General features: G+C 44.3%; 58 protein-coding genes and 5 tRNA genes (1 of these 63 running past the window's edge). 40 read left to right on the top strand and 23 right to left on the bottom strand.

All coding sequences use genetic code 11. The features are described 5' to 3' along the window. The 5 genes from F4V45_RS01930 to tsaD form a co-directional block, all read right to left on the bottom strand. Window positions 1-2,119: autotransporter outer membrane beta-barrel domain-containing protein (locus tag F4V45_RS01930; protein ID WP_211362717.1), on the bottom strand; the 2,119-nt coding region annotated here is incomplete at its 3' end. A 270-nt stretch (window positions 2,120-2,389) separates the two neighbouring features. Beyond that, the gene (locus F4V45_RS01925; protein ID WP_150336811.1) at window positions 2,390-3,121 is read right to left on the bottom strand and encodes a fumarate reductase iron-sulfur subunit; all 732 of its coding nucleotides are present in this window, start codon (window positions 3,119-3,121) and stop codon (window positions 2,390-2,392) included. Next, the gene (locus F4V45_RS01920) at window positions 3,121-5,091 is read right to left on the bottom strand and encodes a fumarate reductase flavoprotein subunit (RefSeq protein WP_150336810.1); all 1,971 of its coding nucleotides are present in this window, start codon (window positions 5,089-5,091) and stop codon (window positions 3,121-3,123) included. Before F4V45_RS01920 ends, F4V45_RS01925 begins: the two co-directional genes overlap by 1 nt. Then, entirely contained in the window at window positions 5,092-5,862 is a 771-nt protein-coding gene (locus F4V45_RS01915) for a fumarate reductase cytochrome b subunit (RefSeq protein ID WP_150336809.1), read from the bottom strand. It lies immediately after the preceding gene. A 114-nt stretch (window positions 5,863-5,976) separates the two neighbouring features. Then, on the bottom strand, window positions 5,977-7,050 hold the full coding sequence (gene tsaD, locus F4V45_RS01910; RefSeq protein ID WP_150336808.1) for a tRNA (adenosine(37)-N6)-threonylcarbamoyltransferase complex transferase subunit TsaD: 1,074 nt from the start codon (window positions 7,048-7,050) through the stop codon (window positions 5,977-5,979). 120 nt (window positions 7,051-7,170) lie between these two features. Here tsaD and F4V45_RS01905 point away from each other — a divergent pair, with 120 nt between their 5' ends. Beyond that, window positions 7,171-7,734: a YceI family protein gene (locus F4V45_RS01905; protein WP_150336807.1), complete on the top strand. Its 564-nt coding sequence runs from the start codon at window positions 7,171-7,173 to the stop codon at window positions 7,732-7,734. 110 nt (window positions 7,735-7,844) lie between these two features. Here the strand turns inward: F4V45_RS01905 and F4V45_RS01900 are convergent, their stop codons facing one another. After that, entirely contained in the window at window positions 7,845-8,552 is a 708-nt protein-coding gene (locus F4V45_RS01900) for a haloacid dehalogenase-like hydrolase (protein WP_150336806.1), read from the bottom strand. A 153-nt stretch (window positions 8,553-8,705) separates the two neighbouring features. On the opposite strand from F4V45_RS01900, the gene F4V45_RS01895 reads away from it, so the two are divergent. The 3 genes from F4V45_RS01895 (at window position 8,706) to F4V45_RS01885 (ending at window position 10,789) form a co-directional block, all read left to right on the top strand. After that, a complete protein-coding gene (locus tag F4V45_RS01895; protein WP_150336805.1) occupies window positions 8,706-9,332 on the top strand; it encodes a hypothetical protein in 627 nt (208 codons plus the stop codon). A 17-nt stretch (window positions 9,333-9,349) separates the two neighbouring features. Continuing rightward, complete coding sequence (locus F4V45_RS01890; RefSeq protein WP_150336804.1) at window positions 9,350-9,607, top strand: HP0495 family protein; 258 nt, start codon at window positions 9,350-9,352, stop codon at window positions 9,605-9,607. Between the two features lie 114 nt (window positions 9,608-9,721). After that, window positions 9,722-10,789: an Mrp/NBP35 family ATP-binding protein gene (locus tag F4V45_RS01885; protein ID WP_150336803.1), complete on the top strand. Its 1,068-nt coding sequence runs from the start codon at window positions 9,722-9,724 to the stop codon at window positions 10,787-10,789. Here F4V45_RS01885 and F4V45_RS09290 read toward each other — a convergent pair. The 4 genes from F4V45_RS09290 to F4V45_RS01870 form a co-directional block, all read right to left on the bottom strand. After that, entirely contained in the window at window positions 10,786-10,935 is a 150-nt protein-coding gene (locus F4V45_RS09290) for a hypothetical protein (protein WP_170235119.1), read from the bottom strand. The two genes, F4V45_RS01885 and F4V45_RS09290, sit on opposite strands and share 4 nt — an antisense overlap. A 77-nt stretch (window positions 10,936-11,012) precedes the next feature. Further along, entirely contained in the window at window positions 11,013-12,920 is a 1,908-nt protein-coding gene (locus tag F4V45_RS01880; protein ID WP_150336802.1) for a motility associated factor glycosyltransferase family protein, read from the bottom strand. A 62-nt stretch (window positions 12,921-12,982) separates the two neighbouring features. After that, on the bottom strand, window positions 12,983-13,468 hold the full coding sequence (locus F4V45_RS01875) for an FkbM family methyltransferase (RefSeq protein WP_150336801.1): 486 nt from the start codon (window positions 13,466-13,468) through the stop codon (window positions 12,983-12,985). Between the two features lie 29 nt (window positions 13,469-13,497). Continuing rightward, window positions 13,498-14,004: a hypothetical protein gene (locus F4V45_RS01870; RefSeq protein ID WP_150336800.1), complete on the bottom strand. Its 507-nt coding sequence runs from the start codon at window positions 14,002-14,004 to the stop codon at window positions 13,498-13,500. A 107-nt stretch (window positions 14,005-14,111) separates the two neighbouring features. Here F4V45_RS01870 and F4V45_RS01865 point away from each other — a divergent pair, with 107 nt between their 5' ends. From F4V45_RS01865 to F4V45_RS01825, 9 genes are all read left to right on the top strand, one after another. After that, window positions 14,112-14,339 carry a FeoA family protein gene (locus F4V45_RS01865; RefSeq protein WP_023929284.1) on the top strand — a complete coding sequence of 76 codons (228 nt, stop codon included), beginning with the start codon at window positions 14,112-14,114 and terminating at the stop codon, window positions 14,337-14,339. Between the two features lie 83 nt (window positions 14,340-14,422). Beyond that, window positions 14,423-15,115, top strand: a complete 693-nt coding sequence (gene nth, locus F4V45_RS01860) for an endonuclease III (protein ID WP_150336799.1) — start codon at window positions 14,423-14,425, stop codon at window positions 15,113-15,115. A 58-nt stretch (window positions 15,116-15,173) separates the two neighbouring features. Beyond that, window positions 15,174-15,581: a chemotaxis protein CheX gene (locus F4V45_RS01855; protein WP_150336798.1), complete on the top strand. Its 408-nt coding sequence runs from the start codon at window positions 15,174-15,176 to the stop codon at window positions 15,579-15,581. A gap of 9 nt (window positions 15,582-15,590) precedes the next feature. Then, complete coding sequence (gene fliN / locus F4V45_RS01850) at window positions 15,591-15,956, top strand: flagellar motor switch protein FliN (RefSeq protein ID WP_023929281.1); 366 nt, start codon at window positions 15,591-15,593, stop codon at window positions 15,954-15,956. Window positions 15,957-15,965: 9 nt separating this feature from the next. Next, window positions 15,966-16,847: a flagellar biosynthetic protein FliO gene (locus F4V45_RS01845; protein WP_150336797.1), complete on the top strand. Its 882-nt coding sequence runs from the start codon at window positions 15,966-15,968 to the stop codon at window positions 16,845-16,847. Then, on the top strand, window positions 16,820-17,671 hold the full coding sequence (locus F4V45_RS01840) for an energy transducer TonB (RefSeq protein WP_246144977.1): 852 nt from the start codon (window positions 16,820-16,822) through the stop codon (window positions 17,669-17,671). Before F4V45_RS01845 ends, F4V45_RS01840 begins: the two co-directional genes overlap by 28 nt. A gap of 9 nt (window positions 17,672-17,680) precedes the next feature. After that, window positions 17,681-18,751 (top strand): dihydroorotase, encoded by a 1,071-nt coding sequence (pyrC, locus tag F4V45_RS01835; protein WP_150336796.1) that lies wholly within the window; start codon window positions 17,681-17,683, stop codon window positions 18,749-18,751. Continuing rightward, window positions 18,748-19,857 (top strand): lipopolysaccharide heptosyltransferase I, encoded by a 1,110-nt coding sequence (waaC, locus tag F4V45_RS01830; protein WP_170235118.1) that lies wholly within the window; start codon window positions 18,748-18,750, stop codon window positions 19,855-19,857. Before pyrC ends, waaC begins: the two co-directional genes overlap by 4 nt. A 76-nt stretch (window positions 19,858-19,933) precedes the next feature. Further along, complete coding sequence (locus tag F4V45_RS01825) at window positions 19,934-21,352, top strand: Do family serine endopeptidase (RefSeq protein WP_150336794.1); 1,419 nt, start codon at window positions 19,934-19,936, stop codon at window positions 21,350-21,352. Between the two features lie 53 nt (window positions 21,353-21,405). On the opposite strand, the gene F4V45_RS01820 is transcribed toward F4V45_RS01825, so the two are convergent. The 7 genes from F4V45_RS01820 to F4V45_RS01795 all read right to left on the bottom strand — a co-directional run bounded on the left by F4V45_RS01820 (window position 21,406) and on the right by F4V45_RS01795 (window position 26,594). Next, window positions 21,406-23,103 (bottom strand): hypothetical protein, encoded by a 1,698-nt coding sequence (locus F4V45_RS01820; protein ID WP_150336793.1) that lies wholly within the window; start codon window positions 23,101-23,103, stop codon window positions 21,406-21,408. Window positions 23,104-23,108: 5 nt separating this feature from the next. Next, complete coding sequence (gene gdhA, locus F4V45_RS01815) at window positions 23,109-24,461, bottom strand: NADP-specific glutamate dehydrogenase (protein ID WP_150336792.1); 1,353 nt, start codon at window positions 24,459-24,461, stop codon at window positions 23,109-23,111. A gap of 85 nt (window positions 24,462-24,546) precedes the next feature. Beyond that, window positions 24,547-24,996, bottom strand: a complete 450-nt coding sequence (locus F4V45_RS01810; RefSeq protein ID WP_150336791.1) for a YbgC/FadM family acyl-CoA thioesterase — start codon at window positions 24,994-24,996, stop codon at window positions 24,547-24,549. A gap of 11 nt (window positions 24,997-25,007) precedes the next feature. After that, window positions 25,008-25,178: a hypothetical protein gene (locus tag F4V45_RS09285; RefSeq protein WP_170235117.1), complete on the bottom strand. Its 171-nt coding sequence runs from the start codon at window positions 25,176-25,178 to the stop codon at window positions 25,008-25,010. A gap of 15 nt (window positions 25,179-25,193) precedes the next feature. Further along, a complete protein-coding gene (locus tag F4V45_RS01805) occupies window positions 25,194-25,751 on the bottom strand; it encodes a hypothetical protein (protein WP_150336790.1) in 558 nt (185 codons plus the stop codon). 61 nt (window positions 25,752-25,812) lie between these two features. Further along, window positions 25,813-26,046, bottom strand: coding sequence for a hypothetical protein (locus F4V45_RS01800; protein ID WP_150336789.1), 234 nt, complete (start codon window positions 26,044-26,046; stop codon window positions 25,813-25,815). Between the two features lie 77 nt (window positions 26,047-26,123). Then, the gene (locus F4V45_RS01795; protein ID WP_023929269.1) at window positions 26,124-26,594 is read right to left on the bottom strand and encodes an acyl-CoA thioesterase; all 471 of its coding nucleotides are present in this window, start codon (window positions 26,592-26,594) and stop codon (window positions 26,124-26,126) included. Between the two features lie 89 nt (window positions 26,595-26,683). On the opposite strand from F4V45_RS01795, the gene galE reads away from it, so the two are divergent. Further along, complete coding sequence (galE, locus tag F4V45_RS01790; RefSeq protein WP_150336788.1) at window positions 26,684-27,721, top strand: UDP-glucose 4-epimerase GalE; 1,038 nt, start codon at window positions 26,684-26,686, stop codon at window positions 27,719-27,721. Between the two features lie 25 nt (window positions 27,722-27,746). On the opposite strand, the gene F4V45_RS01785 is transcribed toward galE, so the two are convergent. From F4V45_RS01785 to F4V45_RS01765, 5 genes are read right to left on the bottom strand one after another with little or no spacing between them, the layout of a single operon-like run. Further along, the gene (locus tag F4V45_RS01785; protein WP_150336787.1) at window positions 27,747-29,312 is read right to left on the bottom strand and encodes a M48 family metalloprotease; all 1,566 of its coding nucleotides are present in this window, start codon (window positions 29,310-29,312) and stop codon (window positions 27,747-27,749) included. Between the two features lie 8 nt (window positions 29,313-29,320). Continuing rightward, window positions 29,321-30,196, bottom strand: coding sequence for a class I SAM-dependent methyltransferase (locus F4V45_RS01780; protein WP_150336786.1), 876 nt, complete (start codon window positions 30,194-30,196; stop codon window positions 29,321-29,323). Further along, entirely contained in the window at window positions 30,189-31,646 is a 1,458-nt protein-coding gene (gene argH / locus F4V45_RS01775; RefSeq protein ID WP_150336785.1) for an argininosuccinate lyase, read from the bottom strand. Before argH ends, F4V45_RS01780 begins: the two co-directional genes overlap by 8 nt. Window positions 31,647-31,664: 18 nt before the next feature. Beyond that, complete coding sequence (hemJ, locus tag F4V45_RS01770) at window positions 31,665-32,120, bottom strand: protoporphyrinogen oxidase HemJ (RefSeq protein WP_150336784.1); 456 nt, start codon at window positions 32,118-32,120, stop codon at window positions 31,665-31,667. A gap of 58 nt (window positions 32,121-32,178) precedes the next feature. After that, window positions 32,179-33,291 (bottom strand): GDP-L-fucose synthase family protein, encoded by a 1,113-nt coding sequence (locus tag F4V45_RS01765; RefSeq protein WP_150336783.1) that lies wholly within the window; start codon window positions 33,289-33,291, stop codon window positions 32,179-32,181. 121 nt (window positions 33,292-33,412) lie between these two features. On the opposite strand from F4V45_RS01765, the gene F4V45_RS01760 reads away from it, so the two are divergent. The 11 genes from F4V45_RS01760 (at window position 33,413) to putP (ending at window position 46,620) form a co-directional block, all read left to right on the top strand. After that, window positions 33,413-34,696, top strand: coding sequence for a 3-isopropylmalate dehydratase large subunit (locus F4V45_RS01760; RefSeq protein ID WP_150336782.1), 1,284 nt, complete (start codon window positions 33,413-33,415; stop codon window positions 34,694-34,696). Between the two features lie 16 nt (window positions 34,697-34,712). Beyond that, window positions 34,713-36,134 carry a M23 family metallopeptidase gene (locus F4V45_RS01755; protein ID WP_150336781.1) on the top strand — a complete coding sequence of 474 codons (1,422 nt, stop codon included), beginning with the start codon at window positions 34,713-34,715 and terminating at the stop codon, window positions 36,132-36,134. Continuing rightward, window positions 36,135-36,722 (top strand): septum site-determining protein MinC, encoded by a 588-nt coding sequence (locus F4V45_RS01750; protein ID WP_150336780.1) that lies wholly within the window; start codon window positions 36,135-36,137, stop codon window positions 36,720-36,722. Between the two features lie 22 nt (window positions 36,723-36,744). Then, window positions 36,745-37,638 carry a UDP-3-O-acyl-N-acetylglucosamine deacetylase gene (gene lpxC / locus F4V45_RS01745; RefSeq protein WP_150336779.1) on the top strand — a complete coding sequence of 298 codons (894 nt, stop codon included), beginning with the start codon at window positions 36,745-36,747 and terminating at the stop codon, window positions 37,636-37,638. Then, window positions 37,638-38,162 (top strand): hypothetical protein, encoded by a 525-nt coding sequence (locus F4V45_RS01740; RefSeq protein WP_150336778.1) that lies wholly within the window; start codon window positions 37,638-37,640, stop codon window positions 38,160-38,162. Before lpxC ends, F4V45_RS01740 begins: the two co-directional genes overlap by 1 nt. Window positions 38,163-38,313: 151 nt before the next feature. Then, window positions 38,314-38,718, top strand: coding sequence for an HP1233 family protein (locus tag F4V45_RS01735; RefSeq protein ID WP_150336777.1), 405 nt, complete (start codon window positions 38,314-38,316; stop codon window positions 38,716-38,718). A gap of 39 nt (window positions 38,719-38,757) precedes the next feature. Beyond that, window positions 38,758-39,210, top strand: a complete 453-nt coding sequence (locus tag F4V45_RS01730) for a peroxiredoxin (RefSeq protein WP_150336776.1) — start codon at window positions 38,758-38,760, stop codon at window positions 39,208-39,210. Window positions 39,211-39,480: 270 nt separating this feature from the next. Continuing rightward, window positions 39,481-39,849 (top strand): DUF485 domain-containing protein, encoded by a 369-nt coding sequence (locus F4V45_RS01725; RefSeq protein WP_023929254.1) that lies wholly within the window; start codon window positions 39,481-39,483, stop codon window positions 39,847-39,849. A gap of 2 nt (window positions 39,850-39,851) precedes the next feature. Continuing rightward, window positions 39,852-41,510, top strand: coding sequence for a cation acetate symporter (locus tag F4V45_RS01720; protein ID WP_210670699.1), 1,659 nt, complete (start codon window positions 39,852-39,854; stop codon window positions 41,508-41,510). A 54-nt stretch (window positions 41,511-41,564) separates the two neighbouring features. Next, window positions 41,565-45,134: a proline dehydrogenase family protein gene (locus F4V45_RS01715; RefSeq protein WP_150336774.1), complete on the top strand. Its 3,570-nt coding sequence runs from the start codon at window positions 41,565-41,567 to the stop codon at window positions 45,132-45,134. A gap of 10 nt (window positions 45,135-45,144) precedes the next feature. Then, window positions 45,145-46,620, top strand: coding sequence for a sodium/proline symporter PutP (gene putP, locus F4V45_RS01710; RefSeq protein WP_150336773.1), 1,476 nt, complete (start codon window positions 45,145-45,147; stop codon window positions 46,618-46,620). Window positions 46,621-46,659: 39 nt separating this feature from the next. On the opposite strand, the gene F4V45_RS01705 is transcribed toward putP, so the two are convergent. Further along, window positions 46,660-47,448 (bottom strand): transporter substrate-binding domain-containing protein, encoded by a 789-nt coding sequence (locus tag F4V45_RS01705; protein WP_150336772.1) that lies wholly within the window; start codon window positions 47,446-47,448, stop codon window positions 46,660-46,662. 119 nt (window positions 47,449-47,567) lie between these two features. On the opposite strand from F4V45_RS01705, the gene F4V45_RS01700 reads away from it, so the two are divergent. The 15 genes from F4V45_RS01700 to F4V45_RS01630 all read left to right on the top strand — a co-directional run. After that, window positions 47,568-48,893, top strand: a complete 1,326-nt coding sequence (locus F4V45_RS01700; RefSeq protein ID WP_150336771.1) for a mechanosensitive ion channel family protein — start codon at window positions 47,568-47,570, stop codon at window positions 48,891-48,893. Window positions 48,894-48,991: 98 nt separating this feature from the next. Next, window positions 48,992-49,067 (top strand) — tRNA-Thr (locus F4V45_RS01695). Between the two features lie 56 nt (window positions 49,068-49,123). After that, window positions 49,124-49,208 (top strand) — tRNA-Tyr (locus F4V45_RS01690). A gap of 44 nt (window positions 49,209-49,252) precedes the next feature. After that, window positions 49,253-49,329 (top strand) — tRNA-Gly (locus F4V45_RS01685). A gap of 50 nt (window positions 49,330-49,379) precedes the next feature. Then, window positions 49,380-49,454, top strand: a tRNA-Thr gene (locus F4V45_RS01680). Between the two features lie 91 nt (window positions 49,455-49,545). Then, entirely contained in the window at window positions 49,546-50,745 is a 1,200-nt protein-coding gene (gene tuf, locus F4V45_RS01675) for an elongation factor Tu (RefSeq protein WP_023929248.1), read from the top strand. Window positions 50,746-50,759: 14 nt separating this feature from the next. After that, on the top strand, window positions 50,760-50,930 hold the full coding sequence (rpmG, locus tag F4V45_RS01670) for a 50S ribosomal protein L33 (RefSeq protein ID WP_023929247.1): 171 nt from the start codon (window positions 50,760-50,762) through the stop codon (window positions 50,928-50,930). 19 nt (window positions 50,931-50,949) lie between these two features. Beyond that, window positions 50,950-51,025: transfer RNA gene (locus tag F4V45_RS01665), tRNA-Trp, on the top strand. A gap of 28 nt (window positions 51,026-51,053) precedes the next feature. Further along, complete coding sequence (gene secE / locus F4V45_RS01660; protein WP_023929246.1) at window positions 51,054-51,239, top strand: preprotein translocase subunit SecE; 186 nt, start codon at window positions 51,054-51,056, stop codon at window positions 51,237-51,239. Window positions 51,240-51,247: 8 nt separating this feature from the next. Further along, window positions 51,248-51,778: a transcription termination/antitermination protein NusG gene (gene nusG, locus F4V45_RS01655; RefSeq protein ID WP_023929245.1), complete on the top strand. Its 531-nt coding sequence runs from the start codon at window positions 51,248-51,250 to the stop codon at window positions 51,776-51,778. Window positions 51,779-51,792: 14 nt separating this feature from the next. Then, window positions 51,793-52,218 (top strand): 50S ribosomal protein L11, encoded by a 426-nt coding sequence (rplK, locus tag F4V45_RS01650; RefSeq protein ID WP_150336770.1) that lies wholly within the window; start codon window positions 51,793-51,795, stop codon window positions 52,216-52,218. Window positions 52,219-52,236: 18 nt separating this feature from the next. Next, window positions 52,237-52,941: a 50S ribosomal protein L1 gene (rplA, locus tag F4V45_RS01645; RefSeq protein WP_023929243.1), complete on the top strand. Its 705-nt coding sequence runs from the start codon at window positions 52,237-52,239 to the stop codon at window positions 52,939-52,941. A gap of 88 nt (window positions 52,942-53,029) precedes the next feature. Continuing rightward, on the top strand, window positions 53,030-53,515 hold the full coding sequence (gene rplJ, locus F4V45_RS01640) for a 50S ribosomal protein L10 (protein WP_023929242.1): 486 nt from the start codon (window positions 53,030-53,032) through the stop codon (window positions 53,513-53,515). A gap of 36 nt (window positions 53,516-53,551) precedes the next feature. Continuing rightward, window positions 53,552-53,929 carry a 50S ribosomal protein L7/L12 gene (gene rplL / locus F4V45_RS01635; RefSeq protein WP_023929241.1) on the top strand — a complete coding sequence of 126 codons (378 nt, stop codon included), beginning with the start codon at window positions 53,552-53,554 and terminating at the stop codon, window positions 53,927-53,929. Between the two features lie 151 nt (window positions 53,930-54,080). Further along, window positions 54,081-55,330, top strand: partial view of a DNA-directed RNA polymerase subunit beta/beta' gene (locus tag F4V45_RS01630; protein WP_150336769.1) — the 5' portion only. 7,408 nt of this gene lie beyond the right edge of the window; 1,250 of the gene's 8,658 nt are visible here — the first part of the coding sequence; it begins with the start codon at window positions 54,081-54,083; its stop codon lies off the right edge, out of view.

The raw sequence follows: 55,330 nt of genomic DNA, 5'->3' as shown, positions 1-55,330 counted from the left end.
TGTCATAGTTAGCCATAGCTTTTTTGTAGTCTTTATCACTTGGCTTGAGATTTGGCATTACAGGAGCTTTAGGCTCTATGGGAGCTTTGATCTTTTGCGCTTTAGAGAGTAGCTCTAGGTTTTTGCGGTTGTCTTCATAGGCTTTTTTGTCTTTGTCGTATTGAGCTTTGGCTGCTTGGTAGGCTTTGTCCTCTTGCTCGTATTTAGCGATTAGGGCTTTGTTCTCTTTGGTGCTAGCAAGTTTATCCCATTTGGCTAAGTCTAGCTTGTATTTGGCTAGGTCTTTTTGATACTGGGCTCTTGCATCTGCTAGGGTGGCTGCTTCTATGCGCTGCTTGGTTCTGCGCTCTTTGTTTTTCAAGCTTCTTCTGTTTTGTTCTGCGAGATAGGTGTCAATAAGCATTTTTCGTCGCATAGATTGGCGCACGACTACGCTTGTCATACTTGCAGCCAAGGAGGCTTCTACCTCAAAGATAGGGGTGCCATCGGGATTAAACTTCACCCCTATGCCTTGGAGCTCTGGGCTTGATTCAAAGGTGGGCTTAGAATTGTTATCGACATAGCTTTGGCTAATGATATTGCTAGATACATAGTCTGTAAGATTCTTGCTAATGCTTTTTGCAGGGTCAAAGGTGCCATCGATATAGGTTACTTGGATTTTATTGACGGCAAATTCTTTGTTGCTACCTGTAGCGCCTTTATCTCCATTGATTGTTACTCTCTCTATAGCTTGGTTGCCTTTGAGTCCTACACTTAGGGTATCAACGGTGAGTTTAGCGTCTTTAGTGATGTTGATATTAGAGAGTGTATGAGGCTCTACATTACCTGCTGTCCCTTGTCCTACACCATTTAGGGTGTTGATGGTGGCACTGCCTTTTGTTACGCTTAGCTCTTTGATGATACCACTTGCTAAGCCACCGCCTGTGTTATACACAGCATTATTGGTTACACTATCAGCGTCTTTAGTAAGCTCTAGTTTATCAATGGTGCCGTTGTTGGTGATGTGGTTGGTAGTAGCAGCTTGGGCAGCGTAGAAGCTTGTGCCACTTCTAGCTTGTTTTGTGGTGGTGCTGGTGGTGAGTGTGGTGATAGAGCCGTTGTTGGTAAAGGAGCCACTCGCTAGAGTAAATTTAGTAACCTTACCGATGATAGTGTGGTTACCACCCTCTTGGGTGATGTTAGCAAAGGCAGAATCTGTGCCATTGACAAATGTAGAGCCACTGCCACCAGCTTTAAGCACTACATTGCTAAGTGTGCCGCCATTGTGGGTGAATGTGCCGCCGGAGAGATTGGCAGTAGTGATTTGCCCAGCATATTGAGTAAATGCTCCGCCTTGGAGATTGAGCGTGGTGATTCTACCGCCATCACCTACTGGTGCGTAGCCACCGCCACTAGGTCCATAGCCTTGATAATACGCTCCATCAGTCATAGTAGCCGTAGTTACATCGCCATCTTTTTGGTAGGTTGTGCCACCGGATTGGTTGAGATTCTCAATCGTTATACTGCCACCACCATTTTGCAGGACAAGTTCGCTAGGGGTATTGGGGGTATTGCTTTGATTAAGCGTTGTAACTGAGATTGAGCTGCCTACATCTGCACTAAGGCTTAGACGATCAGCAGAGTTGTTGATAGCAGTGATAGTATTGTTGCTGTTGCTAACAGCCTTGATCTCGACTTTGAGCTTCCCTTCAATATTTGCCGTCCCTATGGTGGAGTTAGTAAGACGGACATTACCCCACAGCCCACTTGCATCTATACCTACACCTTCTGTGCCAGCCCTAAAGCTCTCTAAAATAACTCGGTCTAGTATTAGGGTTTTGCTCCAACCGCCATCTGTAGCAAACCTTGCCGAGTCCCCTTGACAAGAATTTTCACTACCTTTGGGGTCAATTACAAAGTTACCACCACTTGGATAGACATCGCAGTTAGCTTTTGTTACATCACCACTAAATAGATACCACCGAGCGTGGAGATTTGTCAAAGTTAAGCACGAGATACAAGCGATAGATAAAGCAACCTTTTGAGAGAATCTAGTAGAAGCATTTAGAGAGAGATTATTTACCCCCCCCCCCCCCCCCCCGATTATATGGGTATTATGAGCGTTAGAAGCTGTTTGCATAGTATCTCCTTGGATAAAAATAGTCAAAATATGAGAGCCACATTGTAGCCAAAATCAAAAAAAAAAAAAACGGCTTTTTATAATTAGGCTAAATATTTACACATTGTTTGCGAAAGTTTGTAAAGGGCGTGTAAAAAATATGTAGTGCTTGTAAATATAGAGTAAAGTGGATTCTAGGAAAGAGTGATCCCACGCGCCTAGCGCAGTGGGATAGAAGTTTCAATAAATTTGTCTAGTTAGAGCACCTTTGCGCAAGGCAAAGGCAGAGGATTACTTCGCGCCTACGGCTACCATTTTACGGCGTAGGTAAGCGATTTTGCTTTGAAGTGGGAGATTTTTAGGGCAGGTGTCGTGGCAGGCGATGAGACTCATACAGCCAAACACGCCATCATCATTACCCACTAGCTCATAGAAGTCTTCATCTGTGCGCTTGTCGTGAGAGTCGATCATAAAGCGCACAATGCGATTCATACCAGCTGCGCCGACAAAATCTTCACGCATAAGCTTGGTCGCACAGCTTGCGATACAGCAACCGCACTCAATGCAACGATCTAGCTCAAAGACATCTTGCGCTTCTTGCGGATCGATGGGCTTTTCAAGCTTGGAAATATCTGTCTCTTCATTGCTATGCACCCAGCTCTCCACGCGCTTAGTCATACCAGCAAACCACTCGCCTGTATTGACGCTCAAATCTTTGATAAGCTTAAATGCTGGTAGCGGCATAAGTGTGATAGTCTCTGGGAAATCCTTAGTCAGCGTGCGGCAGGCAAGCCTTGGGCGACCATTGATCATCATCGAGCAGCTGCCACAAATCCCCGCGCGGCAGACAAAGTCAAAGCTTAGATCTGGGTCTTGATTTTCACGGATAAGATTTAGCGCGATAAAAATCGTCATAGAATCTGTCTCTTGGATTTTGTATTCCGCGAAATGTGGCTTAGACACCGCGCTATGGGGGTCAAACTTCAAGGCGCGTATGGTGAGTGTTCTTCCTTGTGCTTCCATTATTTGTCTCCTAGTCGTTGGTTTTTCTCTTTATACTTGGGCTGCAAGTCAAAGTCCATAAGAGCTTGCTGCAGCTCGTAGCGATCGCCACCGCGCGCTTGCACTTCTTGGGTGATTTTGTCAATCTCGGCTTGGCGTTTAGCAGAGAGCGGATTTTCAATGATCATACCCTTAGCCCCATAGCCGCGGAATCCGGGCGCAATTTCCATAGACATAATGTCTAGGTCTTCATAAGAGAGTGTGGGCAGTGTTTGTGTATCGCTCTCCCAAGAAGCAAGCGTGCGTTTAAGCCACTTCTCATCATCGCGTTTGGGGTAGTCTTCACGCGTATGCGCACCCCTAGATTCTGTGCGATTAAGCGCGCCAAGAGCCACACAAAGTGCTAGCTTAATCATCTTAGGCACGCGGTAGGCATCTTCTAGCTCGGGGTTGTTGTGGAGCTTTTTGTTTTTGATACCGATATTTTTGCTGCGTTTGTAGATTTCTTCCAAGCGAGCAACGGCATCTTCTAGCCCCTTGCCATCACGGAAAATCCCCACATCTTCTTCCATAATGTCTTTCATCGCGTTTTTAAGCTCATAGACATTTTCGTGTCCGCTATTATTGACAAGCGATTCTAGGTAGGCTTGCTCTTTGGCGACAAAGCTTTCAATCACGGAAGTTTGTATATCCATCTTTGCTTGCTCACAATGCTGCGCGAAATAATCTCCAATAATCATACCGCTGACAACCGCCTCGCTCACAGAGTTCCCACCTAAGCGGTTAAATCCGTGCATATCCCAGCACGCTGCTTCACCCGCGGCAAAAAGCCCTGCAAGTGCGGTGTGTCCTTGATAGTTTGTGCGGATACCGCCCATAGAGTAGTGCTGCATAGGCTTCACCGGCGCCCATTTCTCCGCTGGGTCAATCCCTGCAAATACTTGGCAGATCTCTTGCACATCGCGCAAGTTTCGCTCGATATGCTCTCGCCCAAGGATTGAAATATCAAGCCACAAATGCTCTCCATACGCAGACTTCACGCCCTTGCCCTCTCGAATCCTTTGAATCATTCTGCGAGAGACGACATCGCGGCTTGCAAGCTCCTTTTTCTCCGGCTCATAATCAGGCATAAAGCGATAGCCATCGACATCGCGCAAGATCCCGCCATCGCCACGGCAGCCCTCTGTGAGCAAGATCCCACTAGGGAAGAGTGGGGTGGGGTGGAACTGCACTGCCTCCATATTGCCAAGCTTTGCTACTCCTGTCTCCATTGCGATTGCTAGCCCAATACCCTCGCAAATCACGGCATTTGTGGTGTTTTTGTAGATCCTGCCATAGCCACCTGTGGCGATAAGCGTGCCTTTAGCCACATAGGCGATAAGCTCGCCAGTGATAAGATCGCGCACAACAGCGCCATAGCAAATGCCGTCTTTATGGATTAGGCGCAGGGCTTCTTTGCGGTCTTGTATATCTACGCCGTGCTTGTAGGCTTCATTTGCTACTGCATAGAGCATAGAGTGCCCTGTCGCATCGGCAGTGTAGCAAGTGCGCCACTTTTTTGTCCCACCAAAGTCGCGAGAGTGGATATAGCCGTGGCGGAAGTCTTCTTCTGTGATGGTAGTTTTTTGCGCGTTGATGACAGCGGTGCGATCGCCCTTTTGGATTCTAGTCCAAGCTACACCCCAAGAAGCAAGCTCTCTAATCGCCTTAGGCGCAGTGGTAACAAACATTCTGGCTACCTTTTGATCACAGCCCCAATCGCTCCCCTTAACTGTGTCGGCGAAGTGTAGGTCTTCATTATCGCCATCGCTCATTTTTGAATTACCAAGGCTTGCTTGCATACCACCTTGTGCTGCTGCAGAGTGGCTGCGCTTGACAGGCACGAGTGAAAGCACAATTGTGCTTAAGCCCTTTTGCTTTGCTGCGATAGAGGCGCGAAGCCCCGCCAAACCACCACCGATAATTAGCGCGTCTGCATATACTACTTTCATTTACTCTCCTTTTCCTTTTGTAGCGACATCAACTGCACGATAATGCTCTATCCCCTTGCTTGCATCAAGCCCTTGACCGATTTTCATATACGCAGCATAGGAGCAAAGCCCAAGCACGATACAAAACACCGATAACGCCCACTTAACGCGGCGAAGATTTTGTATGCCAAGCTTCTCAAACCAGCCCCATTTGATACAGAGTCGATAGAGTCCAATGGAGCCGTGCAGCTCTACTGCAAAAAGTAAGAATATGTATAAAAGCCAATAGTTTTGATGCACAAAGCGGAATGACGAAGCAAGTGGTCCTATGTGCTCTGGCTGGGTAAGGTTGGTAAAAAGATGGGGCATCGCTAGGAAAAACATCGCAAAGCCCGTGGCAGCTTGGATCACCCATAAGCTTGTATCGCCGTGCTGCATAAGCTTTTTATGCGTTTTTAGCGCGATAAATTGGCGGTAATTGACTGGAAACTTGCGCAGTGCCAAAAATGCGTGCGCCACGAAGGCTACAATCACCACTGCCGCTACGATTGATACCAAAAATGGCTGCCCCTCATCGCCGAAAATAAAGCTGCCTTCAAAAAATGTCGTTACTGCAAACATCGCTTCTTGGCTAATCAAAATGCTTGATACAAACAGCAAATGCGCAAGCATAAATAACGCTAGAAAAAGCCCCGTAGCACTCTGCCAGAAATCTAGCCGAGCGGGCATTTTGCTCTTTTTTCTCTCCTTTGTTACACCTGTGTAACTTTCAATGATCTTGTCTTCTTGCATTGAATCTCCTTAGTGTGTTCTCCCTAGATTCTAGGGTAGTGGGCAATTATAATCTATTTATAAGTAAAAATAGCTAAAAATCGTGGAATTATGAGAATGCGCTTGCTAGAGCGATTAGGGGCAAGGCTCTGTGCTGGCGGCTTGTAGATAGTCTATGCTACTACGCGGGCTTACTTCTTGAGCGATCACATCAGCAAAGTGTCCCATCTCCCACTCTGGGATTGCTGCGCGCCCTATCATCGCGGCATTATCGGCGCAAAACTCTAGCGGTGCTAGGTGTAGGCTAAGTCCAAAATGTGCGCAAAGGTGCGCTATTTCTGCGCGCAAGGCTGCGTTGCTACTCGCTCCACCTACGATAGCAAAATGGCGGATTTTTGGGTGCTTTTTGTGCTTTAGGTATTTTTCTACTTGGTTGGCGATATGGGCTATGGATGCTTGCTGAAATGATGCACACACTAATGCTCTATCACTCTCGCTCAAGCTAGAATCTAGCTTACTGCAATCATTTTGTGTATGCAGGGACTCTATGAGCAATCTAGTGGCGTTTTTGAGCCCAGAGAAGCTGAAGCCCTGCCTATCCTTTAGCGGGAGTGGGAGCGGGTGGAGTGCAGTAGTGGGCGCGAGCTTGGAGGCGTAGGACTCTATGATGGGTCCGCCCGGATAGCCAAGGGAGAGCATTTTAGCCACCTTATCAAAGCTCTCGCCAAAGCTATCGTCTAAACTCTGGGCGATGATGTGAAAGCTTTGCGCATTGTGTGCTTCGATGATTTGCGTATGTCCGCCAGATACAAGCAGGACGCTCATAGGGAAAGTTGCTTGCTGCTGATTGATAAAGAGCGAGTAAAAATGCCCGATTAGGTGATTGATAGAAATGAGTGGGATATGCAAGTGCAGGGCAAGTAGCTTTGCCATCATTAGCCCTTCAATAAGGCTCACAGAAAGCCCCGGCTCTGTGGTGATCGCTACTGCTTTAAGGCGTGTAAAATCGCCTAAAAATTCTTTCACCATAGCGAGAATCTGCGGCAAGCCCTTGGTGTGTAGCCTTGAGGCAATCTCTGGCACAACGCCTCCATAAACACTATGCGCGCTATCTTGTGAAATTTTGTGGTGAAACACTAGCCTAGCACTTGCTATTTCTGTGAGGGCGAGTGAGCTATCATCGCAGCTGCTTTCTATGCTTAGTAGCATTAGTGCTCCTTGAGATATATCCAAACCGCCGCATTATACAAAAATTGATTTGCATTAACATTTGCGCGATAGAATCCAAAGCGCACCTTTGGTGTAATCCACAATGTAAGGACACTTCTTATGAAAAAGACTCTACTTGCTGGCTCTGTTTTAGCCCTAGCTTTTTCAGCCAGCTTTGCTGCTCCATATACGATTGATACTTCGCATTCTGCGGTGAATTTTCAAGTTACCCATATGATGATTAGTGATGTTGATGGGGCGTTTAATCGCTTTAGCGGAGAAATCGACTTTGATGAAAAGACTAAGACCCTAAAAGCCCTTAAAGGTGAAGTGCTCATCTCATCAATCGATACCAAAAATGACTCTAGGGATAAGCACCTAAACGCGCCTGACTTCTTCGACTCTGCGAAATTTCCAAAGGCTACGCTTGAGATGAAATCTCTTAAAGGCAAGAAGCTTACTGCAGATGTTACGATCCGTGGTATTACCAAGCAAATTGTATTTGATACAAGCATTAAAGGACCAGTAACAAACCCAATGAGTAAGGAAAACAAGCTTGCAATCGCCATTAAGCTTGAGGGCAAGCTAAACCGCAAGGACTTTGGGATCGGTATGGATACAAAAGACGCGCTTGTAAGCGATGAGGTTTTACTGCGCATTCAGCTTGAAGCCCATAGCAAATAACACTTCCCACTAGAATCTAGCTAGATTCTAGTGCTACTTACTCTACTTTGTAAAAATTTTTATGGTAAATATTTTTATGCGAGTCGCTAGCCATTAGAGAAAATAGGTAGCTAAAATGGCTTATAGAATGCGTGCGTAGCAAGAGCTAGCATCGCTGTATCTCCTTTGCTGTCGCCATAGGCGTAGATCTCTTCATAGCGGCTTAAATCATAGCGCGCTTTAATGCGCACTGCCTTTTGCTCCCCGTAGCAGTTTGGTGTGGCAAACTCCCCACTTAAAAAAGTAGATTCTAGGGTTTGTGTGGATTTTAGGGCAGAGCAAGACTTGAGGTCTGCGGTTGCCTTAAAATCCGCAAAATCGTCGCTATGACTACCCAAAACCGAATCCCCACCCCTAGAATCCTTGTTTTGCGTCTGTGTCGCAAGTCTTGTGCCTATACACTCCATACCAAGCTTAGCGCATAAGGGGGCAAGGTATTCTTCAAAACTTGCACTTACCATTACTACCACATCGCCTCTATCTTTATGCCATTGTAGGCGTGCTAGGGCGGCGGGCTTTAGGCGGCTCTCAAGATCTGGGCAGAATCGCTCGCACTCTTGCAAAAACTCCTTATAGTCCATATTAGCAAAGAAATAGCGCATTACCGCTTGCTTGGCTTTGGTGTTGCTAATAAGTCCTAGCGCGTATCCAATGAGTATAAAACATCGTGAAAACAGCCCCCAATATAGCCTTTTTTTGCCACGCACAAATGCGACAAAGCCTAGCAGGCTATCACCCTTTGCCATTGTGCCATCAAAGTCGAAAAATGCGATATTCATTGATTATGCCCTTGCGTTATGTGTGCTTGTGGAAGTGGCGATTGTAGCTAAAAGCCAGCGTATTTGCAAAGTGCTTTGGCAGATGGGCACACAAGTGTGGAATGGCTTTTGCTTCTATAATGCTTGAATATATCATATAGTAAAGGATAGATAATGAGCAGCATTACTAGCACAAGTGGCGTAAATGACCCTAGAGCAATGCAGGAGCTTTTCTTAGAGCGCACTAATTTGCGCGCAAACCAAGATTTAGAAAGCCAAGCATTAGCAAGCAAGCTGGAGCCACGCCAAAGCCCCAAAGAGCTAGAATCTAGCACCAATACTATGGAGAAAGATTCTATGCTAGGCTTGCTTAGTGCGCTAGCCCCTGCAAAATCGCTTGATAAAACGCAGGGTATAAAGGGGCTTGATGAGATAGATTCTAGCGATAAGAGCGACTATAAAGACCCTTATGATTCTCTTCATAGAATCCAAGATACTTTCACACCATCTAAAGAGCTAAGTGCTGCTATGAATGCCAAAGCCTATGTGAAAAACGGACTTGCTGATGTCGATAGCTTTAAATCTATGGCAAAGCAGCTGCAAGCAGATGGTGTGCTCAATCGCGATGATATGATGGCAGTAGATTTTCTAAGCGCGAAAGCCCCACACATTAGTCTCCAAGACTTTGATGCGATGATTAAAAACGACAACCTAAGCCGAGAAATGCGCTCGCTCATCTCCCAGCTTGTCCAAAAGCTCCATATGGTTAATTACATTAGCGGTGGCTTAATGAGCGCGTAGCATATTAGGAGCAAGCTATGCGACATATAGAAGGAAAGCCAGAGATACACTACCCCTGCTTATGGGAGTTTAGGATCATAGGGGAAGATAAGCAAGATTTGGAGCGCATTGTAAGCGAGCTTGTAGCAAAGCCCTATACTTTAGATGAGAAAAACCACTCAAGCAAGGGGCGATTTGTCTCTATGCACTTAAGCGTTGAGGTAGAGAGTGAAGAAGAGAGAAATGCACTATACCAAAGCCTAAGCACACACAAAGCCATTAAAATGGTCTTATAGATTCTATTAAGCAACATTTAATAAAAAATATTTTACATAACAACGCGCAAGTAGGCTAGGGCTAGAATCTAAGCACCTAGATTCTACTTGCATATATCATCGATAAGGATACAAATGCAAACAACAATCACAAAGCTTTTATCACAAGTGCTCTATCCAAATTTTGAAAAAGACATTGTAAGCTATGGATTTGTCAAAGAAATTAAACTTGATGGTGGCGTAGAAGTAGTAGTGGCGATTCCTTCAAGCGATCCTAATGTCGCTAAGGCTCTTTATGATAGGATCGATAATGTCTTGCAAAAGGCTAATATCCAAGCTGTCATTACTATCAAAACCCCAGAGCTTCAAGCAGAATCTAAAGCCGCTCCACAGGCGAGAAATCTCCTACCCCAAGTGAAGCATTTTGTAATGGTAAGCTCAGGCAAGGGCGGTGTGGGCAAATCAAGTGTGGCAACAAATCTCGCCATAGCCCTAGCGATGGATGGCAAGAAAGTAGGGCTGCTTGATGCAGATATTTATGGACCAAATATTCCGCGTATGTTTGGGCTACACGGGATCAAGCCTAAGCTTGATCCAAGCGGGAAGAGACTTATCCCTTTGCAGGCTTATGGAGTAGATCTTATGAGTATGGGAATGTTATTTGATGAGGGGGAGAGTCTTATATGGAGAGGTCCTATGCTTATGCGCGCCATTACGCAGATGTTTAGCGATGTGGTGTGGCAGGATCTTGATGTGCTTGTGCTTGATATGCCACCGGGCACAGGAGATGCGCAGCTATCAATCGCCCAAAGTGTGCCAGTAGGTGCGGGGGTGGCTGTTACAACCCCGCAGCTTGTAAGCCTTGATGATGGCGCGCGCGCTCTGGATATGTTTAAAAAGCTCTCAATCCCGATTGCTGGCATTGTGGAAAATATGAGCAGTCATATTTGCGCAAACTGCGGTAGCGAGCAAGATATTTTTGGCAAAGATACTACACTTCCTTTGGCGCAAAAATACAATACTACAATCCTTGCAAAAATCCCCCTAGATCCTGCAGTGCGCGAGGGTGGGGATAGTGGTAAGCCTATTGTGTATTTCGCGCCAGATTCTACTATCGCCAAAACATATAGAAAAGCTGCGCACGATTTATGGGAGTTTTTAGAAAATAATCGCGCAGATAATGCTTCTATCCAGCCACGCTAGTAGAATCCACTTTTTGTCAAGCGATTCAGTCTTGGGTAGGCAATGCGGATTGATTGCGCGATTTTTAGGGCAGTCATTACCGCTAAGGTAACTCCTACCCTAAAAACCGCGCAAAACAAGCGAAGCGAAGTTTCTTTAGAAAGCAACCACAGCCCTACCGCAATCCTTAGAATCGTTTTGCTCCAAAACCTACTTCTTTCCTAGAATCTACTTTGTGTGGATTCTAGCTTTTTGCTAGGGCTAGGTCTTGCTTGCTCCACTCATCAAGGGCTTTTTGCGCTGTGTGGATCACGCAGTCAATCCCCCCAGCAAGAGAGAAGAGCCAGTATTTATGGTAGTAGAGCCATTGTAGCTGCTTGGCTTTCATCTCTTCTTCATTGGCAGTATAGAGCACGAGCACTTTAGCGATGTCTAGCTCTTGATGGAAGATGTAGGATTGTATAGCGTCCATAAAATAGCTAGTAAATTTCCGCTCATTAAAGAGCTGTTTAATACTATCGATTTTATCGCTTAGGCTATCAAGCTTGGTGAAGTTGATTTTCTCAAGCTTGTTTTGGGTATTTAGCTTTTCTATATGCTCTAGCTCTTTAGCAAGCTGTAAGAATACGCGCTCGATTTTGCGCTTTTGCACGCTACCATATTTGATGATGTCTTGCACTTTTTTATAAGCTTTTTTGATGTTTTTTTCACTTTGTTTAGTGGGGACTTGTGGGAGGGTGATTGGAGATTTTGTCTGCGCTTTTTGCACGATAGATTCTACTACTTGTTTAAAAGGCAGCTCCTTTGTGCCCACTATGCGCGCGCCACCTTCTGTGGCATTGATGACTTCCATATTAGGCGATGTCCTAGCAATGTCCTTTTCAAAAAAGTGTAAAAATAGCTTCCAAATCTTGCTTGTCTCTATCTCGCCCTCTCCACCATAGCGCGGGACAAATATGCCCTCTTTTTTATACTGGGCTTCTTGTGTGCCATAAATAGCATCTTTAGAATGCGAGCTGCCATCATCGCCAAAAGCTAAATCCTGCCCGATAAATATGCATTGTTTAAACTGCGCCAGCATCGCTAGCTCATACGCCATATTTGCCGCGCTCATTCCTATGCCTAAATACCCATAATCATCAAAGCCAAAGAGACTTGTGTAGCCAAAAGGGCGGAAGCTAAACTGCACGCTTGCTCCTTTAAGTGCTAGCTTTGTTTGCTTATGGACGATCGAGGTAAGTGCGAAAACCACGCCTTTTTGTGCTTGCTTGGGCGTATCGGTGTAGAATTTGGCACTCTCTTGCACGCGCTCTAAGCTTAGGACAATATCTGGCTTAATGCCGTGCTTTGTTAGGATTGGGAAGCTCGCATCTACGCAAAGTAGCACTGCATAGGGGGCGACTTGCTTTAGCAAGGGTAGCTGCTTATGCAAGCTAGGACCTGTAGAGACGATAATCGCGCTATCTCTATCCTTTAGGGCTAGGACGAGGTCTTTTAGGCTTGGGGTGCGCAGGGCATCTGGGAGATTAGCGATGTGGTTATAAATCCCTATGACAGAATCTTTAGCATCATTGCCCACGCTAACGACTGCTTGCTCAATCGCTTTAATAAAATAGCCATTTATACGCAAAATATCATCGTGATAGCTCTCATAATATGGGCAAGCAACAAGCAAGTCATAAGTCTTAACAAATACACGCGAGTATTTGTTGCTATCAAAGAGAGAATCCACACCCATATAGCCGATTTGCTTTGTGTAGATAATCACTAGCTCCTTATTAGCAAGCTCCTTGGAGAAATCAAGTAAATTTAGCACGATGAAAATAATCTCAAGCTCTGGCTCAAACACCACTATGCGCTGTCTTTGTGAGTTAAATAGTAAGCGTATAAGCACGCCATTGCCCAAGCCATAGAGATATAAAAATGGATAGTAAGAGTAGCTATTGAGCTGGGAGTTTCTCTCCATAATCTCATCAATAGGCTTTGTAAGATAGAGAGCTTTGGCATTTTTGGTATCGATGATATTGTAATTAACAGGATCGCTATCCATAAAGACTTCGTAGTTTTGATTAGGGGTGAAGGACTTTAATGCTAGATAAAGCAGGGGATCTACCTTAGATAAGGCGGCTAGATTGGTATCAAAATGCGACATAGGACTCCTTTATCAACTTTGCTTAAAATCATTGTAGCATTTGTCAAACCCCCTAAGCAATTTTAAATCCACTCCCTAGCCTGTGCATTTTGCTTGGTGTAGAGCTGCAAATATTCTTGCAGGTTAAAGGCACTTTGGCTTGGGATCGCTAGCACATCATAGTAGTGGATTTGGCTAGAGTCTTTTGTATAGTCCATAAGTAAGGCTAGATTCTGCCTATCATCACTTGGCAAAACACAAAGCAGTGTGCCAAAGTTATCAAAAATCACAAGCTCTAAATAGCCTAGCTCTCTAAGAAGCGGGAAAATTGCTAAAGGAGATTCTGCTTGCTCAAGCAAATGCGTGTAGCTCCACTCAAAGTAAATAACTGGCGCATAAGCTTTGATTGTGGCTATCGCACCACGAAGCACCTTAAAATCAAAGCCGTCGGTATCGATTTTGATGAAATTGGGAGAGAAGCTGGATTTTTGAACTATGGTATCTAGTGTATAGATAGGCGATTGGCTAGAGCTGGCAATGAGCTTGCCACTGCCATCTTGTAAGCTCATTGCATAATTTCCACAGGAGTCTTTATCCCCTAAAAATGTCGTGCAAATATGGAAGAGTTTATGGTCCCCCCCCCCCCCGCAAAACCACTAGTTGTCCAAGTTGTCATACACTCTAGATTTTGTGTGCTTGTATGCTGACTAAGTGGGGCAGAGAGGTTTGCGCGGAGATTGGCAGGGATAAGAGCGGCGTAAGTTTGCTCACCTTCTATAAGCAAATAGGAAGCACCATCTACTTGGGAAAACACCGCCGTATCGCCAATATTTGCGCCTACATCAACCATAGCAAGTCTGCCATCTTTAGCACAAAGATATTGCGCAAGAGTTTGCAAGCGCATATCGTAAAATGGATAGAGCTTTTGATTGAGAAAAATTGTGTGAGAAGAGGGCATAGTAAGTGTATAGCCTCTAAAAGTAGTGGTAATGAGCGGATCACAAAGCCGCAGCAAGATCCCGCGTAAGCGCAGCAAGATTTTGTAATAAAGCTTGCTTGATGTGGCTAAAGCCTGCTGGTAGAGAAACTGACTTAAAAACTTCATAAAGACTCCTTGTGGTAAGTTTAAGCACAAATGGTGCGCTAGCGATTGTAACACAAGCATAGGGTAAAAGTGCTATAATAATATACATTATCATTATAAGGGTGAAAATGAAGCTTGATACCTGTGAGTATAATCGTAGCTACAAAGTTACAGCAATCAATTTAGAAGACATCGTGGCAAAGGAGCGTCTAGCATCACTTGGGATTGTCATTGGCGCGCTCATCACAAGCTTGCAAACTTCAGCAAAGAAAGCGACAATCTCTGTGCAAGTGCATCAAACAATCATCGCCTTGCGCAGTGAAGAGGCAAGGCAGATAGAAGTAGAGCCTATGTAGATTCTAGCTAGAATCTAGCCACGCCTTAAGCTTAACCTTAGAGCTTACTTGTAGCTCTCTTTAAGATATTATCAAGGATTTGAATGCCCAGTAAATCTCGCATAAAGCAAGCCCTCACCAAGCCCACCTCCCGCCCTAAATCCACTAAAAGAAGCAAGGCGCAAATCGCCACGATTAAAGCGCGCTTTTTATCCCACTATCCACAGGCAAAGACAGAGCTAATCTATCGCAATATTTATGAGCTGCTTGTGTGTGTAATGCTCTCTGCTCAATGCACTGATAAGCGCGTGAATCTTGTAACACCAGCTTTATTTGCACGCTATCCTAGCGTGCAGGCACTAGCGCAAGCTAATGTCGAAGAAGTCAAAGAGCTAATTAAAAGCATTTCTTTTTTCAACAACAAAGCCAAGCATTTATGCCAAATGGCAAAGCAGGTGCTCGAGCGGTTTGGAGGAGAAATCCCAACTACACAAGCCGAGCTAAAGTCGCTAGCAGGTGTTGGGCAAAAGACCGCTAATGTCGTGCTGCTAGAATATTGCCAAGCTAATGTTATGGCAGTGGATACCCATGTATTCCGCGTCTCTCACCGCTTAGCTCTAAGCAATGCCAAAACCCCAGAGAAAACCGAGCAAGACCTAGAAAAAGCGTTTGTAACAGATTTATCTGCGCTACATCAGGCATTTGTGCTTTTTGGACGCTATGTGTGCAAGGCACTAAAGCCACAATGCGCGAATTGCTTTGTGCGGGAGTTTTGCCTAAAGGGCGAGAAAGCATAGGCGCAAAGCCATAAAATTACGCTACAATACAAAGAAAATCAATAAAGGTGAGTTTGGTATGGAAGTGATTAAGGAAAGTTTTTTTGAAGTGATTAAAGACTCCATTAGCGTGAAGCCAGAGGAGTCGATCATTCCTTTGAAAAAGGGCTATTTGACTTCGATTGAGATGATCGGCAGGGAGACAAATGTGCTGCTTGTGTTTAATAAACCATTTTTAAAAACAATGTGCTTAAATTTTCTTGGTGATGAGAGTCCAAGCGATGACGCGCTAGAAGATATGGCGCGAGAGCTGGCAAATCTTACCGTGGGGCACGCTAAGGTCATCGCGCAAGAGCGCAAGATCAATTTCAATATTTCTACGCCAGAGTTTTTAGGGATTCGCGTGATAAAGGACTACGATCAGGGGATCCACTTCCGCTTAAAAGGCTCTGGGCACTGCAGCATTTTCCTACGAAGTAGTAAATAAGGGATTTTTATGGCAGATAAACCAAGCTCCATACTCGATAAGCAAAAAGCACATACACAAGAAGAGATCGAGCTTGCATCTTATCTTGAAGATATGATGGAGAACTATGGTGGCTTGCTTGATATGGGGGTGGTCTTTACAGCGGAGCTAGGCTCTTCTAAAATCCCTTTAGCAGAGATTTTGAAGTTTGAAAAAGGCTCCATTATCGACTTGCAAAAGCCAGCGGGAGAGAGCATTGATGTCTTTGTCAATGGCAGGATCATCGGCAAGGGTGAAGTGATGGTCTATGAGCGTAGTCTTGCTATCCGTTTAAATGAGATTTTAGATTCTAATGCGATTGTGTATTACATCGCGCGCACAAATCCTTATGACTAGCTCACGCCGATGAAAAAGCTAGGTATCCAACACGCGCTCGCTATGCTTATGATAGTTGCGCATATTTGTAGTGCTGCTACACTTAAGCAGATCCAAACTTACCCCGAGGAGGATAAGCTTGATGTGCTACTGCTGCTAGATTCTGCTTTTAGCGGTGAGGTGGGCACAGCGAGCGTGCCGGGAGATAAGATAGCGCAGAAGATGACGATGATTTCACAGGTTACAAGTGCTAGCAAGTGGAGCAAAAGCTTCCAAATTTCACCGATTAAAAAGCTAGAAATTATCCCAAATGGTGGGAATCTCTACCTAAGTGTAGAATCACGCAAACGCTACTATGTCAAGCCAAGCATTTCAAAGGATAAAAACACCTTGCGCCTAAGCTTCTTCCCAGCGGATTCTGGGATTGTGGATTCTTTGCTTCAAACGCCCACCACGCTAAAGCCAGCTCCTATGGCTGAAGTGTTTCAAAAGGAGCAGGGCGCACCTAAAGAAGCTAGCCCAAAGGAGTCTTCACTCTTTGCATTTAGCGATAGCCTAAAGTCGCACGATATAGATATGGGCAGGTATTGGTATGTTATTGCAGGACTTGTTGTTGTCCTTGTGATTTTGCTCTATGTGCGCAAGCAGGTGCGCAAATCATCTGGGCTTAATGACTCGCTTAGGGTCATCTCTCAAAGCCAAATCGACCCCAAAAACAAAGTCATCATCATTGAGACAAAAGAGTATTTTTATATGGTGCTTCTAGGAGAGAAGAGCAATTTGCTGCTTGATAAAATCCCGCGACAAGATGTGGCTAAGTCCCAATCTCAGCCAAAATCCCAAGCCCCAAAAATCGGCGATGACAAAGCATTTGATGAGAAGTTTTGGAATACACTCAAAAATGCGAAATGATGAATCTCCCCCCTGCCTATAAATCGCTTATCTCGCTTGATAGACAGGTCAATACGCGCTTTTATGTGAGCTTGCTGATCGCATTAAGCGTGCATTTGTTTGTGTTTTTCATTGGCTGGTGGCTCTATGCCCACTTTTTCAAAACCCCAAAACTCCACAAAATCAATACAGAAAATTTACTTATCCTAAAGCGCGGCAGCAGCCTTGATAAAAGTGCGAACACACCCGGCGCGCCACCCCCTACCATAGCGAGTCAAAACACCAGCTCCAGCACGCCAAGAGAGCCAAGCCCGCTGCAAACTCCGCAGGACAGCTCCCAGCAAAACCCCAAAGACACCCCCAAAACAAAGCCCCTAGATTCTAGTGCGCCTTTGCCCAAAGCAGTGTATGATCCTAGAAACTTGCAGTTTTTCTCCCCGGCTACACAAGGTGAGCAAAGCAAGCAAGCCTTAGAGCAAGATAAAGGGCTTGATCGCCAAACAAGACGCGATATTGATAAGCTTTATGGTGATGAGTGGGGGGATTTGGGTAGTGCAGAGAGAGACTTCATCACTAGTAATTTGCGCGAAATCGCTAGAATCACGCAACGCTATCTCACCTACCCAAACACCGCGGCATATTTGAATCAATCAGGTGAGAATGCGATAGAGTTTTATCTCCTGCCAAATGGCGATATCCAAGGGCTGAAGCTGCTCCTTAGCTCTGGCTTTGTGCTCTTAGATAAAAATTCGCAAAAGACCATAGAAATCGCCTATAAGGACTACCCGCGTCCCAAGCAGCGCACGCTAATCCGCTTTCACATCACCTATACCATTTATCGTTAAGGAGTTACTATGCAAATCACACTAAAAAACCCCCTTGATATGCACCTACATTTACGCGATGGTGCGATGCTTGATGCTGTTACACCCTTTAGTGCTAAAAGCTTTGCAGCAGCAGTGATAATGCCAAATCTAACGCCCCCCATAGACTCTCTAGAATCTGCTAAAGCCTACAAGCAAGCGATTGTAGATTCTATCCATAGCTATGCTAAAGCACATAAACAGCCACTAGAATCCCTAGCCTTTGAGCCACTCTGCGCGCTCTATATCACAGACTCTCTAACGCCAAAAGCCTTAGAATCCTGCGCAAATAGCGGCTTTAAGCTTCTAAAGCTCTACCCCAAAGGTGCTACTACAAATAGCGATAATGGCATAGCGCAAGTTATGGATAGCAAAATGCGCGCGCTTTTTAGCGTAGCACAAGATCAAGGTATGATCCTTTGTATCCACGGGGAGAGTGGGGGCTTTGTGCTGGAGCGAGAGATGGAGTTTGGCGTGGTGCTTAGAGAGCTGGCTACAAGCTTCCCTAGGCTAAAAATCATTGTCGAGCATTTAAGTGATCATCGCACAATCCCACTTTTAGAAGAGTATGACAATCTCTATGCGACTTTAACCTTGCACCACATCACCCTAGATCTTAATGATGTCGTAGGTGGAATGCTCTGCCACCATCATTTTTGCAAGCCTGTGCTAAAAACGCCCAAAGACAAGCAAGCACTATTGGAGCTTGCCTTAAATGCGCATAAAAAGGTCAGCTTTGGCTCAGACTCTGCGCCCCATAGCCTAGAATCTAAACAAAAAGGCGCGGCAGGAATCTTTAGCGCGCCAGCCCTTTTGCCCCAGCTAGCAGAGCTATTTGATAAGCATAATGCCTTGCATAATCTCCAAGCCTTTGTCAGTGATAATGCGATGAGAATCTATGAGCTTGCTTGCTGGGTGGAAGCGGCAAAATCGTGGGAGAAGAGTCCAAAACTCATCACTTTAGAAAAGTCCCCTTCTAAAATCCCAGAATCTATCCCCTGTTTAGATTCTAGCTTAACGCCCTTGCGCGCGGGGGAGATGATCGCTTGGAGAGAAGTGTGAGTGGCTCTAAAAAATCCATTCGCATAGGGATTGTGCGGCTTTCGTCATTTGGCGATGTTGTGGTGTCTGCTAGCAAGCTTGCGGACTTTTATCGCACTTTGCAGCAGCATTATGATGAGGTTTGCATTGAGTGGTTTGTGGATACACGCTTTGCGGGGCTGCTAGAGCATCACCACGCGATCACCACTCTACACGCTCTGCCTATCAAACGCCTTAAATCACTCCGCGCTATTAGGGAGCTTTGGCAGAGATTGCGTGCTTTGGGGAGCTTTGATGTGGTGCTTGATTTACAAGGGCTGATAAAGTCTGCTCTTGTGGGGTGTGCGCTAGATTCTAGGGAGTTTGTGGGCTTTAGCTTTAGCTCCGCGCGTGAAAGCATAGCAAGCGTGTTTTATAATGAGCGTGTGAAAATCGCGTATGATAGCAATATATTAGCGCGCAATGCCGCAATTTACCAGCAAGCTCTTAAAGTAGCCTTGAGTGAGCTAGTGATAGAGCCAAGGGCAATGCAATCCATTAGCCAAGCTAAAACTTCTCAAGCACCAAGCGGCTTTGGCTGGGATACCAAGCAAGCCTTATCCCTGCTAGAATCTAGCGCGCAAGTAACACTAGATTCTAGTGCCTATCGCGTGCTTTTTGTGCTAGAAGCCTCAATCTCGCAAAAAACCTACCCTATAGAGCAGTATGCAAAGCTTGCTCTTTTAATGCAGCAATCAAGCGCGCAAAAAATCACATTTTGTCTCATTTATCACGAGCATAAAGACAGAGCCTTATCCCTATGTGCTATGCTAGAGGCAAGTGGGCTTAGTGTGTGTGTTTTCCCACCGCTTGACTTTAACGCCCTAAAGTATATCTTAAGCCAAATGCACTGCGTGATTGGCGGTGATACTGGGGCTACACACTTAGCGTGGGCTCTTGCAAGTGCGCAAGTCATCACCCTACTTGGCAATCCACAAACAAGCAGGGGTAAAAATATGCGCGACACAAAGCTCTCTCGCGTGCTTTTGGGTAATCCTTATGTGCTAAGTCAAAGTGGAAGCTTTGAGATCGCTTCTATCCCACCAGAATCCATCTGCCGCACTTGGCTAGAATCTAGGGCTATGTAGGCGTGGGTTAATAAGCATTTAATCTAGGGCTTTATAATCGCGCCTAAATTTGATCTACAACTTTTAAGGAGTTTTTATGCGGTTTCTTTCCTATGTGCTAGTGCCTTTGCTAGCCTTATCAAGCTATGCCTATGAGATTAAGCTTGCCCCAGCAGTCGCCAAAAGGATAAATCCTGTGAGCGAGGCAAACTCTGTGTATTCCTACCACGATGTCATCGCTGCTGCCACACAAGCAGTCGTCAATATCTCCACACAGAAAAAAATCGCCACTAATCTTAATCCAATGTTTAGCGACCCATTTTTCCAGCAGTTTTTTGGCGATATGTATAACCAAATCCCCAAAGATCGAGTCGAGCGATCGCTTGGAAGTGGGGTTATCATCTCTTCTGATGGCTATATCATCACTAATGATCATGTCATTGATGGCGCGGATAAAATCATCGTAACAATCCCCAATGATCCTAATGAATACACCGCCACACTTGTGGGCAGCGATAAAGAAGGCGATATTGCTGTAATCCGCATTAGCAAAAATAATTTGCCCTTTATCAAGTTTGGTGATAGTGCTGATGTCAAAATCGGGGATATTGTCTTTGCTATCGGGAATCCATTTGGCGTGGGGGAGAGTGTTACACAAGGGATCGTCTCAGCGACTAATAAAAATATCCAAGTCAATACTTATGAAAACTTTATCCAAACAGATGCTTCTATCAACCCGGGGAATTCTGGGGGCGCGCTAGTGGATTCTAGGGGCGCACTCATTGGTATGAACACAGCGATTCTCTCGCGCTCTGGTGGAAACCACGGCATAGGCTTTGCGATCCCAGCAAATATGGTGCGCGAAGTGGCAGACTCACTGGTAAAAAGCGGGAAAATCACGCGCGGATATTTAGGGGTAGGCACGCAAGATATAAGCCAAGATTTGCGCAATAATTATGGCGAGCAAAAGGGCGCGGTGGTCATTAGTATCGATCCAAAATCACCGGCTAAAAACGCAGGGCTACTTGTGTGGGATTTGATCACGGCTGTTGATGGCAAGCCCATTAAAAATGCTGCTGATTTGCGCAACCGCATAGGCTCTATCAAGCCTAATCAAAAGATCACCCTAACAATCTTGCGCGATGGCAAAACGCAAAATATCAGCATAACGCTAGCAGAGCGCAAAGATAGCAAATCCGCCCAAGATGAAAAGCTGCCAGAGAGTGCCACAGAATCTAGCGCGCTCAAAGGTATGCGCATAGAGCCGCTAAGCCCACAAATCCGCCAGCGATACAGCATACCAAATGACATACAAGGCGTGATTGTTACTAATATCGTAGAAAACTCCAAAGCCCAAGAAGCAGGCTTTGCGCAAGGGGATATTATCTCCCAAGTCGAAGAGATTGCCATTAAAGATACAAGTGATTTCGCCCGTGCGCTTAATAAATACAAGGATAAAAACAAGCGATTTTTGGTGTATTCAAGTGAGGGTGTTAAGACAATCGTAGCCAAGTAGCATAGAAAGCCACTTATGCAAAGTGCTTTCTATATTTATAGATTCTAGTTGTGCTAGTCGCGCAGTGGCTTTGCTTTGCGCGTGCAGATGTTTTCTTGCATATTGATGTGATTTTGCTGCAAATATGTGTCAATAGGCAAGGTTTGTCCTTTGACTTCTATTGTGCCACTTAGTGAAAAATACTTAATAATCTCAGCATTATCGCTAATGTCTTGCACGCAGTATGGGGCTTTGCCATCGGTGTATAAAATATAATATGCCTCCGTAGAATCTAGGGCATTTAAAGGAAGCAGGTATTTGTGGTTGAAGTCAATTGCAGTGTAGTCGCCATTATAAATTGGGGCTTGCAAGGTGATGTCATAGCGGGATAAAAGCTCTTTGTCAATGGCTTTTTCGCTGGTTTTTTCATAGAAGTGCTCATCATTAAGGCTTTTACGCAAGGCTAGAATCTGCTCTTGTGTGTGCTTAGTTGTGATAGCACATTTGCCACACTCAAGGTAGAGCGTCTCTAGCGCGTTTTCTTGTGGGGCTGGGGCTTTAGCCTGTGCTACTAGAGGGTAGATGGCACTTAGTGGAGAGATTAAGCCTTGTAGCTCATATAGGTGGAAGTCTAGGGAGATGCGGTTGCAGTTATGTGTGGTGATACTAGAAGGCATATAGATGAAAGACACTCCGCTATCGCTCATCGCTACATCTGGGTTTTGGGCATTTAGGCGCGCGATAGGCTGGCACTGCGGATTTGCTTGCAAAAATTGCTGGTATTTAGATTCTATGGCTTGGCGGAGCTTTTGCGTGCTCTCACCTTTAGTAAGCAGCTCTTTGTCTAATGCGATGGGGTTGCCTTTTTGGTGGTAGAGTAAGTGCTTAGAGTTGTGCGCGAGTGTGGAGTATGATAGCCCTAGGTAGGTGGTCTTATGGATTTGCAATAACTGCTCATCGAAAAAATCCACATCATAGCCATAGTATTGTATGGTGTAGGTGTCTTTGGCGAGTTGTTTAAGCATAGCTTGTGCGATTTGTGTAAGGGTGGTGGTTTCTTGCGCGCAGGACTTTGGCTCGGGGATACGCAGGGGCTTTAGATACTCATACATTGAAGCATTTATGAGCTTTTGGATATGGGGGTTAGGAGAGCAGATACTATCAAGGCGTATGCCGCGCGTATTGGTAGAATCCATTTGTATATAGGTGTGCAAGCGCGTGCTAAAAGATGAGATCTTGCGTAGGCGTGCGCTTGTGGGTGTCGTGGCATTGGCAATGTCGCTAATGTCCTTTTGCGGCAAGAGGCTTGCTAGATTCTGGGTGATGAGCTTGGGGCTTGCTAGCTTGCCTTGCTCAATGACAGCATTAAAGAGCTTTTGGCAATCAAGCGTGCCATTAGCCACGCCATCTTCATCTGTCTCTAGCGTGCTATGCAGGGCGCACGCGAAGCGATTTCCATTAGCAAAAAATGCCGCACTTAAGATACGAGAGTCTTGCTGCTTGAGATAGAGCTTAGCGCGGTAGGGTTTGGCACTCTTGGCTTGAGAAGATTGTGTAACTTTTGGCGTGATTTCATAAATATCGTAGGTTAGGGTTATGTTATCGAGCAGGGGGGCTAGCTCTGTGAGCTTATTTGCCGCTGTGGGCTCTTCTAGGGCTTTTTGCTCTTTGGTGGTTGTGGTGCTTTCTTGTGTAGTATCGCAGCCTGATAGCACCCACCCAAGCAGCGCACAGGTAAGGCATACCCGCGCGATAGAGAGTTTGCACTTCATAGAATCTAAACGACACCTTGATCAATCATCGCATCTGCTACCTTACGGAAGCCAGCGATATTTGCGCCCATTACAAGGTTGGTAGGATCGCCAAATTCTTGTGCAGTTTGTGCGGCATTTTGGTAGATATTGCGCATAATTTCTTGCAAGCGCGTATCGACTACCTCAAAGCTCCACGGATTCATACTTGCATTTTGCGCCATTTCTAGCCCGCTCACTGCCACGCCGCCAGCGTTTGCAGCCTTGCCCGGTCCATAGCAGATTTTCGCTTGTAAAAATAGCTCGATTGCCTCATTGGTTGAAGGCATATTTGCTCCTTCGCTTACACATTTGCAGCCATTTTTTAGCAAGATTTGTGCGTCTTTTTCGCTTAGCTCATTTTGCGTAGCACTTGGGAATGCGGCAAAGCAAGGGATAGCCCACACGCCATTGCAGCCATTTTCATACGCACTTACAGGTGTGTATTGCGCGCTTTTTTTGACTTTGACATAGGATTCTAGCGATTCTCTGCGCACTTCTTTGATCTCTTTGAGCAATGCTAGATCAATGCCATCTTTATCATAGATCATACCCTTAGAATCACTTGCTGTTACAGGAAGTGCGCCGACTTGGTAGAGCTTTTCAATCGTGTAGATAGCGACATTGCCCGCTCCAGAAATCGTGCAAACTTTGCCCTCTAGGCTTTCACCTCGCTCTTTTAGCATCTCTTGAGCGAAATACACGCAGCCATAACCAGTAGCTTCAGGGCGCACAAGCGAGCCACCCCAATTTAGCCCCTTGCCAGTTAGCACACCATCAAAGCGATTTGTGAGCTTTTTATACTGCCCAAAGAGATAGCCGATCTCGCGCCCACCCACGCCAATATCCCCAGCAGGGACATCTGTGTGCGCACCGATATGGCGGTAAAGCTCACTCATAAAGCTTTGGCAGAAGCGCATTACTTCATTATCGCTCTTGCCCTTTGGATCAAAATCGCTCCCGCCTTTACCGCCGCCCATAGCAAGCGTGGTAAGAGAGTTTTTCAAAATCTGTTCAAAGCCTAGGAATTTGATCACGCCTAAATTTACACTAGGGTGGAATCTAAGCCCGCCCTTATATGGACCAATGGCTGTGTTAAACTGCACGCGATAGCCGTAATTCACGCGGATTTTGCCACTATCATCAACCCAAGGCACACGGAAGATAATTTGTCTCTCTGGGATAACAAAACGCTCGAGAATGGCGTATTTTTCATACTTCTTCTCTCTGTCAAACAGCGGGGAGAGTGTAGTAAGCACCTCTTCCACAGCTTGCTGAAACTCACTTTGAGATGGATTTTTCTCTTTTAAAGCCGCAATAATCCGTGTAGAGTAAGACATTGAAAGCTCCTTGAAGTTAAAATTAGAATGCAATGCGCATTATGCTATTTCCTAGCTTTTATAACGCTAAAATCTAAAGGATATGTTAAAAATTAGGCACTAGAGTGGCAAGTATATCAACAAAGCTTTGTGGGATTTGGGCAGGCTGCTGTGTAGCGACATTGACATACCCCATACGCACAAGCGCGTCAAATATACAGCTCTTCTCTTGTAGTATATCTTGTGTGGGCTGCTGCTGCGGCAGCGGGCTTATGTGCGGCTGGGTGGGAAGGATATAAATCCTTTGGCGTAAAAGAATCTGCACGCGCCCAAGCTTTTGCGCCTGTGTATGCACCCACAGCACATCTCCAAGCTTAGCAAAGCCTAAGAACTTCGCATCTATCGCACTAACGACAAAGCCGCAAGTATCTAATGATGGCAAGGTATTGTGCGAGAAAAACAGCTCGCTGCGTGCGCGCTCGCAGTATTTAATGTAATTTGTATGATAGACAATCCCCCCGCAATCAGTGTCTTCATAATAGACGCGGAATTGCATAGGGCTAGAATCTATTTGAAGCTGCCATCTGCGCTAATGCAGCGCGTATTGCACCCGCTTTTATCGCATACACTTTTGCACTCAGTGGCACTAAAGCTCCCTTGCGGGCGCGGCTTTTTCGCGCACGCACTAAACCCAAGCACCACACTTGCCATAATAATTAGCATAATGAATTTTTTCATTACTCTCTCGCTTTACTATTGCTCAAATACTATGTCTTGTTTGAAGACTTTTTTGGCTTCATTGATAGCAGCTTGCGCGGCTTGCTCAACAAGCATTGACTTATCTTTGTCATCGATTTGCACGCTCTCGCCAATATCAAGCACCTTTTTGCCGCTAGCTTCCAGCTGCGCTGCGCCTTTAAAAGTGTGGTCCTTATTTGGGCTAGTAAGGTTTAGATTTATGCTTACGATAGCTGTTTTTGTTTCTTTAGCAGTAAGCTTTGTCGTGCTGCGTGCTTGATCTAGCTTTGTTTCATAGCTCACATTGAGTGTGTATCGCTTATCAAACTTGCCGCAAATTTCATCGACTTTTGGAAATAGCGCAAGAGTAATGTGGCTTGCTGGTATGTTTAGCTCATTGACTTCAGGCTTTTCGATTGTCGCCCCATTTAGTCTATCACATTGCAAAGTAGCTGCTTTGGTAGGCTTAGAGCCCATATCCTTATCAGCAAAGCACCCGCTAAGCAACACACCTAACGCACAAATACCACCAAGAGTCGCCAAAGACCCCCTTGTCAAATACCTAAAACGCATACAAACTCCTTAAAAAGTAGATAAAACATTATACATTATAAAGCAAATATTCAGCCACAATCTAGGGCTTGCTGCTTTGCATTTCATCGCCATAGGCGCGTTTGCACGCTTCATCATCGCCCATTAAACACGCCTTTTGCAGTGCTTTAAAAGCCTCTTTTCTCTCTGCGCGCTCTTGCTTAATCTCATTGAAGTGATGCGTATAGACAAAGTAGAAACACACGCACATAATCACCATAAATACCACATCGCTAAGGCGGAATCTAAAACGCCTGCAAAACCCACAAAGTGCCATTTCGCCCCTTAAATATGCTTAGCTTAGAGATAAAGAAGATTGAGAAACCAAACGCTTCAAAAGTCTGTCAAATAGCTTTATTTACCTGCGCTGCGTAGCTCTCTGCGCTTAATCGCAGCTTCATAGCGTCTTTTTTCTGTTTGGTTTCTTGGCTCTAGTTGGGGGATTGGGACAGATTTACCATCTTTAAAAGCCACCATTGTGAAGTAGCAGCTCACGCAGTGCGTTACAAAGCGATCTTTGATATTCTCGCTAATGACCTTGATCCCCACTTCGCAGCTTGTCCTACCGGTGTAATTCACACTAGCTAGAAATGTAAGCAAAGTGCCGATTGGGATTGGCTGGCGGAACATCACAGAATCTACACTTAAAGTTATCACACCAATTCCACAATACCTAGTCGCACACGCATAAGCGACTTGATCAAGAATCTTAAGCAGCTCGCCGCCGTGCATAAGCCCACTAAAGTTTGACATTGAAGGTGTTACTAAAATATTCATTGTAAGAGAGCGGTTATCGCTTGGGTCTAATAGTGGTTGATTATCCATTTGAGATAGCCTTTGTGAGTGGAGTTAGGCTTGATTGTAGCATAGTTTGTTATAATCAGGCTTTGATTTTTTAACTCTAAGGTAGATCAATGACACTTTTATGCACAGGGGCAGCAGGCTATATCGGCTCGCACACAGCTATGACATTGTTGGAGCGGACAGATTCTAGGATTATTATCCTAGATGATTTGCGCACAGGCTTTATGCAAAATATTTCTATCCTGCAAGCACGCTATCCTAATAGGGTGGAGTTTGTGCAAATGGACTTTGGCAATCGCGCTTTGCTTGAAGAGCTCTTTAGCCGCAGTGGCATTGATGGGGTGCTGCATTTTGGAGCAAGTCTCATTGTAGGGGAGTCTGTGGAAAAGCCACTTGCGTATTACCACAACAATGTCGCTAATGCTATCGCACTTTTTGAAGCGTGTGTGCGACATAATGTGCGGTATTTTATCTTCTCTTCCACAGCAGCAGTATATGGCGAGCCAGATTCTAGCCTTATCCCCGTGCAAGAAGACGCACCGCTTGCGCCTATCAATCCCTATGGCACTTCAAAAATGATGGTCGAGCTTATGCTAAAAGATCTTGCTAAAATCTCTCCTATGCGCTATGTAGCTTTGCGGTATTTCAATGTCGCGGGCGCAAGTATGAGTAATACCCAAAGCCTACTAGCAAAAAACCAAGCCCTAGGACAGCGCAGTAAAAACGCCACGCATTTAATCAAAGTCGCCCTAGAGTGTGCCACTGGCAAAAGAGCTGGTATGAGTATCTTTGGCGATGATTACCCCACGCCTGATGGCACTTGTATCCGCGACTATATTCATATCGATGATTTAGCTAGCGCGCATCTAAGTGCGCTTAGATTCTTGGAAGCGGGAGGGGGCAGCAGCACATTTAATGTCGGCTACAATCGTGGATATAGCGTTAAAGAGGTCATAGAGTGTGTTAGACACATAAGTGGCGTGGATTTTGCCGCAGAGATTGCCCCTAGGCGTGCAGGCGATCCTGCAGAGCTTATCGCTAGCAATGCGCGATTAAAGCAGCAGACCAATTGGCAGCCTAAATACGATGATTTAGAGACGATTGTGCGCAGTGCGTATGAGTTTGAGAAAGCACTAAAGCATAGCTAGAATCTATATGGGCAGTAGCAAGACATTAGCGGGCTATAGATTCTAGCACTTCTATGCGCTTATGTATGGGAGGGTGTGTGGCAAATGCACTTTTAAATCCCTGTAAGAAAAACATATGCGCACAGGGCTTGGCTAGCTTGTTGTGTAAAAAGCCCTGCGTGTCTTTTGCTAGCTTGCACTCTTGCGACTCTTTTGGCGCATAATTTATAAAAGGGGCTATGATGAAAACTTTTGCTAGCTTGCGCTCTTGCGACTCTTTTGGCGATTGCTCTTGCGCGATTGTTTGTAGTGCGCACAGAATTGCATTTGGATTGCGCGTGTATTGCACGCTTGTGGCATCAGCTAGAAATTCTTTCTGCCGTGAAATTGCTGCTTGGATAAGGCTTGCGCAAAGCGTGCCAAGAAGCCCTAGCGCGTAAAAGCTAAAGGCAAATAGCGCGATCACTGCTTCGCCTTTAGAGTCCCTTTTCCCAGCAGCTCCCGTGCGGCGCGCAATAGAGCGCATAAGAATCTCGCCGATAAAGCTAATACTCATAAAGCCAAAAATCAAGCTAAATATCCGCAGATTTAGCGCGACATCTTGGTGGAATGCGTGGGAGAACTCGTGCCCCACCACGCCAGAGAGCTCTTCGCGTGAGAGTGTGTCAAGCGCGCCTTGCGTGAAAAATAGCGCGAATCGCTCATCGCTCTTGCCAAATCTCTCGCCACTACACATTGCATTGATCCCTTGCTCTTCTCGCATAACAAACACGCGCGGCATAGGCATAGCACTAGCGATGGCGATTTCTTCTACGACATTAAGCAGCCGTGCGTATTTGCGGTGATTTTTGTATTTCTTAGGGGTGATTTCTATGGCTTTTAGGGTTTTGGCAAGTCTATCTATGCTATGGCGACTAAGCAGTAGAGATTTCACCACAAAGCTCCCAAAAATCACAAGCAATATGCCAGCACTTAAGCCTAGGCTATATATAAACCAGCCCATTTGCTTGCGAATATTATCTGTGAGAAAGCTAAAGCTATCAGGCTCATCAAAGATAGCCGGCATTGCTAGCCAAAATATCAGCTCAAACACGCAAAAGCACAGCATAAAAAACAGCACAAACACCACGATAAACAGCATATTAAGCCACAAAACTTTCCCTAATGCTAAATCTTTATGCGCGGCAAATCCCAGCTCTTTGGGCTTTCTTTTGAGATACAAACGCGTAGCGAAAAACAGCAAGCAAGCACAGAGCAAGACCACGCAAAGCAGCCCGCCATATACCATCGGTCCGCCCCATATAAGCAGCCATAGCGCAAAGCCCATATTGTTTTGTGCTAGCATTTCAATGCGCATTGCAAGGCTATCAAAAACACTATCGCTAATCTCTTTATACTCAGCTATTAGTGGGTAAAACTGCGCCATAACGACCATAAAGCCTATCGTTGTAAGACTGATTAGCGCAAAGAAAAGCAATGACCTAGGCAGGCTTGGGTTGGGGTATTTATTGAGATTTATGATAAGTATCGCACAAAAGCCAATGGTTATCAGCAGTGCTGGCACAAACACCCAAGGGATAAAATATGTAAAAAGCGCGTGTATGACTTGCATTATGGATCCTAGCTTTTATCTACTTTCTCACAGGGTTTTTGCCCTAGCACGAGATGAGAAATCCCCGCGGAGTAGGACTTAATCTCTAAAGGCTGCAAGTTAGCTTCTTTAAACGCTAGGGCTAGCTCATCTGGGGTGATAAAGCTCTCCATAGAATCTGGGAGATATTTATAAGCAGCATAATTGCGCGAGATGAGGTAGCCAATGCAAGGCAGAATATGCTTGGTATAGGTGCCAATAATGCGATCTATCAAGCTTGGGCTAGAGTTTTTAAAAAAATCTAGCACCACCACTATGCCACCGGGCTTTAGCACGCGTGCAAACTCGCGTAATGCTTGCTTGTATTCTAAGACATTGCGCAAGCCATAAGAGATAGAGAGTATATCGACACTTTGGGATTCTAGGGTGCTTAGATCTTTTGCCTCGCCTAGTTGGAGGGCTAAGCTAGAATCTAGCTTCTTAGATTCTAGCTTAGCTCGGCTATCTTCTTCTAGGATTCTAGAGTTAGCATCTATTTGCGCAAAACTTCCGTCAATAGCTTGCAGCTTCTTCTCCGCGATTTTTAGCATCTCTTGCGATGGATCTATGCCGATAATCTCGCGCACCACGATACTAGATTCTAGTGCGTAGCTATACCAATGCTTTATCATATCTCCACTGCCACACGCCACATCGACAATCCGCTCTATATCCTTAGTATTGCGCGCTTTGTAGGCTTTTTTGACTGCATCTTTGCGCCAAGAAATATCAATGCCTAGACTTAGGATTCTATTAGTCTTATCATAGTCTTTGGCGATCTCATCAAACATCGCAATAATAGTTTTCTGGGCTTCTTGCTTGGTGTGCTGGTCTTTTGTCTGTGTATCGTGGGCTTGGCTATTCATTCTCAACCTTTGCTTCAATCTTTAGCTCTGGAAGTGCTTTGCGCATTTTTTTTACCCACGCATTTAGGCTAGTGATCTGCGCGCTTGTGGGTTTAGAAGCAGTGCCGCCAAGGCTTGTGCGCGCCTGCATAGAAGCAAGGAGAGTTAGCTTTTTGTCAATCGCGCTTTTTGCAAAAGTAGATTCTAGCTTGGGGGCGAGCTTTGAAAGCTCTCTTGCAAGCTCACTTCCACTAAGCTCGCTTAAATCACAGCCCTGTGATTCTGCATAGGCGACTATGCGCCCGGTGATATGGTGCGCTTCTCTAAAGGGCACGCCACATTCACGCACTAAAAAGTCTGCTAAGTCTGTCGCGCTTAGATGTCCAGCCTTGCACGCTTTAAGCATAGCCTTTTTGTCAAAGCTAGCACTTTCACACACTGCTTGTAAAATCTCTAGGCTAATGAGCGCGCTCTCCACACTATCAAATATCGCTTCTTTGTCTTCTTGTGTGTCTTTATTGTAGGCTAGGGGGAGCGATTTCATCACCACGAGTAGGCGCACTAGATTCCCATACAATCGCCCGCTTTTCCCACGCAAAAGCTCTGGGACATCGGGGTTTTTCTTCTGTGGCATTATGGAGCTACCGGTGCTATACGCATCACTTAGGCGCAGAAAGCCAAACTCCGCGCTACTCCATAGCACAAGCTCTTCTGCTATGCGTGAAATATGCATACCAAGCATAGCAAGAGCATAGAGCAAATCCAGCGCGAAATCCCTATCACTCACAGAGTCCATCGCATTGCGCGTGGGCGCGGCAAACCCTAGCTGCTTGCTTACCCACTCTCTATCGTTGTTATAAGGCGTGCCAGCAAGCGCGCCAGAGCCTAGGGGCATAAGGTTATTGCGCTTGTGCAAGGACTCTAGCCGCTCTACATCGCGCCTAAGGCTCTCACACCACGCCACTAGGTGGAATCCTAAGTTGATGGGCTGGGCGTGCTGCAAATGTGTCATACCCGGCATTAGCGTGTGCGTGTGCTTGCGCGCTATGGCAAGGAGTGCTTGGATAAGCGTTAGGAGCTTGTTAGCGATTAGGACTGCGTGATCTAGCACATACATTCTACAATCAAGTGCCACTTGATCGTTGCGCGATCTAGCGGTGTGGAGCTTTTTCCCCACATCGCCTATATGCTCTATCAAGGCAGATTCTATCGCCATATGTATGTCTTCTTGCTCTAGGGAGAATCTAAAGCTCCCTTGCTCAATCTCGCTAGCGATTTTCTCTAGCCCAGATTCTATAAGTGCCACTTCACTAGAATCTAAAACCCCTATGCGCCCAAGCATTCTAGCGTGGGTTTTAGAGCCTAGAATATCATATCGCCATAGCTTTTGATCAAATGTGATAGAGGCATTAAAGACATCTAGCAGTGCGCTAGATTCTAGCTCAAACCGCCCACCCCATAGCTTTGCCATAATCGCTCCTTAAGAAGTCTAAAATTTCAGCACCGCGCATAGCACGATACCTATCATAAGTAGTGTTGGGACTTCATTAAACACACGGAAAAATCGCGGGCTAAGTGTGCAGGATTCTCTTTGCATTTTGCTTGCAAGCACACCACAAGCGATATGAAAAATAAGCATTAGTGCCACAAGTGTAAGCTTGATATGTATCCACATACCACTTTTAAAAACCGCTAAATTTGCCATTATAAGCATAGTGCCCGTGATCACGCTAGCGAGCATTGCAGGGCGCATAATGTAGGCAAAAAGGCGGTATTCTTGCAGCTTGACTACTTGCACAAACTCCTTAGACGCTCTGTTTTCACTATGATAGACAAAAAGCCTAGGGAGGTATAATAGCCCTGCCATCCACGCGATGATGCTCATAATATGCACTGCCTTTAGCCACTGATAATACTCCATAAATACGCTAGAGAGATATTCCATTTCTATCCTTAATATTAAAATGTGGGTGTAATTGTCGTTTAAGTCGTCTTAAAATGCATTAAACTTGCGCATTATAATGCTCATATACGCGCTTTATGCCTTCTTCTAGTGTAACAAGTGGCTTCCAGCCAAGTGCATTGATCTTGCTAGAATCCATAAGTTTTCTTGGCGTGCCATCAGGCTTTGTGGTATCAAACACAAGCCTACCTTCAAAGCCGACAATCTCGCGTATAGATTCTGCTAGCTCTTGTATGCTTACATCGCTTCCATAGCCGATGTTAATGTGAGTATTGCGCACTTGAGCTTCTTTAGAGTGTGTATTTTGCAATGTGGGCAAAGTAGATTCTAAGCTAGAATCTACCAAATCAGCAAAATCAATGTCTTGCAGCACAAACACACACGCCCTAGCCATATCTAACGCATATAGAAACTCTCTCCTAACCTGCCCGCTTCCCCACACCTGCACGCTCTCTTTGCTAATGCCATAATGCGCTAGCAATTCTGCTGGGCTAAGGGCTTGCAAGGCGTGGTTTTTGGGCTTGCGCTTTGTAATATCTGCTACCACAGCATCCATATCGCCCGCACGCAATAGTTTGGCTAGATGCATTTTGCGCAAAAGGGCTGGGAATACATGGGAAGTCTCTAGGTCAAAATTATCTTGCTCTCCATAGAGATTGGTAGGCATTACACTCACAAAATTGCAGCCATACTGCAGGCTAAAACTCTCACATAGCTTAATCCCAGCGATTTTAGCGATGGCATAAGGCTCGTTGGTGTATTCTAGCTCGCTAGTTAGTAGGGCGGATTCTACGATAGGCTGGGGAGCAAGCTTGGGGTAGATACACGAGCTGCCTAGAAATAGCAGCTTTTTTACCCCGTATTTGTAAGCATTGTAGATCACGGCATTTTGTATTACTAGATTCTCATACAAGAAGTCTGCTCGGTAGGTGTTGTTGGCATAGATTCCACCGACTTTGGCTGCAGCTAGCACCACATACTCCGGGCGCATTGTGGAAAAAAACTCTTCCACCGCCACCATATCGCGCAAGTCTAGCTCATCTCTGCTGCGCGTTATAATTTGCCTATATCCTTGGGCTTGTAGCTCGCGCACAATCGCACTCCCCACAAGCCCTCTATGCCCAGCGACAAAAATCCTAGAATCCAGCTGCATACACGCTCCTAAAAAATCCGCATTATAACGAAATTTCCAAAAACACGCGGAAATGCGGGCAAAGTAATGTATAATACGCGCTTTATTTTGCGCATATTGCTGTGTGGTGTAGGGGGTGTTTATGGGGCAGACATTAGTGGAGAAAATCTTTTCAAAGCATTGTGGCAAAGAAGTAAATGCGGGGCAAATTGTAGAATCTCCCATTGATATGGTCATTGGCAACGACATTACCACGCCACTTTCTATTAAGGCATTTGAGAGAAGCGGGGCAAGTAAGCTTGCAAAAGCGGATAATTTTTGCATTGTGATGGACCATTTTATCCCGGCTAAGGATATTGCCTCAGCCAATCAGGCGCGCATTAGCCGAGACTTTGCCAAAAAACATAAGCTAAAATATTTTTTTGATGAGCGAGATATGGGGATCGAGCACGCGCTTTTACCAGAAAAGGGCTTAGTGCTAAGTGGTGATGTGATTATCGGGGCAGATTCTCACACCTGCACGCACGGCGCATTGGGGGCATTTAGCACAGGTATGGGCAGCACAGACTTAGCCTATGCAATGATCACAGGTAAAAATTGGTTTAAAGTCCCAGAATCTATACAGGTTGTCTTTGAAGGCGCGCTACCTAAAGGCGTGTATGGAAAGGACTTGATTTTAGAAGTGATACGGCAAATCGGCGTTGATGGTGCGCTGTATAAGAGCCTAGAGTTTTGCGGTAGCGCGATAGAATCTCTAAGTATGGACGATCGCTTTTCACTCTGTAATATGGCGATAGAAGCAGGTGCGAAAAATGGCATTATCGCTCCAGATTCTATCACCAAAGCCTATCTTGCAGAAGTGGAAGCAGCAAATGGCTCTTTGCGCGCAAGCCCAAGCTACTATCAAAGCGACTCAAATGCGCAATATGCAAAACGCCTACACATTGATGTATCAGCCCTAGAGCCGCTTGTCGCCTATCCGTTTTTGCCTAGCAATGGCAAGCCCATTTCCCACGCAAGTAGCGAGCATTTGCACATTGATCAGGCATTTATCGGTAGCTGCACCAATGGTCGCTTAAGTGATCTCAAAATCGCCTCGCAGATTCTAAAGGGCAAGAAGATCCACCCAGATGTGCGGCTTATCATCACGCCCGGCACACAGAAAATCTACCGCCAAGCCCAAGAGCTAGGCTACATTGATATACTGCTAGATTCTGGTGCGCTTATCTCTAATCCCACTTGTGGGGCGTGTCTTGGCGGATATATGGGGATTTTGGGGGATAATGAGCGATGCATCTCTACAACTAATCGCAATTTTATCGGGCGTATGGGCTCTAGGACTTCGCAAGTGTATTTAGCAAATGCTGCTGTGGTGGCGCACTCTGCCATTATGGGCGAGATTGCTGACCCTAGAGAAGTGCTTTGATGGGTGAGGTGATTTGATGAGCGGGCTTTTGCGGATTCTAGTTGTTGTGGCACTTGGGCTTTTTGGGTATTTCCTCTATACGCTTGATTTGTTTAAGAGCACGCCTATTGCTGTGCAGACATTTTTGCACTTAAGCCCCACGGAGCAAATCCCTATCGATGATACATCTGCGTGGAATCCAGAGCGTAGAATCTCACTTGAAGTAGAGAGCGAGAGCAAGATTAAGTCCTATAAAATTAGGGCGACCACAGGCGATGGACTTGTGGTGCTAGAGCAAGAAGAAGTCGTTACAAATCGCCCACAAAAGCTTAAGATTTGGCTGCCAAAGCCAGAAATCGAGCTGCCTGATAACACAAAGCTACGCTATGAAGTCGCTATCACAGATTGGAGCAATGCGAACTTTTTTAGCGGTGAGACATTGGTCAAGCATTTGGACTTTACGATCAATACGAAGCAGCCTGTTATTACGATTCTAGCGCACTCGCCAAGGATTAGTTATGGTGGGAGCGCGCTTGTTGTGTTTCAGGTTGAAAGCGTGGATATTAAGGACATTACAATCACTAATGGCAAGGATACTTTCACGCCTTTTCCATTTGTTACACAAGGCTATTATGCTGTGATTCTTGCTTGGCCCCTAGCTAATCGAAACTTCAGCGGTAGAATCCAAGTTTCTGACACGGCTTTAAATGCCAAGAGCATTACAATCCCTTTCATCAAGGATACTTCCCCGCGCTACCAATCATCTACGCTTAAATTGCAGGAGCGATTTTTGCGCGAGAAAATGGATAGCCTAATTAGCGAGATAAAGGCGATCCGCTATGAGCCTAAGCTTGATGAGCTAGATGATGATTTTGAAAAGTTTGTTTATATCAATGAGCAAGTGCGCTTGAAAGATGAGGAGATCATCTCTCAAAGCGCGATCAAAGCTTGCTTGCACGATGCAAAATCTACAAGCTTTCCTGTGGAGTGGAGTCCATTTGTCCCTATTAAAGGATATAGTGTGGTAGGTCGCTTTGGCGATAAGCGCACCTATATCAATGCCGCAAATAAAACCAGCCAATCCCTCCACCTAGGGCTTGATATCGCGAGTGTGAAAAACGACAAAATTATAATCGCCAATGATGGGCGTGTGATTTTAGAGCAAAAGCTTGGGGTCTATGGCAATACGATTATGGTTAGCCACGGATTTGGTGTAAGCAGCTTGTATGCGCATTTGCAGGACTTTTTTGTAGGTAATGAGCAAGAAGTATTTGCTGGGGATATAGCTGGGCTTACAGGCGAGAGTGGTTGGGCGTTTGGCGATCACTTGCACTTTGGTATGCTGGTGCAAGGACTTAATGTGCGCAATGTGGAGTGGCTAGATTCTAGGTGGATCAAGCATAACATTACAGATATTTTAGCCCAAGCCAAATCACTCATCAATGCAGAATCTAATTAGATGAAAACGCGGCAACATCGCGCACAAATCCTAAGCTTTGAGAGTGGGGGTAGCACGGAATGGCGCAGCTTTATTGAGAAAAACGCCATTTTACTGCGGAGCTTTATCCTGCACTTTCCCACGCCCATTGATGCAGACTTGCAGGAGTTGTGCTGCTCTTTTGGACTTTTATACACTATTGGCACTCTGCCCAGCAAGCCCAAGCTAGAATCTATACAAGCCCTAGATTCTATACTAGGCAAGCAGGAGAGACAAGCCGCCCAGCAGCCAAGTAAGCAAGCTTGCACACTTATCCATAAGGTGCGCAGTGGGGAGGAGATCACGCTAGAAGATAATGCTGTGATTTTAGGTGATATAGCGCACGGAGCGCATATTTATGCTAAGCATAGTCTTGTTGTCTTTGGGGATTGTGCTGGGGTGCTGCGCGTAGATGGGGAGTTTTTCATCTTGCGCAATCTCACTTCCGGGCATATTGTCTTTTGCGATTCTATCTTGCCAGAGCCTATTGTCGCTAAAATCAATGCCAGCAATCATTTAAAAATCATTATCAAAAATAGCGATACAATAGCGGTCCAAGAGATTATATAGGAAAGTTGTGTAGGGGGATTCTATGAAGCAAAGGACGATTAAAAAAAGAGTCGAGCTAACGGGCATAGGCTTGCATAAGGGCGTGCCTGTTACGCTTGTTTTAGAGCCTTTAGAGGCAAATAGTGGGATTGTGTTTTACCGCAGTGATTTAGGCGTGAGTATCCCGCTTGTGCCAGAATCCATTATTGATACCACAATGGCAACGGTCATTGGCAAAGGCGAGGCAAAAGTCTCTACAATAGAGCATTTGATGTCTGCAGTGTATGCCTATGGGATTGATAATCTAAAAATCAGCATAAACAACGAAGAAGTCCCCATAATGGACGGCAGCTCCATAGCGCATTGTCTGCTGCTTGATGAAGCGGGCATTGTGGAGTTTGATGAGCCACGCAAACTTATAGAGATAAAAAAGCCCATAGAAGTGCGCGATGGTGAAAAGTTTGTGCGCCTAGAGCCAAGCCACAAGACAATTTTTGACTTCTCCATAGATTTTGCACACCCTGCTATCAAAGAGCAGCACTATACATTTACCTTTTCTAAGACTGCTTATATCGATGAAATTGCCAAAGCTAGGACATTTGGATTTCTGCAAGAAGTGAATTACTTGCGCTCTATTGGGCTAGCTAAAGGCGGGAATCTTAATAATTGTATCGTGCTTGATGAATCAGGCATTATGAATAAAGAGGGCTTGCGCTATCCAGAGGAGTTTGTGCGGCATAAGATTCTAGATGCTATTGGCGATATGGCGATTTTAGGCATACCTTTGCTAGGGAGCTATATCTCCTTTGCTGGCAGCCATAAGCTAAACTCCTTGCTCACGCAAAAGCTTTTGCACGAAGAGGGGGCATACGAGGTCGTTACAGCGAGTGAGAGTCAAAAGGTGCTAGAGTTTGAAAAGGCTGTGGCAATTAGTTAATGCACGCCTGCAATCTCCTAGTCCTATGTATCAATGCCCCATTGCATTACGCACTCTATGATGATGATAGGCTGCTAGAATCCTTTAGCATTGATGAGAAGCCCTCAACTGCCCTGCCACTAATGTATCAGCGCCTGCGAGAATCTAGCATGCGTGTGAGCGGCATTTACTATGCTAGCGGTCCGGGCAATCTTAGCGCACTGAAACTCACACATACTTTTTTGCATAGCTGGGCGATTGCGGGCTCAATTCCACTTTATGCTACAGATAGCTTTTCACTTTGTTTAGATTCTCATATCCCAGCTTTTGGAAAGAAGTATTTCACACTGCAAAACTGCGACCAAATCCCCTATGAAAAAGCCCCAAACACCTACGCTAGCAATCTAGCAAGCGCGAAAGCGCATATCACGCACACTTTATGCGAGAGCCCGCCACCACGCTTGGCATTCCACGCTCCTAGCATATTGCCAAAGGAGCGATTCTGCCTGCCTTGCGAGCCGCTTTATATTTTGCCCCCTGTATGACTTGTATGGATTAGTGAAGCGGGGGGTTAGTTTGGATTGATTTTTGCTTGGGTGTTGTGCATTGTTATAGGCTGTTTGGAGTTAAAGCGTGCGTATTGATTATGGACTTTCTGCTACTTCTCTGTCATCTCTTTTGCACACTACAAGGGATTTGGATAGCTCTTCTAGTGAAAAAGACGCCACGCAGGATATACAAGCTAAAGCCCCTGTAAAAGCTGCGCAAAATCCCAAAGACTCAAGTAAGGCACCAGAATCCACCCAGCAATCTACTCCCCGTGCTAGAGAGACATTTGGGCTGGAGATTTTAGAAAAAATGAGCGATAAAGAGTATCAGGTGTTTTTGCGTGCGAGTGAGGGTATGAGCGAGGTAGAGAAGATGGCTGCTGCTCAGGCATTGTATGTTTTCACAGAATCTTATGCGCAAGATTCCAGCGCGCAGAATCTAAAGCCACACTTAAATCCACGGAAAAACCCCTACTTCAATGCTAGAGATCAGTTTATCACACGCTATATCGCGCTCTATAATGGTGCGCAAGAAGTTGATATTTTAAGCTAAGGTTTATTACAATTTTTTATCCAACAATAAGGATCTCCAATGCAGCTTCAAGCAAATGATGTAGCTCCAGATTTTTGCCTTCCCAATGCCCAAGGCGTGGAGATTTCTCTTAAAGACTTTCCACAAAAGACCATTATCCTTTACTTCTATCCTAAGGATAACACGCCCGGCTGCACGATAGAGGCGCAGGATTTTAGCCAGCTACTGCCGCAATTTTTCGCTAAAAATGCGCTTGTGATAGGCATTAGCCCAGATTCTCCTAAGTGCCACCAGGGCTTCATTGCCAAGCAGGATTTAAAGCATATCCTTCTAAGCGACAAGGATAAAGCAGTGGCAAGTGCCTATGGTGCCTATGGGAAAAAGATGATGTATGGTAAGGAAGTGATGGGGATTATCCGCTCAACTTTTATTATCCAAAATGGCAAGATTTTGCACGCGCTCTATAATGTCAAGGCTAAGGGGCACGCGCAAGCCGTGCTAGATATGCTTTAAGACTGCTGCTAACTTAAAAGTCCAATACCCTAGCTAGAATCTAAACTAGCACGACCGCCTACTGGCGCTAGCTGTGCAAGCTCGTGCGGTATTCTATAAGTGGTAATTCTACACATTTATTTTTATCAGTGTTACTATTTTACAATTATTAGGGATATTTGTCCTGCATAGCATTTTGTTAGAAATAATTTATTGTAGTATCGAGTTGTATGTTACTTTTTAGTATTCTTATGGATAGTAACAGGAAATTTTTACACAAAGGAGAGCGTGATGAAGCTTACAGAAAATCAGCAAAGAGCCTTATCGAAGTTTCGGCAGTTTGTCAGCTTTAGGAACAAAATTTCACTAGTTCTTTCACTTGTAGTGCTGGTGTGCTACTACATTTTTGTGCTTAGTGTGGGGCTGTTCCCAGATGTGCTGGGCTACCGCTTGGGTCCTAGCTCCGTTACGCTTGGGATCATTGGCGGACTTTTTATCATCGTCTTAAGTATCGTTGCTACCGGAATTTATACATTCTTGGCAAATACATATTTTGATCGGGATCAGGCAAATATCCTTGAGCAGTTGCAAGAATCTAATGTGATTGATGCGCTCAAGCAAGGTGAAATTGACTATAGAGACCAAGGAGGAGCACAATGAAAATGCTACAAAAAGTTGGTTTGGTATTTATTGCAAGTGTATTTGGCGCATCTACGCTTTGTGCTGATGCTATCAATACAGGCGGAGCGAAGTCTGATGTAAATCCAATTGCTATTGGTATGTTTCTGGCTTTTGTGCTAGCGACATTGTTTATCACCTACTTGTCTAATAAAAAGAGCCAGTCTGCAAGTGGATTCTACACAGCTGGTGGCAATATCACAGGAGCGCAAAATGGCATAGCTATTGCCGGGGATTATATGAGTGCGGCAAGCTTCCTAGGTATCACCGCGTTAGTTTTTATGAATGGATTTGACGGGCTTATTTACTCCATTGGCTTTTTGGTGGGGTGGCCCATTATTCTCTTTTTAATCGCTGAAAAGTTCCGCAATCTTGGGAAATTTACCTTTGCTGATATTACAGCATATCGCCTTCAAGCAAAGCCTATCCGCGTTATTTCTGCAGTTTCTGCGCTAAGTGTGATTGTCTTCTATCTTATCGCGCAAATGGTTGGAGCAGGGCAGCTTATACAGGTGCTTTTTGGGCTGCCTTATGGTGTGGCTGTTGTCCTTGTGGGAATCTTGATGATTTGTTATGTTGTTTTTGGTGGTATGCACGCTACAACTTGGGTGCAAATCATTAAGGCGATTTTACTTTTGGCTGGGACAAGCTTTATGGCGATTATGGTGCTGTATTTGACAAAGTTTGACCTTACTTACTATTTTTCTCAAGCGATTTCTCATCACCCAAAAGGTGAAGCGATTATGGCTCCGGGGACATTTTTGCCAGATACGATTTCTGCGGTTTCGCTTGGACTTGCCTTGATGTTTGGGACAGCAGGATTGCCACATATTTTAATGCGTTTTTTCACGGTGAAAGATGCTAAGGAAGCTAGAAAATCCGTGTTTTATGCCACAGGGCTTATTGGGTATTTTTATATCCTTACCTTCATCATAGGCTTTGGGGCTATCGCGCTGTTGTATGGGAATCCTGAATTTACAAATCCCGATGGCTCATATAGTGGTGTGGCAAATATGGTGGCAATTAGCTTGGCAGAAGTGCTAGGGGGCAATGTCTTTTTAGGATTTATCTCTGCAGTGGCGTTTGCTACGATTTTGGCTGTTGTCTCTGGGCTTGCAATTTCTGGGGCTGGGGCTATTAGCCACGACTTGTTTGTAAATGTCTGCAAAGATGGCAAATGCGACCCTAAATTAGAGATGAGAGTAACAAAAGGTGCGACTATATTTTTAGGGGTTTTAGCTATCGCGTTAGGATTCTTGTTTGAAAAGCAAAATATCGCCTTTATGGTGGGACTTGCGTTTGCGATTGCTGCGAGTGTGAATTTCCCTATATTGCTGCTTTCAATTTATTGGAAGAATCTCACAACTAAAGGTGCGTTTTGGGGTGGGCTTATAGGGCTTATCGTGGTGCTAACACTTGTTGTTTTAAGTCCTAGCATTTGGGTAACAAGCTTTGGCTTTGAGTCTGCGATTTTCCCTTATAATCACCCAGCGATTTTTACAATGCCTTTGACTTTTATAGCAATTTTTATTATCTCTAAGCTTGATAATTCTAAGCGCGCGCAGATTGATAGAAGTGGCTTTGAAGCACAAGACTTCCGCGCTCAAAGCGGTGTCGGTGCGAGTGAAGCGGTAGCTCATTAAGTGCTATCCTGCCCTTGTGGCGGAGTAGCTAGAATCCATTTTTAAGGCTATGTGATGATACAGCAATCCTTATCTCTAGCAGAAAAACTGCAATCCCAAATACAAAGCAATCTCTCCGCTAGTGAGAGACAATTCCACGCGAAAATGCAAAAGCTTCTTAATAAGCCTAGCAATAAGGTAATGCTTATAGAGCTACTTGACCGCTCTTTCCGCTGTAAGGATAAAAAAGCGAGTTTTGAGCTTATAGGGCATACGCTTAATAAATTCGGCATAGCAGACTTTTTCTCTCCTTTTGAGAAGTTTTTGCTTTTTAGCTTTTTAAACTTTGGCAGGCTTGCTCCAAAATTGAGTGTGCCATTTTTTGTTTCGCATTTGAGAGATGATACAAAGGCTATGGTTTTAGATTCTAGCGAAAGCTCCTTGGCCCCACACATCGCCAAACGCAAAAAGGAGCATAATATCACGCTTAATGTTAATCTCATCGGTGAAGAAGTTTTGGGTGAAGTGGAGAGCCAGTATCGTATGCAAAAATATGAAGAAGCCCTTAAATCAAGCTATATCACTTATATTTCTATCAAAATTACCACGATTTTTTCACAAATCAATATCATTGACTTTGACTACTCTAAAGAAGAAGTTGTCAAAAGACTTGATAAGCTCTACACCCTAGCCTTAGAAGAGCAAAAAAGACAAGGCGTGCGTAAATTTATCAATTTAGATATGGAGGAGTTTAGGGATTTAGAGCTTACCGTGGCAGCCTTTATGGAGAGTGTGAGCAAATTTGACATTAAAGCGGGCATTGTCTTGCAGGCTTATATTCCTGACTCTTATGAATATCTCAAAAAGCTTTTAGCCTTTTCAAAAGAAAGGGTTTTAAAGGGTATGCAGCCCATTAAAATCCGCTTTGTAAAAGGCGCAAATATGGAGAGTGAAGAAACGATTGCTAGTCAAAAAGGCTGGGAGCTGCCGACTTTCTCGCGTAAAATCGACACCGATAGCAATTATAATAAAATGCTAGATCTTGTATTAGAAGATGAAAATTACAAATATATCAATGTCGGTATTGCAAGTCATAATATTTTTGAAATCGCTTATGCTTACACGCGTATTAACGAAGCTGGGGCAGGTGAGAGCTTTACCTTTGAAATGCTAGAAGGTATGAGCTTGCAATGCTCTTATGAGCTATCTAAAATGCACGATTTAATCCTTTACGCGCCTGTGTGTGATGCAGCGCATTTTAATAATGCCATTGCATATCTTGTGCGCCGTCTTGATGAAAACACAAGCGAAGATAATTTTATGCGCTATTTTTTCAATCTAAAAGTCGGATCTAAAGAGTGGCAGGAGCAAAAGGAGCTATTTTTACACGCGCTTGAGGGCATTAAAACTCTTGATAATTCCACACATAGAAAGCAGGATAGAAGCCAAATTTCTAAAGCTGCTAGCTCCTATGAAACAAAAACTTTTACCAATGAAAGCGACACAGATTTTATCCTGCCGCAAAATAGACTATGGGCGCAAAATATCAAGGCGAAATATGAAAATTTAGCAAATTATGATGTGTATCCTGTGGCTGGGGAGCTTGATTTTGCGCAAGCAAATTTACACGCCCTAGAAATCAAAGAAAAAATCACAAATCGCCCCATAGGCAAGGCGTATTTAGCGGGCGAAGCACAGATTAAACAAGCCCTACAAATTGCGAAAAATTCACACTTCCCCACAACAAGCTTTGATAGTATTTATCAAACTCTCTCAAAAGTCGCCAAGCTTATGCGTGAGAGAAGGGGGGATTTGATAGGGATTGCCGCACTTGAAACGGGTAAAACCTTTTTAGAAATCGACCCTGAAGTAAGCGAAGCGATTGATTTTATAGAGTTTTACCCACACTCTTTAGAAACGCTACAAAAGCAAAATCCAAATACCACCTTTAAGCCAAAAGGCATAGGTGTTACCATAGCTCCTTGGAATTTCCCTGTGGGCATTTCTGCTGGCACTATAGCTGCCCCTTTGGCTGCGGGTAATGTCGTCATCTATAAGCCCTCATCGCTCTCCACTCTTACTGGCTTTATGCTTTGCCAATGCTTCTGGGACGCTGGGATTCCAAAAGATGCTTTAATCTTTCTCCCTGCAAAAGGCAGTGATATATCTACTCATCTTTTGCGTGATGAAGCGGTGAAATTTTCCATACTCACAGGAGGAGAAGAGACTGCTTATGCAATGCTACAAGCAAATCCTACCCTACTTTTAAGTGCAGAAACTGGGGGCAAAAATGCGACCATAGTCTCTAAATTTGCCGATAGAGATAGCGCGGTCAAAAACATTATCCACTCTGCCTTTTCAAATTCTGGGCAAAAATGCTCAGCGACTTCTCTGCTTGTGCTAGAAGATGAAGTGTATAAAGATAAGGAGTTTAAAAAAGCTCTTGTCGATGCGGCACAATCTCTAGCAGTGGGTAGCCCCTTTGTGCTAAAAAATAAACTTGGGGCATTGTGTGATAAACCTAGCCAGAAGCTTTTAAAAGCTATCAACGAGCTAGAAGCTGGGGAAGAGTGGGCATTAAAGCCGACATTTATCAATGAGAATCCACATCTAATGACTCCGGGCATAAAATATGGCGTTAAAAAAGGTGCTTTCACGCATATAAACGAGCTTTTCGCACCAATTTTAAGTGTAATGAGGGCAAAAGATTTACAAGAAGCCATCGCAATCGTCAATGCCACAGGATATGGGCTTACAGCTGGATTTGAAAGCTTAGATGAAAGAGAGTGGGAGTATTTTCACACACACATTGAAGCAGGGAATATCTATATCAACAAGCCCACAACTGGGGCTATCGTGCTAAGGCAGCCCTTTGGCGGGGTGAAAAAGTCTGCCATAGGCTTTGGGAGAAAGGTAGGAATCTATAACTACATCACGCAATTTATGGATATAGAAGCAAAAACTGATACAAATTTACTTGATAGCCCCTTAGCAAGTGCATTAGAAAAACTAAGCAAAGCAAGTGATGAAAGCACACAAGCTGCCCTAGCAAATGCCGCCCTTATGGCAAAGTCCTATGCCTACCACTATAAGCACGAATTTAGCGTGGCAAAAGATTATGTCAATATCCGTGGAGAAGATAATCTTTTTTCTTACACGCGGATTAAAAACCTAGCCTTTAGGGTGTGTGAGCAAGATAGCTTGCAAGATATTTTAGGCGTTATTATAGGGTGCAATACACTAGGCTTAAGTCCTCTGGTAAGCTATGAGAAAAAAGTGGATTCTAGGGCTTGTGATACAAACGCGCAAAACGAGGATTCTAGGGCGGTTATCGCCTTAGCCCAAAAAGTTTGTCAAATGGCGGACTTAGCCGCAGATTTTGTAGCAGAAAGCAGCGATGAGTTTATCGCCAAGCTCCCACTTTTTGAGCGAGTGCGCTACCACGCTAAAGCAGAGCAAAATATCCCCATCTATCAAGCCGCTGCCAAGCAAGCTAGAATCATTATCCGTGATAAGCCTTTGCTTAATGGGCGTTTTGAGCTTTTATACTACTACAATGAAAAAGCTTTAAGCATTTCCTATCATCGCTATGGGAATTTAGGTGTGCGTGCGTTAAGCACTAAGAAATCATCAACTTTATCATAAGGAGACACAAATGGGAATCGTGCAAATCAACACAGAAATCGCCATAACTTTTATCGCCTATTCAGCGTTAATGCTTTTTATCGGCTTTTATTTTTATAGGAAAAACACCACCACAGAAGACTATTTTCTAGGTGGGCGATCGCTTGGACCTGTGGTATCAGCCCTAAGTGCTGGGGCTAGTGATATGAGTGGCTGGCTTTTGATGGGGCTGCCGGGAGCTTTGTATGCGGGCGGCTTTGTGGAGAGCTATATCGCCATAGGGCTTAGTATTGGCGCGCTGCTTAATTGGAGCTTCGTGGCTAAACGGCTTAGAATCTACACAAGTCTCATAGCAGATAGCATTACAATCCCTGACTATTTTGAAACGCGTTTTGATGATGATAAGCACATTTTGCGCATAGTTTGCGCCATTGTGATTTTGGTATTTTTCACTTTCTATGTATCCGCTGGGCTTGTAGGTGGAGCAAAGCTTTTTGAAAGCACTTTTGGGATTGATTATGCCTATGCGCTTACTGCGGGCACATTGATTATTGTCGCCTACACATTTTTGGGAGGCTACAAAGCGGTGTGCTGGACTGATATGATTCAAGGGCTTTTGATGATGGGGGCTCTAATCATCGTGCCTGTAGTAATGCTAGGGGAGCTTGGTGGCTACGATGAGGCGGTAAAAATCGTAGCAGAAATTAAGCCTAAAGCTCTTTCTATGGGAGAGGGCGTATCTGCTCTTGCGATCATCTCAGCTCTTGCGTGGGGGCTAGGGTATTTTGGACAGCCGCATATTTTAGTGCGCTTTATGTCTATCCGCTCGACTAAAGATATTCCAACTGCCACTTTTGTGGGGATTTCTTGGATGGTGATTTCACTCATTGGGGCGTGCTTGATTGGGGTTTTGGGTATTGCCTATGTGCATAAATTTAATCTCTCCTTGCAAGATCCAGAAAAAATCTTTATTGTGATGAGTCAATTACTCTTTAATCCTTGGATTGCTGGGATTTTGCTGAGTGCAATTTTAGCCGCGATTATGAGCACGGCTAGCTCACAGCTCCTTGTCTCTAGCTCCACTTTGGCAGAGGACTTTTATCGCCGTATTTTTAAGCAAGATGCTAGCTCGCAAATGGTGATGAAAATCGGTAGATTTGGGGTGCTACTTGTGGCAGTTATCGCATTTTTGATTTCTACGGATAAGGATTCTAGTATTTTAGAGATCGTGTCTTATGCGTGGGCGGGCTTTGGGGCAAGCTTTGGCTCGGTGATGCTTTTTTCACTCTTTTGGAGCAGAATGACGCGTATAGGCGCGATTGCTGGAATGATCACAGGCGCGGTGGTGGTGATTGTATGGCAAAACTACATTGCTGCATATATCAACCTTTATGAAATTGTCCCCGGCTTTATCGCTGCTTCTTTGGTGATTATTATCGCAAGCCTTATGACAAGTGTGCGCCCGGGCACAAAAGCGGCTTATGAGAAGATGATAGCTAATTTATAAGCTTTGATGAGATGGCTCTATGGGTGGGAGAGATAGAATCTAGCGTGAGTGCATTTCATCATAGTATGAGCGCACAGCACTATCAAATGCCTGCTGCAAAAACCCTTCTTTGTGCAGTATAGAGAGCTCTTTGTTTAGCCAAGTAAGTAAGCTTGTATTTGTGTCTTTAACCAGTGGCTTTATGGGGTAGGGGTCGCCTAGTGCAGGGACACTTATAGTAAAGTCTGGATTCTGGCGCACAAGTAGCGTGATGATCACATTATCTTCGGCAAAATACGACAAATCATCTCGCTCAAACACAGCCAAGCACTCGCGCAAATCCGCACATATTTCTAAGATAGCTTTTGGATAGTTGGCTTGGAAATATGCTTGTGCCACAGAGTTGCTACGCACAAGGATTTTTGCGCCAGCGAGCTCTTGTATGCCTTGGGGCTGATTGACTTTACCCATAACGCTGGTAGTTGTGTAAATAAATGGGTTGGCAAACGCAATGGCATTTGATCGTGGGTTGTATATGTTAGAGAGAATAATGTCAAGCCCTAAGGAGTCTAAAAGCTCAAGCCCTTGCGCATCTGTAATGGCACTAAAGCGCACACGATTTTCATCTCCCAAGAGATCTTTAGCAAGCTTTCTGCCAAGCAGCACTTCAAGCCCAGCAAATTCACCACTAGAATCTACATATCCAAATGGCGGGGTAGCTTTGGATATACCAATGTGTAGCACGCGCCGATCTTTGATAGATTCTAGAGAGTTTTCACACCCAAATATACCAAATGCCAAACATACTCCAGCGCACACAGCCAACACAGCTTTCCATAGATTCTGCACCCTTGCTCCTTGCCAATGACTCTAGTGCCTGTAATTGTAAAACACATTGAGCAACAAACAGCACATAGCCAAGTAGAAATACGATAAGATTTTGCTTTAATTTAAACTAAAGGAAGCCGATGAAAAAGCTAAATGCACTATGGTGTGCTACTATGTGTTTCCCTTATTTTATATACGCCACTTCGCACTCTCTCAGTGAAGAAGGAGCATTGCTTGAGCATAAGCTCCAAGTGCTTCTGGCAAACACGCTTCTAGCTATAGAATCTATCCTCCCGACATTTTGTGCGAATTTAATGTGTGCGAAAATCCTATTGAGTCTTGCTATTTTTGCGCTCTTGTGGCTATGTCGATCATCTCTTGCTCGGCTTGTCATTTATCTTATCGATATGCTCTTGCATTTGTCTCGCCAAGATGTGCAGACAAGAAAGCAGATCCAACAAAGCTTAATGAAGCCTATCTCGCTTTTTTTGTTTGTTGTTAGCATCAATATCTCGCTTGATGTTTTGTATTATCCAGCTGCATCGCCGCGCGCGCTAGAAGTGTGGTTTAAAATCGCTTATGTTGTTAATGGCGCGTGGTTTGTCATTATCGTATCGCAAGGCTATGTTGCGACATTTCTTACAAACCTAGCACAAAAAAAGACAGATCACTTCCGCAAGGAAGTCATCAATCTTTTGCTAAAGATTGGTTATTTTATCATCGTTGTCATTGCCTTGCTTTGGATTCTAAAGATATTGGGATTTAATATATCTGCTATCATTGCTTCACTTGGGCTTGGTGGGCTGGCAGTGGCTCTTGCGGTCAAGGATATGCTAGCTAATTTCTTTGCATCTGTAATGCTGCTTTTTGATAATTCCTTTTCGCAGGGCGAGCGTATAGAATGTGGGGGGGTTGATGGGGTTGTTGTAGAGATGGGCTTGCGGCGCACGACTATCCGCACCGGAGATAATGCGCTTGTGCTCATACCTAACGCAGAGCTGGCAAACAAATCTATCACAAATTGGAGCCGCCGTAAAGCAGGGAGACATATTCGCTTTTCTATTGGGCTTACTTATGGCACTCCACCCGATAAGATTCTGCAGTGTATAGAATCTATTAAGGCTATGCTTCTTGCCCATCCGCTTATCGCCAAAGAATCCACAACACAACAGACATTAGACTATACCTTGCATTTGAAAAAGAATATTATTTCCCTTGATGATTATTTGGGCTATAAGCATTCTGTCTATGTGGTGCTTGATGAGCTGGCTGATAGCTCGATGAATATATTGGTTTATTGTTTTAGTAAGGGTGTGAGCTTGGAAGAATATCTCCTAGCAAAAGAGCAGGTGATTGTAGAGATTTTACGCATTATTGATAATCTTGGACTTTCTCTTGCTTTCCCAAGTCAAAGTCTCTATGTGGAGTCTTTGCCCCAGATCGATGATACAAAGCCCTCTAGCTAGATCTACTTTTTGAGTGAGGGGCAAAAGTGGGGGCTGGTTAAGTGTTGGCATCTTGACAAGATGAAATTATTATTATAGAATCTCGGTTTTTTTATTGTGCTGGTTTAGCTCAGTTGGTAGAGCATCTGCCTTGTAAGCAGAGGGTCGGGGGTTCAAGTCCCTTAACCAGCTCCATTTTCAAACCCTAACAGACTTTTCTGATTCAGTGTTTGACCAGTTTTTGCCGATTTGGTGAGTTACTCAAGTGGCCAACGAGGGCAGACTGTAAATCTGCTGACTTTGTCTTCCGTGGTTCGAATCCACGACTCACCACCATTGTTTAAGGGCATTGCCTTAGATGTGGTTTGTAAAGCATTTTCGCGGGAATAGCTCAGTTGGCTAGAGCATCAGCCTTCCAAGCTGAGGGTCGCGGGTTCGAGCCCCGTTTCCCGCTCCATACTGGGAGCTGAAGTAATTCATACATATATTGCTCTCAATCTATTTTGTGCCCATATAGCTCAGTGGCAGAGCACTTCCTTGGTAAGGAAGAGGTCGGCGGTTCAATCCCGCTTATGGGCTCCAGTTTTTCTAGTAGTTTTGTTATGGTCTTTATTTTTGTGTAAAGAAATAAGGATTATAATCAAGACTTTAAATTCACTTTTAGGAGACTTTTATGGCAAAGGAAAAATTTGTCAAGAATAAGCCCCATGTCAATATTGGGACAATTGGGCATGTTGATCACGGAAAAACGACTTTGAGTGCTGCTATATCTGCTGTTCTTGCAACAAAGGGTCTTGCAGAAATGAAAGATTATGACAAAATCGATAATGCCCCAGAAGAGCGAGAAAGAGGTATTACTATCGCAACTTCTCATATCGAGTATGAAACAGAGAATCGCCACTATGCGCATGTGGATTGTCCGGGACACGCCGACTATGTAAAGAATATGATTACAGGAGCGGCGCAAATGGATGGGGCTATCCTTGTTGTTTCTGCAGCTGATGGACCTATGCCCCAGACTCGTGAGCATATTTTGCTATCTCGACAAGTTGGTGTCCCTTACATTGTAGTCTTTTTGAACAAGCAGGATATGGTCGATGATCAAGAGCTACTTGATTTGGTAGAGATGGAAGTTAGAGAACTTCTCAGCGCATATGATTTCCCTGGAGATGACACTCCTATTGTAGCAGGGTCAGCTCTCAAAGCTTTGGAAGAAGCTAAGGCTGGCAATGTTGGCGAATGGGGACAAAAAGTTTTAGATTTAATGGCGAAGGTTGATGAGTATATTCCTACTCCAGAGCGCGACACAGAAAAGACTTTTCTTATGCCAGTGGAAGATGTGTTCTCAATTGCTGGACGCGGAACTGTTGTAACAGGTCGAATTGAGAGAGGTGTGGTTAAGGTTGGTGATGAAGTGGAGATTGTTGGTATCCGAGATACGCAAAAGACAACAGTTACTGGTGTGGAGATGTTTAGAAAAGAACTAGACAAGGGTGAAGCTGGTGATAATGTTGGGATTCTACTACGGGGCACCAAGAAAGAGGAAGTGGAGAGAGGTATGGTGCTTTGTAAGCCTGGATCTATCACACCACACAGCGAGTTTGAGGGTGAGATTTATGTTCTTTCTAAAGATGAAGGTGGGAGACATACGCCATTCTTCAATAACTATCGCCCACAATTCTATGTGCGCACCACTGATGTAACTGGCTCTATCAAATTGCCAGATGGTGTAGAGATGGTTATGCCAGGCGATAATGTTAAGATTACCGTTGAGCTTATTAGCCCTATTGCACTTGAGCTTGGGACTAAATTTGCGATTCGCGAAGGTGGCAGAACTGTCGGTGCTGGTGTTGTGAGCAAGATTATCAAGTAGTCAGGGTTTTTGACATGGCTAAGGGTAATGTAGTAAAAATTGGTTTGAAATGTTCAGAGTGCGGAGATATCAATTATAGCACGACGAAAAATGCTAAAACAAAAACAGAAAAACTGGAGCTCAAAAAGTTCTGCCCTAGGCTTAATAAACATACTATTCATAGGGAAGTTAAGCTTAAAAGCTAGAGTGCCACTCTAGCTTTTTAGGTCAGTAGCTCTAATGGTAGAGCGTCGGTCTCCAAAACCGGTTGTTGGGGGTTCGAGTCCCTCCTGACCTGCCATTATTTAGCAATAATTCAAGGTAAGACAATGAGAAAGATAATTACTTATTATAAGGCAGCAAAAGAAGAGCTTTTTAAGGTTGTTTTTCCTACGAAAGAGCAGATACGGAATGCCTTAATATCTGTAGTTGTTGTGGTAGTTGTGGTAGCTTTGTTTTTGGGTCTAGTCGATCTTATTTTGTTTGCTTCTGTGTCTAAATTTTTTGGGGATTAGGAGATGTTATGTCGCTAGGTTGGTATGCTATACAAACATATTCTGGGAGTGAGCAGTCTGTAAAGAAAGCTATTGAAAATCTCGTCCAAGAGTATAATCTTCAAGATAGAGTGAAAGAGATAGTTGTTCCTACAGAAGATATCTACGAAGTCAAGGATGGAGCAAAGAAAATAAGTGCGAGAAGTATATATCCCGGGTATGTATTTATACATGTTGATTTGGATACATCGCTTTGGCATACGATACAGTCTCTTCCTAGGGTTGGTGGTTTTATTGGTGAAAGCAAGAAACCAACTCCATTGAGCGAAGCAGATATTGCCCACATTTTGGAGAAGAATACAAATCGTGCGGCACCTAAGCCGAAGATATCCTTTGAGCATGGGGAAGTTGTGCGGATCAATGAAGGTCCTTTTGCTAATTTTACGGCAACAGTGGAGGGCTATGATGTTGAGCATAAAAAATTGAAACTCAATGTTTCTATTTTTGGCAGAAATACGCCGATAGAAATCTTGTATTCACAAGTAGAAAAAATAGTTTGATTGAAAGGTAGAAAATGGCAAAAAAAATAGTAGGTGAGTTAAAACTTCAAATTCCAGCAGGCAAGGCAAACCCTTCACCACCTGTTGGACCAGCACTTGGTCAGAGGGGTATTAATATTATGGAATTTTGTAAGGCTTTCAATGAGAAAACTAAGGATATGGGTGATTTTAATATACCTGTTATCATAACCGTTTATCAGGATAAAAGCTTTACCTTTATTACAAAGAAGCCACCTGTGACAGATTTGATTAAAAAGGCTTCTGGTATAGCTAAGGGTTCTGATAATCCATTAAAAAATAAAATAGGTAAGCTGTCATCGAAACAGCTTCAGGAGATTGCCGAGGCAAAGATGGAAGACCTTAATGCAAATGACATAGAGGCGGCGAAGAAGATTGTCGCTGGTTCCGCGCGAAGTATGGGTATAGAAATTGTAGAGTAAATTAGGAAGGTATAGATTATGAGAAATAAGGTAGCAAAGAGAATCCAAAACTTAGCTGAGAAGATTGATACCAATAGGTTTTATGACATAGATTCTGGCATCAGTGTTGTCAAGTCGCTTGCCTCAGCCAAATTTGATGAAACGGTGGAGTTGGCTCTACGACTTGGAGTAGATCCTCGCCACGCGGATCAAATGATTCGTGGTGCTGTTGTTTTGCCGCACGGGACAGGGAAAAAGGTTCGTGTAGCAGTGTTTGCTAAAGGAACCAAGGCAGATGAAGCTAAAGATGCTGGTGCAGATGTTGTGGGTGATGATGATTTGGCAGAAGAAATCAAAAATGGCAATATTAATTTTGACATTGTTATTGCTACACCAGATATGATGGCTCTTGTTGGAAAGGTTGGTAGAATATTGGGTCCAAAAGGTTTGATGCCTAACCCAAAGACAGGCACCGTTACAATGGATGTAAGCAAGGCGGTTTCTAATGCAAAAAGTGGGCAGGTGAATTTTCGGGTCGATAAGAAAGGCAATATCCACGCACCAATAGGTAAGGCTAGTTTTTCTGAAGAAAAAATTAGGGACAATATGCTCGAGTTGGTGAAAACAATCAATAGGCTTAAACCATCTAGTGCGAAGGGTAAATTTATCCGGGGTGGCGTACTGTCCTTAACAATGTCTCCTGCTGTTAAGCTTGATGCGCAGATCCTTATGGATGTAAAATAGTAATACTAGCATTTATCTTAGACTGATGACTACAAGGGCGTGAGCTTAATAATTTTCCTTGTATAAGTCTTGTCTGAAAGGAGGAAAAATGACCAAAGTTCAAAAGCAGGAAATGGTTGAGGTGCTTACACAGGAGTTCAAAAATGCTCAAGCCTTGCTTGTATGCGATTATAAGGGGACAAATGTCAAGTCTTTAGAAGAATTGCGTCGCAATGCTAGGCAGGTAGATGTGAAAGTGCAAGTCATTAAGAATACCTTGGCACGCATTGCTTTGAGAGATTCTGGTATGCCCGAATTAGATATTAAGGATACGAATATATTTATTTGGGGAGAAGATCAGATTTCTCTTGCTAAGATTGTTGTTAAGTTTGCTGAAGCGAATGCGGAGAAATTTACCATCAAAACTGGTAGTTTTGATGGGCAGAAAGTGGATAAAAATCACATTGTCTCTGTATCTAAGCTTCCAAGCAAAGAAGAGCTTATTGGTATGCTTTTGTCTGTTTGGACAGCCCCAGCTCGCTATTTTGCGACAGGGTTAGACAATCTACGAAAGCAAAAAGAACAAAACTCATAGTAGAGCTATACTAAAAAATTTTAAGGAGCGTGTAAAATGGCTATCACAAAAGAAGATGTTTTAGAGTATATTGGTGGGCTTTCTGTCCTAGAGCTTTCAGAGCTTGTAAAGGCTTTTGAAGAAAAGTTTGGTGTTAGTGCTGCGCCGACAGTGGTGGCTGGTGCAGCTGCTGGTGGTGCAGCTGCTGGTGGTGCAGAAGAAAAAACAGATTTTAGCGTTGTTCTTGTGGAAGCTGGTGCTAACAAAATTAATGTCATCAAAGTGGTGCGGGAAATTACTGGTCTTGGGCTTAAAGAAGCAAAAGATGCAACAGAGAAAACTCCTCACACACTTAAAGAGGGCGTTAATAAAGACGAAGCAGAAGCATTCAAGAAAAAGCTTGAAGAAGCCGGCGCGAAAGTTGAAATTAAGTAGTTTTACTTGTGCTTACTCCTATATTTGGGCAGTCCAATATAGGAGCTACGCTTTTGGGCTATCTACATTTTGGGGTGCCCTATGAGAGTATATGATTGTGTATTCTCATAGAGTGCCAATCTCTACTACCCTGCATTTTAAGGATTATATTATGGCAAAAAAAGAAATAAGCAATAGACTTCGTGTGGATTTCTCCCAACAGCAAAGGCTAGAAGTTCCAAACTTGTTGCTCTTGCAAAGAGATAGTTATGATTCTTTTCTGTATGCGAAAGATGGCAAAGAAAGTGGAATTGAAAAAGTTTTTAAATCTATATTTCCTGTCCAAGATGCCCAAAATCGTATTACTCTCGAATATGTTGGGTGCGAATATGGCAAACCAAAATATACCATTAGGGAGGCGATGGAGAGAGGTATAACCTATGCTATACCGCTTAAAATTAAAGTTCAGCTCATCCAATGGGAAAAAGATGAGAAAGGTGAAAAATTAGCACCAAAGGATATTAAAGAACAAAGTATCTTTATCCGCGAGATACCATTGATGACTGATAGGACATCTTTTATTATCAATGGTGTGGAGCGCGTAGTTGTTAATCAGTTGCACAGGAGCCCGGGTGTAATTTTCAAACAAGATGAATCGACAAGCACTGCCAGCAAGCTAACTTATATGGGGCAAATTATTCCCGATCGCGGTTCGTGGTTGTATTTTGAGTATGACTCTAAAGATACGCTTTTTGTCCGCATCAATAAGCGTAGAAAAGTTCCAGCTACTATATTTTTCCGTGCGCTTGGGTATAGTAAAATAGACATTTTAAAGATGTTTTATCCTCTCCTTAAAATCAGGATAGAAAAGGGTAAATTTCTCATTCAGTTCAATCCACTAGATTTTGAGGGAAGGGTTGAGTTTGATCTTAAGAATGCTAAGGGTGAGACTATTGTAGCTTCCGGTAAGCGCCTTAGTGCTAGAAAGGCGCAAGAGCTTAAAACTAATGGGCTTGACTGGATTGAGTATCCAATAGAAACTTTGTCAAATAGATATTTGTTCAGCCCTATTGTCGATAAAAAAACTGGCGAGATGATCTTTGATACATTGACACAGCTCGATGATGCCAAAATCAAAAAGCTTAATGAGTTGAAAATCAAAGAGTTTGTCATTGTTAATGATTTGGCAACAGGTCTTGATGCTTCGATTATCAATTCATTTATCGCTGAAACAGAATCCTTAAAACTTCTTAGGCAAACAGAGAAGATTGATGATGAAAATGATTTGGCTGCCATCCGTATTTATAAGGTTATGCGACCCGGTGAGCCTGTAACAAAAGAGGTTGCCAAGCAGTTTGTGCGCCGGCTATTTTTTGATGCGGAATCCTATGATCTAACGCGTGTTGGTCGTATGAAAATGAA

It is taken from the genome of Helicobacter canis, assembly GCF_008693005.1.
Classification (GTDB): Bacteria; Campylobacterota; Campylobacteria; order Campylobacterales; family Helicobacteraceae; genus Helicobacter_B; species Helicobacter_B canis.
The sequence above is the reverse complement of the archived record's forward strand: the minus strand, read 5'-3'. Positions and strand labels throughout refer to the sequence as shown.

Excerpts from the sequence above, each read along its gene's own strand:
- F4V45_RS01825 (WP_150336794.1), top strand. The coding sequence starts at position 19,934 with ATGCGGTTTCTTTCCTATGTGCTAGTGCCTTTGCTAGCCTTATCAAGC.
- F4V45_RS01755 (WP_150336781.1), top strand. The coding sequence starts at position 34,713 with ATGAGCGGGCTTTTGCGGATTCTAGTTGTTGTGGCACTTGGGCTTTTT.
- rplL (WP_023929241.1), top strand. The coding sequence starts at position 53,552 with ATGGCTATCACAAAAGAAGATGTTTTAGAGTATATTGGTGGGCTTTCT.
- F4V45_RS01895 (WP_150336805.1), top strand. The coding sequence starts at position 8,706 with ATGAGCAGCATTACTAGCACAAGTGGCGTAAATGACCCTAGAGCAATG.
- F4V45_RS01820 (WP_150336793.1), bottom strand. The coding sequence starts at position 23,103 with ATGAAGTGCAAACTCTCTATCGCGCGGGTATGCCTTACCTGTGCGCTG.
- tsaD (WP_150336808.1), bottom strand. The coding sequence starts at position 7,050 with ATGCTACTAAGCATAGAAAGCAGCTGCGATGATAGCTCACTCGCCCTC.
- F4V45_RS01880 (WP_150336802.1), bottom strand. The coding sequence starts at position 12,920 with ATGTCGCATTTTGATACCAATCTAGCCGCCTTATCTAAGGTAGATCCC.
- pyrC (WP_150336796.1), top strand. The coding sequence starts at position 17,681 with ATGCAAATCACACTAAAAAACCCCCTTGATATGCACCTACATTTACGC.
- F4V45_RS01900 (WP_150336806.1), bottom strand. The coding sequence starts at position 8,552 with ATGAATATCGCATTTTTCGACTTTGATGGCACAATGGCAAAGGGTGAT.
- F4V45_RS01865 (WP_023929284.1), top strand. The coding sequence starts at position 14,112 with ATGAAGCTTGATACCTGTGAGTATAATCGTAGCTACAAAGTTACAGCA.
- rpmG (WP_023929247.1), top strand. The coding sequence starts at position 50,760 with ATGGCTAAGGGTAATGTAGTAAAAATTGGTTTGAAATGTTCAGAGTGC.
- rplJ (WP_023929242.1), top strand. The coding sequence starts at position 53,030 with ATGACCAAAGTTCAAAAGCAGGAAATGGTTGAGGTGCTTACACAGGAG.
- galE (WP_150336788.1), top strand. The coding sequence starts at position 26,684 with ATGACACTTTTATGCACAGGGGCAGCAGGCTATATCGGCTCGCACACA.
- F4V45_RS01715 (WP_150336774.1), top strand. The coding sequence starts at position 41,565 with ATGATACAGCAATCCTTATCTCTAGCAGAAAAACTGCAATCCCAAATA.
- F4V45_RS01920 (WP_150336810.1), bottom strand. The coding sequence starts at position 5,091 with ATGAAAGTAGTATATGCAGACGCGCTAATTATCGGTGGTGGTTTGGCG.
- F4V45_RS01725 (WP_023929254.1), top strand. The coding sequence starts at position 39,481 with ATGAAGCTTACAGAAAATCAGCAAAGAGCCTTATCGAAGTTTCGGCAG.
- F4V45_RS01730 (WP_150336776.1), top strand. The coding sequence starts at position 38,758 with ATGCAGCTTCAAGCAAATGATGTAGCTCCAGATTTTTGCCTTCCCAAT.
- hemJ (WP_150336784.1), bottom strand. The coding sequence starts at position 32,120 with ATGGAATATCTCTCTAGCGTATTTATGGAGTATTATCAGTGGCTAAAG.
- fliN (WP_023929281.1), top strand. The coding sequence starts at position 15,591 with ATGGCAGATAAACCAAGCTCCATACTCGATAAGCAAAAAGCACATACA.
- nth (WP_150336799.1), top strand. The coding sequence starts at position 14,423 with ATGCCCAGTAAATCTCGCATAAAGCAAGCCCTCACCAAGCCCACCTCC.
- F4V45_RS01915 (WP_150336809.1), bottom strand. The coding sequence starts at position 5,862 with ATGCAAGAAGACAAGATCATTGAAAGTTACACAGGTGTAACAAAGGAG.
- F4V45_RS01810 (WP_150336791.1), bottom strand. The coding sequence starts at position 24,996 with ATGCAATTCCGCGTCTATTATGAAGACACTGATTGCGGGGGGATTGTC.
- F4V45_RS01855 (WP_150336798.1), top strand. The coding sequence starts at position 15,174 with ATGGAAGTGATTAAGGAAAGTTTTTTTGAAGTGATTAAAGACTCCATT.
- argH (WP_150336785.1), bottom strand. The coding sequence starts at position 31,646 with ATGGCAAAGCTATGGGGTGGGCGGTTTGAGCTAGAATCTAGCGCACTG.
- F4V45_RS01765 (WP_150336783.1), bottom strand. The coding sequence starts at position 33,291 with ATGCAGCTGGATTCTAGGATTTTTGTCGCTGGGCATAGAGGGCTTGTG.
- gdhA (WP_150336792.1), bottom strand. The coding sequence starts at position 24,461 with ATGTCTTACTCTACACGGATTATTGCGGCTTTAAAAGAGAAAAATCCA.
- tuf (WP_023929248.1), top strand. The coding sequence starts at position 49,546 with ATGGCAAAGGAAAAATTTGTCAAGAATAAGCCCCATGTCAATATTGGG.
- rplA (WP_023929243.1), top strand. The coding sequence starts at position 52,237 with ATGAGAAATAAGGTAGCAAAGAGAATCCAAAACTTAGCTGAGAAGATT.
- F4V45_RS01760 (WP_150336782.1), top strand. The coding sequence starts at position 33,413 with ATGGGGCAGACATTAGTGGAGAAAATCTTTTCAAAGCATTGTGGCAAA.
- F4V45_RS01905 (WP_150336807.1), top strand. The coding sequence starts at position 7,171 with ATGAAAAAGACTCTACTTGCTGGCTCTGTTTTAGCCCTAGCTTTTTCA.
- F4V45_RS01805 (WP_150336790.1), bottom strand. The coding sequence starts at position 25,751 with ATGCGTTTTAGGTATTTGACAAGGGGGTCTTTGGCGACTCTTGGTGGT.
- F4V45_RS01925 (WP_150336811.1), bottom strand. The coding sequence starts at position 3,121 with ATGGAAGCACAAGGAAGAACACTCACCATACGCGCCTTGAAGTTTGAC.
- lpxC (WP_150336779.1), top strand. The coding sequence starts at position 36,745 with ATGAAGCAAAGGACGATTAAAAAAAGAGTCGAGCTAACGGGCATAGGC.
- putP (WP_150336773.1), top strand. The coding sequence starts at position 45,145 with ATGGGAATCGTGCAAATCAACACAGAAATCGCCATAACTTTTATCGCC.
- F4V45_RS01885 (WP_150336803.1), top strand. The coding sequence starts at position 9,722 with ATGCAAACAACAATCACAAAGCTTTTATCACAAGTGCTCTATCCAAAT.
- F4V45_RS01795 (WP_023929269.1), bottom strand. The coding sequence starts at position 26,594 with ATGGATAATCAACCACTATTAGACCCAAGCGATAACCGCTCTCTTACA.
- F4V45_RS01740 (WP_150336778.1), top strand. The coding sequence starts at position 37,638 with ATGCACGCCTGCAATCTCCTAGTCCTATGTATCAATGCCCCATTGCAT.
- F4V45_RS01700 (WP_150336771.1), top strand. The coding sequence starts at position 47,568 with ATGAAAAAGCTAAATGCACTATGGTGTGCTACTATGTGTTTCCCTTAT.
- rplK (WP_150336770.1), top strand. The coding sequence starts at position 51,793 with ATGGCAAAAAAAATAGTAGGTGAGTTAAAACTTCAAATTCCAGCAGGC.
- F4V45_RS01890 (WP_150336804.1), top strand. The coding sequence starts at position 9,350 with ATGCGACATATAGAAGGAAAGCCAGAGATACACTACCCCTGCTTATGG.
- F4V45_RS01785 (WP_150336787.1), bottom strand. The coding sequence starts at position 29,312 with ATGCAAGTCATACACGCGCTTTTTACATATTTTATCCCTTGGGTGTTT.
- F4V45_RS01870 (WP_150336800.1), bottom strand. The coding sequence starts at position 14,004 with ATGAAGTTTTTAAGTCAGTTTCTCTACCAGCAGGCTTTAGCCACATCA.
- nusG (WP_023929245.1), top strand. The coding sequence starts at position 51,248 with ATGTCGCTAGGTTGGTATGCTATACAAACATATTCTGGGAGTGAGCAG.
- F4V45_RS01845 (WP_150336797.1), top strand. The coding sequence starts at position 15,966 with ATGAAAAAGCTAGGTATCCAACACGCGCTCGCTATGCTTATGATAGTT.
- F4V45_RS01800 (WP_150336789.1), bottom strand. The coding sequence starts at position 26,046 with ATGGCACTTTGTGGGTTTTGCAGGCGTTTTAGATTCCGCCTTAGCGAT.
- secE (WP_023929246.1), top strand. The coding sequence starts at position 51,054 with ATGAGAAAGATAATTACTTATTATAAGGCAGCAAAAGAAGAGCTTTTT.
- F4V45_RS01780 (WP_150336786.1), bottom strand. The coding sequence starts at position 30,196 with ATGAATAGCCAAGCCCACGATACACAGACAAAAGACCAGCACACCAAG.
- F4V45_RS09285 (WP_170235117.1), bottom strand. The coding sequence starts at position 25,178 with ATGAAAAAATTCATTATGCTAATTATTATGGCAAGTGTGGTGCTTGGG.
- F4V45_RS01720 (WP_210670699.1), top strand. The coding sequence starts at position 39,852 with ATGCTACAAAAAGTTGGTTTGGTATTTATTGCAAGTGTATTTGGCGCA.
- F4V45_RS01750 (WP_150336780.1), top strand. The coding sequence starts at position 36,135 with ATGAAAACGCGGCAACATCGCGCACAAATCCTAAGCTTTGAGAGTGGG.
- F4V45_RS01875 (WP_150336801.1), bottom strand. The coding sequence starts at position 13,468 with ATGAGCTTACAAGATGGCAGTGGCAAGCTCATTGCCAGCTCTAGCCAA.